This is a genomic window from Streptomyces sp. NPDC020965 (genome assembly GCF_044333555.1).
In the GTDB taxonomy this organism is placed as follows: domain Bacteria; phylum Actinomycetota; class Actinomycetes; order Streptomycetales; family Streptomycetaceae; genus Streptomyces.
On record NZ_JBIRRE010000010.1, the window covers coordinates 228,607 to 286,277 of the forward strand.

Annotated in this window: 43 protein-coding genes, 1 tRNA gene, 2 pseudogenes and 1 riboswitch (2 of these 47 only partly in view); of the genes and pseudogenes, 23 read left to right on the forward strand and 23 right to left on the reverse strand. The window is 70.4% G+C overall.

Going from position 1 to position 57,671, the window contains the following annotated elements; all coding sequences use genetic code 11:
- Positions 1-1,769 carry the 5' portion of a tachylectin-related carbohydrate-binding protein gene (locus ACH4S7_RS28225; protein WP_398524128.1) on the reverse strand. 187 nt of this gene lie to the left of the window's left edge, so 1,769 of the gene's 1,956 nt are visible here — the first part of the coding sequence; it begins with the start codon at positions 1,767-1,769; the stop codon falls past the left edge of the window.
- 281 nt (positions 1,770-2,050) lie between these two features.
- Between ACH4S7_RS28225 and ACH4S7_RS28230 the strand changes: the two genes are divergently transcribed.
- The 10 genes from ACH4S7_RS28230 (at position 2,051) to ACH4S7_RS28275 (ending at position 21,905) form a co-directional block, all read left to right on the forward strand.
- On the forward strand, positions 2,051-11,599 hold the full coding sequence (locus ACH4S7_RS28230) for a polymorphic toxin-type HINT domain-containing protein (RefSeq protein ID WP_398524129.1): 9,549 nt from the start codon (positions 2,051-2,053) through the stop codon (positions 11,597-11,599).
- 599 nt (positions 11,600-12,198) lie between these two features.
- Complete coding sequence (locus ACH4S7_RS28235) at positions 12,199-12,852, forward strand: SurA N-terminal domain-containing protein (RefSeq protein WP_398524130.1); 654 nt, start codon at positions 12,199-12,201, stop codon at positions 12,850-12,852.
- Positions 12,853-12,871: 19 nt separating this feature from the next.
- Entirely contained in the window at positions 12,872-13,891 is a 1,020-nt protein-coding gene (locus ACH4S7_RS28240; RefSeq protein ID WP_398524131.1) for a nucleoside triphosphate pyrophosphohydrolase, read from the forward strand.
- A 153-nt stretch (positions 13,892-14,044) separates the two neighbouring features.
- The gene (locus ACH4S7_RS28245) at positions 14,045-15,379 is read left to right on the forward strand and encodes a cytochrome P450 (RefSeq protein WP_398524132.1); all 1,335 of its coding nucleotides are present in this window, start codon (positions 14,045-14,047) and stop codon (positions 15,377-15,379) included.
- Between the two features lie 113 nt (positions 15,380-15,492).
- On the forward strand, positions 15,493-16,653 hold the full coding sequence (locus ACH4S7_RS28250) for a transglycosylase family protein (protein ID WP_398524133.1): 1,161 nt from the start codon (positions 15,493-15,495) through the stop codon (positions 16,651-16,653).
- A 259-nt stretch (positions 16,654-16,912) separates the two neighbouring features.
- Positions 16,913-17,088: riboswitch (cyclic di-AMP (ydaO/yuaA leader) on the forward strand.
- Positions 17,089-17,090: 2 nt separating this feature from the next.
- On the forward strand, positions 17,091-17,816 hold the full coding sequence (locus ACH4S7_RS28255; RefSeq protein ID WP_398524134.1) for a transglycosylase family protein: 726 nt from the start codon (positions 17,091-17,093) through the stop codon (positions 17,814-17,816).
- Between the two features lie 346 nt (positions 17,817-18,162).
- Positions 18,163-19,449, forward strand: coding sequence for a phosphopyruvate hydratase (eno, locus tag ACH4S7_RS28260; RefSeq protein ID WP_398524135.1), 1,287 nt, complete (start codon positions 18,163-18,165; stop codon positions 19,447-19,449).
- A 278-nt stretch (positions 19,450-19,727) separates the two neighbouring features.
- Positions 19,728-20,198: a septum formation initiator family protein gene (locus ACH4S7_RS28265; RefSeq protein ID WP_398524136.1), complete on the forward strand. Its 471-nt coding sequence runs from the start codon at positions 19,728-19,730 to the stop codon at positions 20,196-20,198.
- A gap of 180 nt (positions 20,199-20,378) precedes the next feature.
- Positions 20,379-20,918, forward strand: coding sequence for a DUF501 domain-containing protein (locus ACH4S7_RS28270; RefSeq protein ID WP_398524137.1), 540 nt, complete (start codon positions 20,379-20,381; stop codon positions 20,916-20,918).
- Between the two features lie 60 nt (positions 20,919-20,978).
- Positions 20,979-21,905 (forward strand): exopolyphosphatase, encoded by a 927-nt coding sequence (locus tag ACH4S7_RS28275; RefSeq protein WP_398524138.1) that lies wholly within the window; start codon positions 20,979-20,981, stop codon positions 21,903-21,905.
- A 27-nt stretch (positions 21,906-21,932) separates the two neighbouring features.
- Here the strand turns inward: ACH4S7_RS28275 and ACH4S7_RS28280 are convergent, their stop codons facing one another.
- Both ACH4S7_RS28280 and ACH4S7_RS28285 read right to left on the reverse strand, forming a co-directional pair.
- On the reverse strand, positions 21,933-22,202 hold the full coding sequence (locus tag ACH4S7_RS28280) for a type II toxin-antitoxin system RelE/ParE family toxin (protein WP_398524139.1): 270 nt from the start codon (positions 22,200-22,202) through the stop codon (positions 21,933-21,935).
- Entirely contained in the window at positions 22,199-22,480 is a 282-nt protein-coding gene (locus ACH4S7_RS28285; protein ID WP_398524140.1) for a type II toxin-antitoxin system Phd/YefM family antitoxin, read from the reverse strand. Before ACH4S7_RS28285 ends, ACH4S7_RS28280 begins: the two co-directional genes overlap by 4 nt.
- A gap of 462 nt (positions 22,481-22,942) precedes the next feature.
- Between ACH4S7_RS28285 and ACH4S7_RS28290 the strand changes: the two genes are divergently transcribed.
- Both ACH4S7_RS28290 and ACH4S7_RS28295 read left to right on the forward strand, forming a co-directional pair.
- A complete protein-coding gene (locus tag ACH4S7_RS28290; protein ID WP_398524141.1) occupies positions 22,943-24,328 on the forward strand; it encodes an NAD(P)/FAD-dependent oxidoreductase in 1,386 nt (461 codons plus the stop codon).
- Between the two features lie 488 nt (positions 24,329-24,816).
- Positions 24,817-26,094 carry a class I SAM-dependent methyltransferase gene (locus ACH4S7_RS28295; RefSeq protein ID WP_398524142.1) on the forward strand — a complete coding sequence of 426 codons (1,278 nt, stop codon included), beginning with the start codon at positions 24,817-24,819 and terminating at the stop codon, positions 26,092-26,094.
- Positions 26,095-26,289: 195 nt separating this feature from the next.
- Here ACH4S7_RS28295 and ACH4S7_RS28300 read toward each other — a convergent pair whose 3' ends face one another.
- Positions 26,290-28,842, reverse strand: a complete 2,553-nt coding sequence (locus ACH4S7_RS28300) for an ABC transporter permease (RefSeq protein WP_398524143.1) — start codon at positions 28,840-28,842, stop codon at positions 26,290-26,292.
- 64 nt (positions 28,843-28,906) lie between these two features.
- Entirely contained in the window at positions 28,907-29,677 is a 771-nt protein-coding gene (locus ACH4S7_RS28305; RefSeq protein ID WP_398524144.1) for an ABC transporter ATP-binding protein, read from the reverse strand.
- Positions 29,678-30,117: 440 nt separating this feature from the next.
- On the opposite strand from ACH4S7_RS28305, the gene ACH4S7_RS28310 reads away from it, so the two are divergent.
- A tRNA-Leu gene (locus ACH4S7_RS28310) sits at positions 30,118-30,200 on the forward strand.
- Between the two features lie 370 nt (positions 30,201-30,570).
- Entirely contained in the window at positions 30,571-31,455 is an 885-nt protein-coding gene (locus ACH4S7_RS28315; protein WP_398524145.1) for a Bax inhibitor-1/YccA family protein, read from the forward strand.
- A 203-nt stretch (positions 31,456-31,658) separates the two neighbouring features.
- Here the strand turns inward: ACH4S7_RS28315 and ACH4S7_RS28320 are convergent, their stop codons facing one another.
- Entirely contained in the window at positions 31,659-31,889 is a 231-nt protein-coding gene (locus tag ACH4S7_RS28320; protein WP_398524146.1) for a DUF4287 domain-containing protein, read from the reverse strand.
- 99 nt (positions 31,890-31,988) lie between these two features.
- Here ACH4S7_RS28320 and ACH4S7_RS28325 point away from each other — a divergent pair, with 99 nt between their 5' ends.
- On the forward strand, positions 31,989-32,315 hold the full coding sequence (locus tag ACH4S7_RS28325; RefSeq protein WP_398524147.1) for a hypothetical protein: 327 nt from the start codon (positions 31,989-31,991) through the stop codon (positions 32,313-32,315).
- Between the two features lie 76 nt (positions 32,316-32,391).
- On the opposite strand, the gene ACH4S7_RS28330 is transcribed toward ACH4S7_RS28325, so the two are convergent.
- From ACH4S7_RS28330 to ACH4S7_RS28340, 3 genes are all read right to left on the reverse strand, one after another.
- A complete protein-coding gene (locus tag ACH4S7_RS28330) occupies positions 32,392-33,252 on the reverse strand; it encodes a hypothetical protein (RefSeq protein ID WP_398524260.1) in 861 nt (286 codons plus the stop codon).
- Between the two features lie 257 nt (positions 33,253-33,509).
- Entirely contained in the window at positions 33,510-34,730 is a 1,221-nt protein-coding gene (locus tag ACH4S7_RS28335) for an acetyl-CoA C-acetyltransferase (protein WP_398524148.1), read from the reverse strand.
- 281 nt (positions 34,731-35,011) lie between these two features.
- Positions 35,012-36,001: an SGNH/GDSL hydrolase family protein gene (locus ACH4S7_RS28340; RefSeq protein ID WP_398524261.1), complete on the reverse strand. Its 990-nt coding sequence runs from the start codon at positions 35,999-36,001 to the stop codon at positions 35,012-35,014.
- A 127-nt stretch (positions 36,002-36,128) separates the two neighbouring features.
- On the opposite strand from ACH4S7_RS28340, the gene ACH4S7_RS28345 reads away from it, so the two are divergent.
- Positions 36,129-37,529, forward strand: coding sequence for a cystathionine beta-synthase (locus ACH4S7_RS28345; RefSeq protein ID WP_398524149.1), 1,401 nt, complete (start codon positions 36,129-36,131; stop codon positions 37,527-37,529).
- Positions 37,530-37,744: 215 nt separating this feature from the next.
- Here the strand turns inward: ACH4S7_RS28345 and ACH4S7_RS28350 are convergent, their stop codons facing one another.
- From ACH4S7_RS28350 to ACH4S7_RS28360, 3 genes are all read right to left on the reverse strand, one after another.
- Positions 37,745-38,548 carry a phosphotransferase gene (locus ACH4S7_RS28350; RefSeq protein WP_398524150.1) on the reverse strand — a complete coding sequence of 268 codons (804 nt, stop codon included), beginning with the start codon at positions 38,546-38,548 and terminating at the stop codon, positions 37,745-37,747.
- 171 nt (positions 38,549-38,719) lie between these two features.
- The gene (locus ACH4S7_RS28355; protein ID WP_398524151.1) at positions 38,720-39,379 is read right to left on the reverse strand and encodes a hypothetical protein; all 660 of its coding nucleotides are present in this window, start codon (positions 39,377-39,379) and stop codon (positions 38,720-38,722) included.
- Positions 39,376-39,576, reverse strand: coding sequence for a hypothetical protein (locus ACH4S7_RS28360; RefSeq protein ID WP_398524152.1), 201 nt, complete (start codon positions 39,574-39,576; stop codon positions 39,376-39,378). The genes ACH4S7_RS28355 and ACH4S7_RS28360 overlap by 4 nt, the downstream gene beginning before the upstream one ends.
- Before the next feature lie 307 nt (positions 39,577-39,883).
- Here ACH4S7_RS28360 and ACH4S7_RS28365 point away from each other — a divergent pair, with 307 nt between their 5' ends.
- Both ACH4S7_RS28365 and ACH4S7_RS28370 read left to right on the forward strand, forming a co-directional pair.
- Positions 39,884-41,221 (forward strand): tetratricopeptide repeat protein, encoded by a 1,338-nt coding sequence (locus ACH4S7_RS28365; RefSeq protein WP_398524262.1) that lies wholly within the window; start codon positions 39,884-39,886, stop codon positions 41,219-41,221.
- 166 nt (positions 41,222-41,387) lie between these two features.
- A complete protein-coding gene (locus ACH4S7_RS28370) occupies positions 41,388-42,263 on the forward strand; it encodes an aminoglycoside phosphotransferase (protein ID WP_398524153.1) in 876 nt (291 codons plus the stop codon).
- Between the two features lie 466 nt (positions 42,264-42,729).
- Here the strand turns inward: ACH4S7_RS28370 and ACH4S7_RS28375 are convergent, their stop codons facing one another.
- Positions 42,730-43,155, reverse strand: coding sequence for a hypothetical protein (locus tag ACH4S7_RS28375; RefSeq protein ID WP_398524154.1), 426 nt, complete (start codon positions 43,153-43,155; stop codon positions 42,730-42,732).
- A gap of 317 nt (positions 43,156-43,472) precedes the next feature.
- Between ACH4S7_RS28375 and ACH4S7_RS28380 the strand changes: the two genes are divergently transcribed.
- On the forward strand, positions 43,473-44,309 hold the full coding sequence (locus ACH4S7_RS28380) for a MurR/RpiR family transcriptional regulator (RefSeq protein ID WP_398524155.1): 837 nt from the start codon (positions 43,473-43,475) through the stop codon (positions 44,307-44,309).
- A gap of 69 nt (positions 44,310-44,378) precedes the next feature.
- On the opposite strand, the gene ACH4S7_RS28385 is transcribed toward ACH4S7_RS28380, so the two are convergent.
- The 4 genes and pseudogenes from ACH4S7_RS28385 to ACH4S7_RS28400 form a co-directional block, all read right to left on the reverse strand.
- Complete coding sequence (locus ACH4S7_RS28385) at positions 44,379-44,753, reverse strand: hypothetical protein (RefSeq protein ID WP_398524156.1); 375 nt, start codon at positions 44,751-44,753, stop codon at positions 44,379-44,381.
- 101 nt (positions 44,754-44,854) lie between these two features.
- A complete protein-coding gene (locus ACH4S7_RS28390) occupies positions 44,855-45,358 on the reverse strand; it encodes a roadblock/LC7 domain-containing protein (protein ID WP_398524157.1) in 504 nt (167 codons plus the stop codon).
- A 67-nt stretch (positions 45,359-45,425) separates the two neighbouring features.
- Complete coding sequence (locus ACH4S7_RS28395; RefSeq protein WP_398524158.1) at positions 45,426-46,247, reverse strand: transcriptional regulator; 822 nt, start codon at positions 46,245-46,247, stop codon at positions 45,426-45,428.
- 544 nt (positions 46,248-46,791) lie between these two features.
- Positions 46,792-46,984, reverse strand: a pseudogene (locus ACH4S7_RS28400) (hypothetical protein); the annotation flags it as partial.
- A 527-nt stretch (positions 46,985-47,511) separates the two neighbouring features.
- On the opposite strand from ACH4S7_RS28400, the gene ACH4S7_RS28405 reads away from it, so the two are divergent.
- Positions 47,512-48,813 carry an APC family permease gene (locus ACH4S7_RS28405; protein WP_398524263.1) on the forward strand — a complete coding sequence of 434 codons (1,302 nt, stop codon included), beginning with the start codon at positions 47,512-47,514 and terminating at the stop codon, positions 48,811-48,813.
- Between the two features lie 153 nt (positions 48,814-48,966).
- On the opposite strand, the gene ACH4S7_RS28410 is transcribed toward ACH4S7_RS28405, so the two are convergent.
- Both ACH4S7_RS28410 and ACH4S7_RS28415 read right to left on the reverse strand, forming a co-directional pair.
- The gene (locus ACH4S7_RS28410) at positions 48,967-49,434 is read right to left on the reverse strand and encodes an SRPBCC family protein (protein WP_398524159.1); all 468 of its coding nucleotides are present in this window, start codon (positions 49,432-49,434) and stop codon (positions 48,967-48,969) included.
- Positions 49,435-49,502: 68 nt separating this feature from the next.
- Entirely contained in the window at positions 49,503-50,810 is a 1,308-nt protein-coding gene (locus tag ACH4S7_RS28415; protein WP_398524160.1) for a diaminopimelate decarboxylase, read from the reverse strand.
- 176 nt (positions 50,811-50,986) lie between these two features.
- Between ACH4S7_RS28415 and hutU the strand changes: the two are divergent.
- The 3 genes and pseudogenes from hutU to ACH4S7_RS28430 all read left to right on the forward strand — a co-directional run.
- Positions 50,987-52,666: pseudogene (hutU, locus tag ACH4S7_RS28420) on the forward strand (urocanate hydratase); the annotation flags it as partial.
- A gap of 371 nt (positions 52,667-53,037) precedes the next feature.
- Positions 53,038-54,228, forward strand: a complete 1,191-nt coding sequence (locus tag ACH4S7_RS28425) for an allantoate amidohydrolase (RefSeq protein WP_398524264.1) — start codon at positions 53,038-53,040, stop codon at positions 54,226-54,228.
- On the forward strand, positions 54,219-55,565 hold the full coding sequence (locus ACH4S7_RS28430; RefSeq protein ID WP_398524161.1) for a formimidoylglutamate deiminase: 1,347 nt from the start codon (positions 54,219-54,221) through the stop codon (positions 55,563-55,565). The genes ACH4S7_RS28425 and ACH4S7_RS28430 overlap by 10 nt, the downstream gene beginning before the upstream one ends.
- A 147-nt stretch (positions 55,566-55,712) precedes the next feature.
- Here the strand turns inward: ACH4S7_RS28430 and ACH4S7_RS28435 are convergent, their stop codons facing one another.
- The 4 genes from ACH4S7_RS28435 to ACH4S7_RS28450 all read right to left on the reverse strand — a co-directional run.
- Entirely contained in the window at positions 55,713-56,069 is a 357-nt protein-coding gene (locus ACH4S7_RS28435; RefSeq protein ID WP_398524162.1) for a thioredoxin family protein, read from the reverse strand.
- 2 nt (positions 56,070-56,071) lie between these two features.
- A complete protein-coding gene (locus tag ACH4S7_RS28440; protein WP_398524163.1) occupies positions 56,072-56,521 on the reverse strand; it encodes a MerR family transcriptional regulator in 450 nt (149 codons plus the stop codon).
- Positions 56,522-56,633: 112 nt separating this feature from the next.
- Complete coding sequence (locus ACH4S7_RS28445) at positions 56,634-56,972, reverse strand: MazG-like family protein (protein WP_398524164.1); 339 nt, start codon at positions 56,970-56,972, stop codon at positions 56,634-56,636.
- 124 nt (positions 56,973-57,096) lie between these two features.
- Positions 57,097-57,671 carry the 3' end of a methyltransferase domain-containing protein gene (locus tag ACH4S7_RS28450; protein WP_398524165.1) on the reverse strand. The gene runs 640 nt beyond the window's last position, so only the last 575 of its 1,215 coding nucleotides appear in the window; its start codon lies beyond the right edge, outside the window — the gene reads right to left on this strand; the stop codon is at positions 57,097-57,099.

The following is a 57,671-nucleotide window of genomic DNA, read 5'->3' on the forward strand; positions in this document are numbered from 1 at the left end:
GTCGCGTGGGATCCCGAGCGCCAGGGCCGCCAGGTGCCCGAGCCCTGGGTGGTCTCACCGATGTCGTGGATGAAGCCGTCCGTGCCCCGGGCGACCACCTCCGTCAGGCCGGTCGACGGGGAGATCACCGCACTGGGGGAGCCGGCTGCGGTGAGGTCGCCGACCTGGGACCAGGTGCCGTAGGGGCCGCCCTCCGTGGACTGGGAAGTGGTGACGATCTTGCCGTTGCCGTCCTTGGCGAAGATCCGGAGTCGGAAGCCCGGGTAGACGATGACGGACGGGGTGCCGCCGATCGCCTGGGCGCCGATCGGGGTCCAGGCGGAGAGGGTGCCGTCATCGGCGAAGAGGGCGGTGCTTAGGACGCCGGAGGCGTTGCGGCCGAAGAGCTGGATGCCGTTGCGGACGGTGACCGCGGTGAAGGAGTCGGCGAAACCGGTGCCGGCCAGCGGCATCCAGCCGCGGAATTCGCCGTTGGCGGCGGTGAGGATGCGGTACCAGGGCTTGCCGCTGGCGTCCGCCGCGAACTGGGTCAGCAGGCCGGACGGGGTCTTGGCGGTGATGGGGTGGTACTTCATCGCCCCGGCCTGGTTGGTCCAGGCGCCCCAGTCCGCGCTGGACTTGGCGACCTGGTTGCGCTGCCAGACGCTGCTGGAGATGTTGTGGCCGGTGAGGGAGACCCGGCCGTCGGCGTGCTCGCCGAGCGCGGGCCGGCCGGTGAACGCCTCGCTGCCGGAGACCGTGGTCCACGACACATTGTTGACGTCGGACGGGTCGGGCATCCGTCCGTGCACCAGCCGCCCGATGTTGTCGGTGTACGCGAACTCCAGTGAACCGCCCGTCACCTGGGTCACCGCGGTGGGAGTGTGGGATTCCTGCGTCAGTACGGGGTTCGCCGGGGTGAAGCTGCCGCCGATCGCGCAGTTGTCGGGTGCCGCGGCGACCTCGCGGAAGTTGTCCCAGCCGCTGCTGCCCGCCTCGTAGCGGTTGACCGGCCAGGTGTCGGTGGCCTCGTCGAAGCGGTAGTAAAACGCTTCGCCGGTGGTCGCCTGGGTGGCGACCAGCGTGTCGCCGCCGTTGGAGGAGATGCTTTTGAACTGGCGCCAGTCGCTGCCGCTGACCAGCACATGGCGCTCGATCCAGCGCTGGCTGGTGTGGTCGAACCGGGATCGGTAGAGCTTGCCGTCCGACGCGGCCCGGCCGTAGATGACGCCCGCGTCCGCGGCGGTGATCAGGTTGTACCGGTTCCAGCCGCTGTCGTGGGCCAGGCTCCGGCCGGCGTTGTCCCAGGTGTCGGTGGTGCGGTTGTACTTGTACGCCCTGAGGATCCCGGCGTTGTCCACGACCCAGAACCGTCCGAGTCGATCGACGCTCGCCTGGTCGCGGTCGGCGGCGTTCGCCAGGTAGCCGAAGCTGTTGCTGATCTGCTTGGGCTGCACGTCCCAGACGGTGCCGTTGTGGTGGGCGTAGAAGAGGCCGCTCGGCTTGGCGGCGTAGAAGTCCCCGCCGGGGCCCGCGATGACCCGCCCGTACGTCTGCCAGCCGGTGCCGATGCTCGTCGGGCCGGAGTAGAAGGAGCCGGTGAGTGGCGTCTGCATCCGGTAGGTCTGGAGCGCGCCCGCGGTGTTCACGGTGTACGTGGGCCCGTTCGCCTTGCAGGTCGTGGCGGCGTGGGCCGTCCCGGGGACGGCGATGAGCAGGGGCACGGTGGCGACCGCGGCCGTGGCCGCCGCCAGCAGTCCCCGTCGTCTCCGCTGAAGTGGTGCTGCCATGGGAATCCCTCCAACTGTTGATCCGTCACATAAACGTGCGGGAGCGCGTGGTGGGTGGGGGCGATGGGCTCTCCGGGCGAGGAGCGCGCCGCCTACGGCTCGTCGTGGTGACCATGTATGCCACGAGCGGCTTTTGCCTGCCCATGGGGACTTGCGGCCATTCATTGGCCGGTATTGATTGTCTGTAATTAGTCGGCAACGGGTAGTGATCGGTTTGCCAACTTGCAGACGCCCGTGGGGGGACAATGCCGGCATACCGAAGACTCGCGCGCAACTTCCTGATGACCAGAGTTGTCCGCAGTCGCTGGGGCAAGGTCGTCGGTCTCGCCGTCGCGATGGCGCTGGCCGTCGGCTCCCTGGCCATTGCGCAGGGCACCATTCCGTCCTTCCCCAAGGATCCGGCGGCGGCGAAGGGCCCCGCCCAGCGCTGGGGTAGCGCCGAGGGCCGTGACCATCTGGTCGATGGGCCCCGCAACACCACGATTCCCCCCTCACAGCGCTCCAAGTACCAACTGAAGTCGCCGCCCGCGGCCCGTCCCGCCGCCCGGCGCAACACGGTCGCGGTCACCCCGCCCCCCGCCACCCCGCTCAAGGGCTTCGCCCGCGGCACCAGCGCGGAGATCGTCTCGGAGCGGGATGAGCGCAGTCGTACGTATGCGAATGCGGATGGGACGCGGACGACAGAGCTGGCGACGACGCCGATCAACTACCGCGACGCGCGCGGTGTGTGGCGTCCCATCAGTAGTGGTCTGGTGGCGGAGGCGAGTGGTTGGTCGAATGCGGCGGATGCGTTGGATCTGTCGATCGCGGGGCGTGCGGATGCTCCCCAACTGGCGGTGCTCACTTTCCCCTCGGGTGAGTCGTTCGGTTACGGGTTGAGTGGTGCGGCGCCGGTCGCGGGTGGCCAGTCGGGTGCTCGGGTCGCGTATGAGCGGGTGTTGCCGGAGACGGATCTGTGGCTGGATTCGCAGGCGGGTGGGGTGAAGGAGACCCTGGTCCTGCGTTCGGCGGCGGCGCCGACGGTGTTCGACTTCCCGCTGTCGTTGAAGGGTCTGACGGCGAAGGCCAGCGGAAATGCGGTGGTGCTGCTGGACGCGAAGGGGCGGACGAAGGCGGTCATACCGGCCGGGTTCATGGAGGACGCCAAGGGTGCCGTCTCGCACGCGGTGCGGTACGAGATAGTCGAGGCGGCTGGTGGTCAGGTCCTGCGGGTGAGTGTGGACGGGAAGTGGGTCAAGGACCCGGCCCGTGCCTTCCCGGTCCGGGTCGATCCGTCGGTGGAGACCAGTTCCGCGACCACCTCGATGTATGTCCGCGCCGGTGGTTCGGTGGTGGGGTCGAGCGAGCTGCATGTGGGTGGCGGCAACTACGCCTACCTCGGCTTCCCGGGTCTGGATGAGCGGCTGCACCGGCACCGTATCTTCGGTGCCCAGCTCCAGGTGGTGAACTTCGACTCGGCGTCGTGCAAGCCGCGCGCGGTGTCGGTGCATCCGGTGACGCAGGCGTGGACGGCGGGCACGGGGTATTCGTCGCCGGGCCCGTCGGTGGGTGGTTCGCTGGCGTCGAAGTCGTTCGCGTACGGGCACATCGGGTTCGGGCAGCCGAAGTCGGCGTGTCCGTCGGCGGGTGAGCTGTTCAACCTGGGCAAAGCGGGTCGGGATCTGGTCCAGCGCTGGGTGAGCGGCACCCAGGCCAACCACGGCCTCTCCCTGCGGGCGTCGAGCGACGGTGGCGCCTTCAAGAAGCTGACCGGGCACTCCACCGCCAACCCGCCGAAGCTGTTCGTCACCCACTCCCCGTACAGCGCCACCTACGCCTTCCCGAAGCCGGTCCCGGACCCCCCGGTCCTCCAGAACCAGGCCGGCAAGGTCAAGGTCACCGTCACCAACAAGGGCGCGGACACCTGGACCGCGGGCGGCTACTACCTCGCCTACCGGGCCTTCGACAAGAAGGGCAAGCTGGTCACCCAGCAGCGCGCCGCGAACCTCACCGGCAGCGTCGCCCACGGTGCCAAGACGACCCTCGAAGCCACCATCAAGGCGCTGCCCCCGGGCGTCTACATGCTCGACTTCACCATGGTGAAGACCGGTGGCAAGGTCTTCACCGACGAGTATGTGCCGCCGGGCCGGCTGGTGATCCAGGTCTTCGACATCGCGCCGGTGGTCAAGGAGCAGTTCCCGCCCAACGGCTACCCGGCGCAGACCCTCACCCCGCAGCTCTGGGCGGCGGGCGTGGACATCGACGCGCCGCCAGGATCCACGCTCCAGTACAAGTTCGAGATCTGTGAGGCGGACAAGGACGGCAATCCGATCGCCTGCACCACCTCCGCCCTCCAGACGTCGTCGGCCTATCCGGTTCCGGCCGGGCGGCTGAAGTGGGGCAAGACCTACCTCTGGCGCGGGTTCGTCAAGGACGCGTCGAACGAGGTGCCCACCGCCCAGGTGGCACTGGTCGCGACGGTGCCGCAGCCGGAGATCACCTCCCGGCTCTCGGAGGCGCAGGGCAAGGAGTTCGACCCCAACGTCGGCAATTTCACCACCGCCGCGATCGACGCCTCCGTCGCCGGTGTCGGCCCGGAACTCACCCTCGTACGGACGTACAACAGCCTGGACCCCCGGCGTGACCTGGCCTTCGGTGCCGGCTGGTCCACCCGGTACGACATGCGGCTCACCCCGGACGACGACGGTACGGGCAATGTCGTCATCCGCTACCCGGACGGGCAGGACATCCGCTTCGGCAAGAACGCCGACGGCAGCTTCGCCCCACCACCCGGCCGCTTCGCCAAACTCACCCAGGACGCCACCCTCGGCACCTACAAACTCCAGGACAAGTCCGGCACGACCTACAACTTCAGCTCCAGCGGTCTGCTGACGAACGTCACCGACCAGTTCTCCAACGCCGTCACCTACACCTACAGCGCCGGCAAGCTCGCCAGTGCGCTCAATGTCCGCTCCGGCCGGTCGCTCACCTTCACCTGGACCGGCGCGCACATCACCCAGGTGTCCACCAACGCGGTCGACGGCGCCCCGCTGAGCTGGACCTACACCTACACCGGCGATGTGCTGGACAAGGTCTGCGACCCGAACGCCGGCTGCACGCAGTACGGGTACGGCGCGGGCAGCCACTACGCGACCACGGTGCTGGACTCCCGCCCCGAGTCGTACTGGCGCCTCGGCGAGGACGAGGGCACCGCGGCCAACAGCGCCGTCGAGGCCAACCTCGGCAAGGACCGGGGCACGTACAGCAATGTCACCCTGGGCGCGACCGGCGGCATCGCGGGCGACCCGGGCACGGCGGCCGGCTTCAACGGCACCACCTCACGGATCGATCTGCCGTCCGGCACCCTCAAGAAGAGCCGTGACGCCGCGATCGGGGTCTGGTTCAAGACCATCGCGACCGGGGTCGGCGGCCCGCTCATCGGCTATCAGAACAAGGCGTGGGGCACCGCACCGGGTGTGGGGGTGCCGGCGCTCTACGTCGGTACGGACGGCAAGCTCCGCGGCCAGTTCTGGAACGGCACGGTCGCCCCGATCACCGACATCACCAAGAACGTCAACGACGGCAAATGGCACCACGCCGTGCTCTCCGTCTCCGGCACCACCCAGACGATGTATCTGGACGGAAAGCTCTCCGGCACCATCACCGGACGGCAACTCGTCGGCACCGACCTCACCTTCAACCAGATCGGCGCCGCGCACGCCTCGACCCCCGCGAGCTGGCCGGGCTGGGGCACGGCCGGGGGCAAGTCCTTCGCGGGCACCATCGACGATGTCGCCGTCTACCACCACCCCCTCGGCTCCGCCGCCGTCGGCGCGCAGTACCGGGAGGGCGGCCGGACCGCCGACGTCCTGACGAAGGCGACGCTGCCGTCGGGCCGGATCGGCGCCGAGGTGACGTACGACGCCTCCCGCGACCGGGTCGAGGAGTACACCGACCGCAACGGCGGCACCTGGAAGATCGGCACCCCCGCGGTCTTCGGCAACGACAAGGACCTGCGGCGCACCGTCGAGGTCCGGGACCCGGCGGACTCCCCGTACTTCTACGAGTACGACGGACTCTCCGCCCGGCTGCTGCGCTACGGCGAACCGCTCGGCATCGGACCGCGCACCGACCCGTCGCCCACCCCGACGCCGACCCCCACCGGACCGGTCTGTACCTCGCCGGACCCGGACGACCCGCAGTTCTGCACCACTCCGATCGGCGGTGGCGGTGGGGCGCCCGAGTTCATCCGGTTCCCGCTCGACGGGGTCGCCATCCGGTCCTTCACCTATAACGACAACGGCTTCCAGACCGGTGTGACCAGCGAGAACGGTGACACGGTCAAGCTCGGCTACGACGACCGCGGCAATGTGACCACACGGACGACGTGCCGTGCCGGGACCGACTGCCAGACGGCGTACACGACCTATCCGGCGACGGTCGGTGACTTCGACCTGCGGGCGGATCAGCCGACCGAGACCCGGGACGGCCGCTCCACCGGGCCGACGGACAACCGCTTCCGCACCCAGTACACCTACAACACCAACGGCGGTCTGCTCACCCAGACCGCGGCCGACGGCGGTATCGCCAGGAACACCTATACGACCGGCGCGGAGCCGGCCGTCGGCGGGGGGAACACCCCGACCGGGCTGCCGCTGACCACCGCGGACCCCCGGGCGAAGGTCACCCGCCACCAGTACTTCAGGAACGGTGACCTGGCGACCATCATCGAGCCGTCGGGGCAGATCACCCGGTTCACCTATGACGCGCTCGGCCGGAAGATCACCGAGACGGAGGTCACGGACGCCCACCCGACGGGGATCACCTCGACCTTCACCTACGACAAGCTCTCCCGGGTCGCCACGATCACCGATCCCGCCGCGACGAACACCATCACCCTCGGCAGGCACCAGGAGAAGACCGCCACCACCTATGACGCCGACGGCAATGTGATCCGTACCGAGATCAGCGATCTGCTCGGTGGCGACACCAGCCGGGTGATGGCCTTCGCGTTGGACGATCACGGTCGGCCGGAGCGGGTGACGGACGCCGAGGGCGGCGAGACCACGTACACCTACGACGCCTTCGGCAACAAGACGTCGATGGTGGACGCCAACGACAACCACTTCTCCTACCTCTACACCGCGCGGAACATGATGGCCGAGACGCGGCTGCGGGACTGGGCGGACGACGGCGGCGGGAACGACCACACGGTGCTCCAGTCGTACGCGTACGACATGGGCGGCCGGGTCGCCCGGCACACCGACTCCATGGGTCGGACCATGGCCTACGACTACTTCGGCGACGACCTGGTCAAGTCGATCACCCAGAAGGGGTTCCGCAACCCGGACGGCACCAAGCGGGACATCGTCCTCGAAGCCAACACCTACGACGACGCCGGGAATGTCCTCACCGAGACGGCGGCCAACGGCAAGCTCGTCACCGAGTACACCTACGACGCGGTCGGGCGGATCAAGACCGAGACGACCGACCCCGCCGGGCTGGCACAGCGCACCACCCACACCTATGACCTCGCGGGCAATGTGGAGACCACCGCGTCCAGCGGCCGGCCGTCCAATGTGCCGTGGCCGGTGGACATCACCCCCGAGACCGTCCGCTACCAGTACGACGACTCGGGGAACGTGATTCGCGAGATCGTCGAGAACGGCGCCGACTCGCGGACCACGATGTACGAGTACGACCAGCGCGGCCTGCCCAAGTCCAAGACGGACCCCGGTGGGGCCAAGACGGAGTACGCGTACGACGAGCTGGGCCGGGCGATCTCGGCCACCGCGCCCGCCGTGCAGACCGAGTCCCACGGCTCGACACCGGTCACCTCGCGCCCCACCACGTACACCGGGTACAACACCTTCGGCGCGGTCACCGAGTCGATGGACGCACTGGGCCATGTCAACCGCACCACCTACGACCGGGTCGGCCGCGCGATCACCGCCAGCGCGCCCGCCTACACCCCGCCGGGCGCCACCCAGCCGGTCACGCCGACCGTGACCAACCGGTACGACGCGCTGGGCAATGTGGTGGAGTCGACGGACCCGGAGGGGCGGGTCAGCAAGTTCACGTACGACCGGCAGAACCGGCTGACCGTCAAGGACCTTCCGGTCGGTACGGGCACGGAGCGCGCCGAGTGGAAGTACAGCTACACCCGCACCGGTGAGGTGCTCTCGGTGACCGACCCGAACGGGGCGCGCGCCGAGACCACCTACGACGACCTCGACCGCCCGGTCACCGCCACCCAGATCGAGCGCAAGCCGCTGCCCGCCGCCTACACCGCGCGGTACGAGTACGACGACGCGGGCAATGTGCTCAGGCAGACCTCCCCAGGCGGCGGGATCAGCCACTTCGTCTACGACGGGCTCAAGCAGCTCACCCGGATGACCGAGCCGTCCGGCGCGATCACCCACACGGGGTACGACGCGGCCGGTCGCGAGGTCCGGCTCACGGACGGCCTCGGGCGCACCTCGGGCAAGGTCTACGACCGGCTGGGGCGGCTGGCCGAGGAGTCCGACCTGGATGCGACGAACAGCCTCATCCGCAAGGTCTCGTACGGGTACGACGCGGCCGACAACCTGGTCTCGTCCACCGACCCGCTGAACCGGGTGACGACGTTCGCGTACGACGCGCTGAACCGGCTGACGAGTCAGAGCGAGCCGGTCTCCGCGACCAAGTCGATCACCACGTCCTTCGGGTACGACGCGGCGGGCAACCGCACCCGTTACACCGACGGCCGGGGAAATCGCACCCTCTACACGATCAACACGCTCGGTCTGCCGGAGTCGGTGATCGAGCCCGCGACCACCCGTGACCCGACGCCGGAGTCCCGCACCTGGACGAGCGTCTACAACAAGGCCGGCGACACGGTGAAGCTCACCGCGCCGGGTGGCGTGGTGCGGGAGCGCGAGTACGACAAGGCGGGTCAGTTGACCCGGGAGACCGGTACGGGCGCCGAGGTGGCGACCCCGGAGAAGCGGTTCCAGTACGACGCGGCCGGCCGGCTGACCAAGGCGTCTTCGCCGAAGGGCGACAACACCTTCGACTACAACGACCGCGGTTCACTGCTCAGCTCGAACGGCCCGTCCGGGAACGCCTCGTACGAGTACAACCCGGACGGCCAGGTCATCAGCCGCACGGACGCGGCGGGCACCGCGCTCTTCACCTATCTGAAGCAGCAGCTCGCCACGGCGAAGGACCCGCTCACCGGCACCACCCAGGGGTACGGGTACGACGCGGCCGGCCAGATGAACAAGATCGACTTCGCGGCGGGCCAGTCGCGTGCGCTGACCTTCGACAATCTGGGCCGGGTCGACACCGACACGGTCAAGACCAGCACCGGCCAGCCGCTGTCGTCCGTCGACTACGGCTACGACACCGCCAACCACCTCACCTCGAAGACGACGACGGGTACTTCTCAGGCGGGTGCGAACACCTATGACTACGACCAGGCGGGGCGGCTGACCTCCTGGACGGGTGGGGGTGCGACGACCGGCTACGAGTGGGACGACAGCGGGAACCGGGTCAAGAGCGGGACCAAGACGTCGACATTCGACGAGCGGAACCGGCTGCTGTCCGACGGTGACTACACCTACGACCACACCCCGCGCGGCACGCTGTCGACGCGGACCAGCTCGGGTCTGGCGGAGAACTTCACCTTCGACGCCTTCGACCGGATGACCAAGGCGGGCGAGTCGGCCACCGAGTACACCTACGACTCCTTTGACCGGGTCGCCGCCCGGAACAACGTCGACTTCACCTACGCCGGGGCCTCCCCGGACCCGGTGAAGGACAACTCGGCCACCTACGGCCGGGGCGCGTCGGACGAACTGCTGTCGGTCGCGGAGGGTGCGGGCCCGGCCCGGCTCACCCTGGACGACAAACACGGCGACGTCGTCGGATCGATGTCGGCGACCAATGGTGCGGCGACGGCGCTGGAGGAGTCGACGGCGTTCGACCCCTTCGGCAAGCAGCTCGGCACCGCCCAACTCTCCGGAAACGTCGGCTACCAGGGCGACTACACCGACCCCGCCACCGACCAGGTCAACATGGGAGCCCGCTGGTACAACCCCGGGGCTGGCTCGTTCAACTCCCGCGACTCCTACCAGTACTCCTCCGGCGCCTCCATCCTGGCCAACCGCTACACCTACGGCGCGGGCGCGCCGATGGACTACACCGACCCGTCCGGCAACTGGCCGAGCTGTGACTGGTGCAAGAAGGCGTGGAAAAAGACCAAGAAGGTCGTCAAGAGCGTCGGCAGCTATGTCTCCAAGGGCGCCTCGGCGATCGGGAGTGCGATCAGCTGGGCCTGGCGCAACCCCATGAGTGCCTTCAAAATGGCCATCAAAGCCGCCGGTAAGGGCCTCAACTGGGTCGCTGAGAAGACCGGCGTGAAGAGGATCGCGCAGGCCGTTGTGTCCGGGCTCAAATACGTGGGCCAGAAAACCGGCGCCACCCAATGGGCCAAACAGAAGGTCGCGGAAGCACGGCGCGCGGCCCGGGTGATTAAACAGCAGATCACCAAGAAGGCAAAGGCGGCGGCGGCCTATGTGGCCAAACACAATCCGATCCCGGCGATCGTCGCCGCGGCGAAACCCTTCGTAGCCGTCGCCAAGGCCATCGTCACCGGTGATCCCAAACTGGCCGCGCTCGTCGTCGGAGTCACCAGACAAGTCGTCGCCGACCTCGGCAAGGCGGCGGACGCGATCCGCGCGGCAGCGGTGCAACAGCTCGGCAATGTCGTCGAGAACGTCCGTGAGGCGGTGGACTGGGGCGCGGTCTGGGACGGCGTCAAAACGGTCGGCAATGTGGTCGGCGAGGTCACCGGATTCAACGACATCAAGAAGTGTGTGACCAAGGGCGATATGGAGGCATGCGCCTGGTCGGTGGCGACGGTGGCCGGCCTGGCCCTGGGCGGCGTCGGCGCGGGCGCGGTCCGGGCCGCGCGGGCGGGCCGGATGGTCTCGCAGGCGGCGAAGTACTCGGACGACATCAAGACCGCGGCGAACAGGACCAGCAACTTCGTGGAGAAGGCCGAGTCGGCGGTCGGTTGCGCGGAGACCGCGGCGGCCCTGGCGGGCAATAGCTTCCTGCCGGGCACGAAGGTGCTGATGGCGGATGGTTTCCGTAAACCGATCGAGAAGGTGAAGGAAGGCGATACGGTCCTCGCGACCGATCCGACGACTGGCAAGACCTCGAAGCAGAAGGTCACGGACACGATTGTCGGCAAGGGCGAGAAGCGCCTGGTGGAGTTGACGGTCGACACGGACGGCCCGAAGGGCACCGCGACCGACAAACTCACCGCGACGGTGGGACACCCGTTCTGGGTCCCGTCCCTGAAGAAGTGGCTCAAGGCCGGCGAACTGAAGCCGGGCCAGTGGTTGCAGACGGGGGCCGGATCCCGGGTCCAACTGGACGCGGTCCGCGCGTGGACCCAGCAGGCGGCGGTCTACAACCTGACGGTTGACAGGGCGCACACCTACCATGTGCTGGCGGGCACTACTCCGGTCCTTGTTCACAACTGTGGGCCTGGGAATGTCTCGAATAAGGTGATGGACGGACATATTCTTCCAAGGCATGACGCAAATCATGCGGATTCCTGGAAATGGGCAGAGAAGTCGAAATTCGAGGACTGGGTAACGCCAAATCACATCCGCAATTGGTCCAAGCTGGCCATGAGGAAGCCGATGGATAATATGAATCTCGGCACCGGCTCTGCCCACCGGCACATCCTGCAAATCAAGAGTCGCCATCCGATCGGTTATGACGCGGACGGGAACGACCTGTTCTCAATCGCAGCATGGGTGCGAGATGGTGTAGTCGAGAGTGTTCACCCGAACTGACGAGGTGCTTGATGATCAATATTCAGGTGCGCACGGAGGGCGGCGAAATTGTGCTCCGTGGATCTTGCGGGCTGGATTGGGTGAAAACTGTCCAGTACATGGATGAAGGTGAATTTCCGTTCTTGAGCAGTCTGCTGCCCTACGCGGATACAATGTTCAATTCGCGTCAGGCGGAGAGGCTTCGGCGGGAAATCGCTAGCCGATCTGTCATTGAGTCTCTCGGACGGGATTCAGTGGCAGAGATCGAAAGACTCTGTCTGGAAGTGGAGAATGGATCGCATCTCTACCTTTGGTTCCTGGGGGACTAGTGCGTAGGTGCTGCTCCATGCAGCGGCACCGAAGCGGAAGTCCGTCGAAATATGCCCTGGCAGGGCCTCTGCGTGAGGTGATGGCAGTAGGCGGTGGCAGCATCAGCGGATGAGAGTGGGGGGAAGGCGGTGATTCGTCGCGCACGCCCCACCAGCGATCCTGCCGCCCGCCCGGGCATCCGCCCGAACCCGTCCCCCCGAAGTGGTGGCCGACACCGCCCCCCACTGCCTACCATCAGCACGCCAGGGCTTTGTGAACCACCGCACAATCACCCCCGCCGGGAGGCTCCTTTGCACCGCCGCCGTCGCAACGCGATCACCGTCTCCGCCGCACTCCTCCTCGCCGCGCCCCTTCTCTCCGCCTGCGGCGAGCAGGCGCACCCCGGTGCCGCTGCCGTCGTCGGTGGGGAGCGGATCGAGGTGTCGGCCGTGCAGGCGAAGGTGAAGGACGTGCGGGCCGCGCAGGAGCGGTCGCCGCAGGCCGCGCAGCTCATCAAGGACAGTGGCCAGCTCAGCCGGGCCAAGCTGTACGACCTCATCGTGGGGCGGGTGGTCCAGCGGGCCGCCGATGACGCCGGGGTGACCGTCAGCCGTAAGGAGATCCAGGAGGGGCGGATCGCGCTCGCGCGGCAGGCCGGTGGCGAGGAGCAGCTCGCCGCCGTCTACCTCCAGCAGCGCGGGGTCGCCCCGGACCAGATCGAGGAGGTCGTCCGACGGGACGTCGTCGTCGGCAAGCTCGCCCAGGCCCTCGGCGCCGGTGAGACCCCCGACAGCCAGCAGAAGCTGAACGCCGCCTTCAGCGCCGCCGCCAAGGCGCTGAAGATCGACGTCAACCCCCGGTTCGGTAGCTGGAGCGATCAGAAGCTCGAACTCGGCGACTACAAGGCCCCCTGGATCAGTCAGGTCTCCAAGCAGCCGGAACCCGTCCCGACGGCCGGTGCGTAGCCCGGGGTAAGTTCGAGGTGTGACCACAGAAACCCCCGCCGTCGGCCGTATCGTCCTGCTCACCGCCAGCCATCGCGTCGCCCCGGGATTGCTGTCCTGGCCCGCCTGGCAGACGCTGCGGGAGGCCGACCGGGTTCTGTGCGCAGACCCCGCACATCCGCAGCTCCCCTATATCCGCGAGGCCGGGGTCACGGTCGAGATCGCGGCCCCGGAGGCGTCGGAGCTGGTCGACGCCTGCGTCGGCGCGGTGCCCGGGGCCGCGGACGGCGCCGCCGGCGCGGGTACGGGCGCGGGCGCCACCGTCGTGGTGGTCGCCACCGGGGAGGGCGAGCGGAAGCTGACCGACGGTCTCGCCCGTCTCGCCGGCTCCAACCGGGTCCAGATGCCCGATCTGGAGCTGCTCCCCGGTTCGTACGATCTGCCCGGCGCGCGTCTCCTCGATCTGATCGAGGTCATGGACCGCATCCGTGCCGACTGCCCCTGGTCGTCCGTCCAGACCCACCAGGGGCTCGCCAAGTACGGCATCGAGGAGGCGTACGAGCTGGTCGAGGCGATCGAGGACGGCGACCGCGACGAGCTGCGCGAGGAGCTCGGGGACGTACTCCTCCAGGTCGTCTTCCACGCCCGTATCGCGCAGGAGGACGCGGATGAACCGTTCTCCATCGACGACGTCGCCGGGACGATCGTGGAGAAGCTGATCCACCGGCATCCGCATGTCTTCGGGGACGCGACCGCCGAGACCCCCGAGGACGTCAAGGAGCACTGGCTCCGTACCAAGGCGGTCGAGAAGCAGCGGGACTCGGTCACCGACGGCGTTCCGCTCGGGCAGCCGGGTCTCGCGCTGGTCGCGAAGCTCGCCTCCCGGGTCCGTACGGCGGGACTGGACGTCCCGCTCCCGCCGGGCGACGGCATCGGGTACGAGCTGCTCGACCTCGCCGTACGGGCCGAGGAGGCCGGGGCCGACCCGGAGGCGGCGCTGCGGGCAGCGGCGCGGGTGTACCGGGACGCGATCCGGGCGGCGGAGGGCCACGCGGGGTAGACCCCACTGTCGCCCTCGTTGTCGCCCTCATAGTGATGTCCCCAGATGACTGTCCTCTCCCTATATAGAGGAGAGGGCAGCACGGCCCCGGGGCGGCCGGGGTACGACCCCGCGCGCTCGAAGCCCCCGGGTGGCGACGGATAACGTCAGGGGGTGAGTGAGACCCCCGCCCCTGAGCCCGCCCCCGCCCCCGATCGCACCCCTGCCCCTGCCCCCGCTCCCACCCCTGACCCCGCGGCCCCGCCCGCGAGCCCCGAGCTGTTCACCTGGGAGTTCGCCACCGACCCGTACCCCGCCTACGCCTGGCTCCGGGAGCACGCCCCCGTGCACCGCACCCGGCTCCCCAGCGGGGTGGAGGCATGGCTCGTCACGCGGTACGCCGACGCCCGGCAGGCCCTCGCCGACCAGCGGCTGTCGAAGAATCCGGCGCACCACGTCGAGTCCGCGCACGCCAAGGGCAAGACCGGCATTCCGGGCGAGCGCAAGGCGGATCTGATGACACATCTGCTGAACATCGACCCGCCGGACCACACCCGGCTGCGGCGGCTCGTCGCCAAGGCGTTCACCCCGCGCCGGGTCGCCGAGTTCGCCCCGCGCGTGCAGGAGCTGGCCGACGGGCTCATCGACGGGTTCGCGGAGCGCGGCGAGGCCGACCTCATCCATGAGTTCGCCTTCCCGCTCCCCATCTACGCGATCTGTGATCTGCTCGGCGTCCCGCCGGAGGACCAGGACGACTTCCGCGACTGGGCCGGGATGATGATCCGCCACGGCGGCGGGCCGCGCGGCGGTGTCGCCCGGTCGGTGAAGAAGATGCGCGGCTATCTGCTCGAACTGATCCACCGGAAGCGGGGGGCCCTCGACGACGAGGGCGCCGACGATCTGATCTCGGGGTTGATCCGGGCCAGTGACCACGGGGAACACCTCACCGAGAACGAGGCCGCCGCCATGGCGTTCATCCTTCTCTTCGCAGGCTTCGAGACCACCGTGAACCTCATCGGGAACGGTGCGTACGCCCTGCTGCGCAACCCGGACCAGCGGGCCCGCCTCCAGGAGTCCCTCGACGCGGGCGAGAGCGAGCTGCTGGCGACCGGGGTCGAGGAACTGCTCCGTTACGACGGGCCGGTGGAGATGGCGACCTGGCGGTACGCGACCGAGGCGCTCGACATCGGGGGCTGCGAGATCGCGGCCGGTGATCCGGTTCTGGTGGTGCTCGCGGCCGCCGACCGCGATCCGGAGCGGTTCGCCGAGCCGAATGTTCTCGACCTTTCCCGGCGGGACAATCAGCACCTCGGATACGGGCACGGCATCCACTACTGTCTCGGCGCGCCGCTCGCCCGGCTGGAGGGTCAGACGGCGCTCGCGACGCTGCTCAGAAGGCTGCCGGACCTGCGGCTCGGCGCGGATCCGGCTGATTTGCGATGGCGTGGTGGGCTGATTATGCGTGGGCTGCGCACCCTCCCCGTGGAGTTCACACCCCGCCAGAAATGACGCCCCGTCACATCTGTGACTTTCGCGTGATCTCTGCTGCATCGACTTGTGACACACGTTCGACTGCCGCTACCTTCAACGATCGTCTCAGCAGTCTGGCGAAAGGCAACCGAATGCGCTCCGGGAATGGTCGGCATCGCCGACCCCGTCAAGCTCCGGCCATCGTCGTCGCCGCGGGGGTGACGGGATCGGCCATCGCGATCCCCCTCCTCGGTGCCGGCTCCGCCTCCGCCGCCGAGCCCGCCGCCTGGGACCGGGTGGCGGAGTGTGAGAGCGGTGGCCTCTGGAGTGCCGACACCGGCAACGGCTACTACGGCGGACTCCAGCTCTCGCAGCGGGTCTGGGAGGAGTTCGGCGGTACGGAGTACGCCTCCCGCGCCGACCTCGCGAGCCGTTCGCAGCAGATAGCCGTCGCGGAGAAGGTCCTCGCCGCGCAGGGCGAGAAGGCGTGGGCGTCGTGCGCGGGCATCGCCGGGCTCACGGACAGAGCCACCGGCACGGAGAAGGGCACCGGGAAGAGCACGGGCACGGGCACCGGCAAGGCCACGGACAAGAGCACGGGCACGGGCACGGACAAGAGCACCGGTACGGACAAGGGCGCCGCCACGGGCCGGTCCGAGACGGACGGGACGAGCGGTGGCGCCTCCGCGACGCCCTCCGCCCCGGGCCAGAAGGGCGGGGCGACGACGACGCCGAAGCCCGCCACCGGGTCGACCACCCCGGGCGCCGGCCCGACCCAGGGCGTCGGCAGCGGCGCCGACCGCGCCGCCGCCGCGACGGCCGGTGCCGGAAAGCACCGGGGCGAGCCCGCCGATGAGCCGACCAAGAAGCCTGAGGGCACGACCGGCGCTGCGGATTCCGCGGATTCTGCGGGCGTGCCCGGGTCGAGCACCCCGCCTCCGGCCACCGAGGCCGCCGAGCCGGGCGGCACCGCATCCGGCACCCCGTCGCCCGCCAACGAGGCCGCCGAGCGGCGGGCGGCCGATCCCGGCCATGCCTCCCGCGGTGCCGGCGCGGCCCGTGACGGCGCCGTGGGCGCCACGGTGCCCGGCGACAAGAAGGTGGAGGTCGTCAAGGGCACGGCCGGTGGCGCGGGCGCCTCACCCACCTCGTACACCGTCCAGCCCGGTGACAGCCTCTGGGCCATCGCGGAGGAGCGGAAGCTCGACGGCGGTTGGAACGCGCTGTACGAGAAGAACCGGACCGCCGTCGGCTCCGACCCCGACCTCATCCACCCCGGTCAGAGCCTCGATCTCGACGCAAAACAGGGGTAGTTAGTCCTCCTTTGTCCAATTTTGCGGAAGTGAGACAAGGGTCTCTTTGCCGAAATGGACTCGACGGCTCCGCTGGAACTGGTCATTCCGCGCTCGACCTGCGGAAATGTGCGTTCTCGGTCGAGCGGGATGGGCGATTTCTCCCCGATGTTCATCTTTGAACATCGGGGAGAACTGTGGCTACGGTCTGAACCGCTCGCCACCGCGGGCACCATCGACCGTCACGCCGAATCCTGCCGTCGGTCGGGGGGAGTACTCGACGCTCAGTGCGCCGAAGGCAGGAGCGGGGGACCCAAGGTAAGCGCCGGACCCGGCCGTTGAGGATGACGGTGGGCCACCCGGCTAGGGGTGAAGCCGCGCGCTAGGACGCGCGGCCGGGCAACTCACTTGGCCCGAACCCGACAGCTCACCTCGTAGGCGTCGGTGAGGAGACCACCATGCTGTTTTCCGGCAAGGGCAAGCACCGCCGCCCCTCCAAGGCCACCCGTATCGCCACGCTCGCCGGTGTCACCGGTGCCGCCGTCGCCGCCCCGCTGATGGGCGCCACCTCGGCCTCCGCCGCGACCGCCAGCGAGTGGGACGCCGTCGCCCAGTGCGAGTCCGGCGGCAACTGGTCGATCAACACCGGCAACGGTTACTACGGCGGCCTCCAGTTCTCGGCCTCCACCTGGGCCGGCTACGGCGGCACCGCGTACGCCTCCACCGCCGACAAGGCGTCGAAGTCGCAGCAGATCCGGATCGCCGAGAAGGTCCTCGACGGTCAGGGCAAGGGCGCCTGGCCGAACTGTGGTGTGAACCTCTCCCAGGCCACCTACGGCGGCGGCTCGACCGAGCAGCAGCCGCAGCAGCAGAGCCAGCAGAAGTCGCAGCCGAAGGCCGAGCAGAAGTCCGAGCGTCAGGCGCAGCCGCAGCAGAAGCGCGCCGAGGCCCCGACCACCCGCTCCGAGCGCTCCGCCGCCCCCGCCCCGTCCGCGGCCCCGGCTCCGGCCAAGGGCTTCCAGAAGGGCGACGGCGAGTACCAGGTGAAGGCCGGCGACACCCTCAGCACGATCGCCACCGCCGAGAAGGTGGGCGGCGGCTGGGCCAAGCTGTTCGAGCTGAACAAGGACATCGTCGACGACGCCGATGTGATCTACCCGGGTCAGCAGCTCCACCTCGGCTGACCCCACGGCCCCCCGGGGCCGACACCCGAGACAGGTCTCGGGGCCGCTCCGGAACGACACCCGGAGCGGGCCCCGGGCCCCTCGGGGCCGAATGGGCCACCCCGGTCCGGCGCGCTTCCCCCGTACGCGCCGGACCGGGGTTTCTCTCTGTCTCCCGGCCGGGCGGACGCCCGCCCGACTCCTACCGACCGGTAGACATCGTTCTTTTTGTCCCCCGCCGCGGCCGTTCACGGCGTTTTTCGTCCCAGCGGGCGGGCAACCGGCCGGTCGGTGCCCCACCGCCGGTTAGGCTCGTGGCGCAAGGCCAAAGAGACCCTGCACTCCAAGCGTCACATCCCAGAAGGAGATGCTAGTGCCGTCCATCGACGTCGTCGTAGCCCGGGAAATCCTGGACTCCCGAGGCAACCCCACGGTCGAGGTCGAGGTTGGCCTCGACGACGGCAGCACGGGTCGTGCTGCAGTTCCGTCCGGCGCCTCCACCGGTGCGTTCGAAGCCCTTGAGCTCCGCGACGGTGACCCGAACCGCTACCAGGGCAAGGGCGTCGAGAAGGCCGTCCTCGCCGTCATCGAGCAGATCGGCCCGGAGCTCGTCGGCTATGACGCCACCGAGCAGCGGCTGATCGACCAGGCGATGTTCGACCTGGACGCCACCCCGGACAAGTCCTCGCTCGGCGCCAACGCCATCCTCGGCGTCTCCCTCGCCGTGGCGCACGCCGCGTCCGAGGCGTCCGACCTGCCGCTCTTCCGCTACCTGGGCGGCCCGAACGCGCACCTGCTGCCCGTTCCGATGATGAACATCCTGAACGGCGGCTCGCACGCCGACTCCAACGTGGACATCCAGGAGTTCATGATCGCGCCCATCGGCGCCGAATCCTTCTCCGAGGCGCTGCGCTGGGGCACCGAGGTCTACCACACCCTCAAGAAGGTGCTGAAGCAGAAGGGCCTCTCCACCGGCCTCGGCGACGAGGGCGGCTTCGCGCCGAACCTCGACTCCAACCGCGCCGCGCTCGACCTGATCCTTGAGGCCATCAAGGAGGCCGGTTACGTCCCCGGCAAGGACATCGCGCTCGCGCTCGACGTCGCCGCCTCCGAGTTCTACAAGGACGGCTCGTACAACTTCGAGGGCAAGTCCCTCTCCGCCGCCGAGCTGACCGAGTACTACGAGGAGCTGGTCGCGGCCTACCCGCTGGTCTCCATCGAGGACCCGCTCTTCGAGGACGACTGGGCCGGCTGGAAGGTCCTCACCGACAAGCTGGGCGCCAAGGTCCAGATCGTCGGCGACGACCTCTTCGTCACCAACCCGGAGCGCCTGGCCCGCGGCATCGACGAGGGCTCGGCCAACGCCCTGCTCGTCAAGGTCAACCAGATCGGTTCGCTGACCGAGACCCTCGACGCGGTCGAGCTGGCCCAGCGCAGCGGCTTCAAGTGCATGATGTCCCACCGCTCCGGTGAGACCGAGGACGTCACCATCGCGGACCTCGCCGTCGCCACCAACTGCGGTCAGATCAAGACCGGCGCCCCGGCGCGCTCGGAGCGCGTCGCCAAGTACAACCAGCTGCTGCGCATCGAGGAGATCCTCGACGACGCCGCGGTGTACGCCGGGCGCAGCGCGTTCCCCCGCTTCAAGGGCTGATCCGCACGGGTTGATCCGCGAGCGCTGATCCGCAAGGGCTGATCCACCGGGGTTGATCCGCAAGGGTTGATCCACAGGGCCGGACCCGCACGGACCGATCGCCGGGTCCTCCCGGCCGGCCGGTCTCCCACGGCGGTCGAGCGACGCACCTCCCGACGGTTGATCAAGGTCAGCCGCCGGGGGGTGCGCAGCCAGTCGTCCGGACGTCCTCGGCCACGGTCCCGTACCGTGTCCGGGGACGTCCGTACGTGGGTACGGGGGAAGGGAGGCGGGACGACATGGCCGCGAAGGACCGTGACCGGTTCTCCACCGCGACCAGGTTGCGGCTGCTCGGCGAGCAGACCGCCGCCCGTGTCTACCGCTCCCAGACCCGGCGCCAGGCCCGCCGCTCCCGGCTGACCGGCCGGGCGGCCTTCCTCGCGCTGGTCCTCTGTTCGCTGATCGTCGCCCTCGCGTACCCCATGCGGCAGTACGTGTCCCAGCGCGGCGACATGGCCGAACAGCGCGGCCGGATGGCCGAGGCGGAACGGCAGGTCGAACGCCTCCGGGACGAGAAGGCGCGGCTCCAGGACGATATGTACATCCGGCGACTGGCCCGGGAGCACCTGCACTACGTGCTGCCGGGGGAGACCGGATACACGATGATCGACCCGGAGGTCGAGGAGGACCGGCGCGCGCAGGACGGCGCGGCCGACCGCCCCTGGTACTCGAACGTCTGGGAAGGCGTCGACCACGCGGACCGCCGCTGACCTCCGCTCCGTACACCCCGCCCGCACCCCCCGGCGGCGGACCGCGGTGACATGCGGCCCCACGGCGGGCGACCCCGGCCCAGCGGCACGACAAGCCCAGCGGCACGACAGTTCAGCAGTACAACAGTTCAGCACCACCCAGCACAGCAGCGACACAGAATCGTCAGAGCCAAGGTAGGCATGGAAACCCCTCCTCCCCACACCGATCCCACCGAGCCCACGGACGCGGACATCGCGGCGTTCCGGGAACAGCTCGGCAGGCCCCCGCGCGGACTCCGCGCCATCGCGCACCGCTGCCCCTGCGGGCAGCCCGATGTCGTCGAGACGGCCCCCCGGCTGCCCGACGGCACGCCCTTCCCGACCCTGTACTACCTGACGTGCCCGCGTGCGGCCTCCGCGATCGGCACGCTGGAGGCGAACGGGGTCATGAAGGAGATGTCGGAGCGGCTGGCGGCCGATCCGGAGCTGGCGGCGGCGTACCGGCGGGCGCACGAGGACTACATCGCGCGCCGGGACGATATCGAGGTGCTCCAGGGGTTCCCGAGCGCTGGCGGGATGCCGGACCGGGTGAAGTGTCTGCACGTCCTGGTGGGGCACTCGCTGGCAGCGGGCCCCGGGGTCAATCCGCTCGGGGACGAGGCCATCGCGATGCTGCCGGAGTGGTGGCGGAAGGGCCCGTGCGTCACCCCGTGCGAGCAGCCGGCCGAAGCCCGATCCTGAAGACCGGGACCCGTCCCACCCGGCCAGATCCGTCAGACGCGCCCTGAGGAGTACCCACAAATGACCCGCGTCGCCGCGATCGACTGCGGCACCAACTCGATCCGGCTGCTCGTCGCCGACGCCGACCCGGCCACCGGGACCCTGGTCGACCTCGACCGCCGGATGACCATCGTCCGGCTCGGCCAGGGCGTGGACCGCACCGGCCGGCTCGCGCCGGAGGCCCTGGAGCGCACGTTCGCCGCCTGCCGCGAGTACGCCGCCGTTATCAAGGAGCTGGGTGCGGAGCGGCTGCGCTTCGTCGCGACCTCCGCATCCCGAGACGCCGAGAACCGGGACGACTTCACGCGGGGCGTGTTCGAGATCCTCGGGGTCGAGCCCGAGGTGATCAGCGGCGACCAGGAGGCCGAGTTCTCGTTCACCGGTGCCACCAAGGAGCTGCCGGGTCACGAGGAGCGGCTGGTCGTCGACATCGGCGGCGGGTCGACGGAGTTCGTCATCGGGCGGGCGGGCGTCGAGGCGGCCCGTTCCGTGGACATCGGCTGTGTGCGTCTCACCGAGCGCCATATCCGGAGCGATCCGCCCACCGCCGCCGAGGTCGCCGCCGTCCGGGCGGACATCGAGGCGGCGCTCGACCTCGCGGAGCGGACCGTCCCCCTGCGCGACGCCGGCATGCTCGTCGGCCTCGCCGGCTCGGTGACCACCGTCGCCGGGGTGGCGCTCGGCCTCGCCGCGTACGACTCCCGGGCGATCCACCAGTCCCGGATCGCGTACGAGAAGGTCGCGGAGATCACCCGGACGCTGCTGGAGTCCACCCATGACCAGCGTGCGGCGATCCCGGTGATGCATCCGGGGCGGGTGGATGTGATCGGCGCCGGGGCGCTGATACTGCTGGCCGTCATGGAGCGGTGCGGGGCGTCGGAAGTGGTCGTCAGCGAGCACGACATCCTCGACGGGATCGCCTGGCATACGGCACTCAACGGCGGGTGATGCTCCCCGTGCCCGCCGCTCAGCCTCTTAGAGGTTGCGGTAGACGTCGCGCCGGTCGCCGACCTTGATGACGAGGATGATGAGTTCGCCGTCCTCGACCTGATAGGCGACCCGGTAATTGCCGACCCGGAGCCGGTAGAGCCCCGAGGGGCCCGTGAGCTTCTTGACGTCGGCGTCCTCGCGGTACGGATCGTCGCCGAGCGCGGTCAGCGCGGCCAGGATGCGCATGGCGGCGGGCCGATCGACAGCCCGAAGCTGCCGTTGTGCCGCTGTGGTGAACCGGAACGCGTACTTCATGCCGCATCTTCGGTGGCTGCGGTGGGCTCGGCGAACAGGTCCGCCAGTAGTTCGGCCATGGTCACGGTGGAGCCACCCTCGGCCAGTACTGCTTCCGCCTCCCGGGCCAGGAGTACGTCGGCGGCCTCTTCCAGCGCGTCGAAGTCCGCGATCGGCACGACGGCCGCGACCGGCACGCCGTTGCGCGTGATCACTGTCGGTCTTCCCTGCTCGGCATGGTTGATGTGGTCCGCCAGGTGTGCGCGGGCTTCCCGTACGGTCACCGTGTTCTCAGCCATACGGGCAGTGTACGCGCCAACGTGTACACATGGCGGTGCGCAGGGCGGTGAGGGGGCGTCGCCGAGGTGGCTCCCGGGCGGGAGCGGCCTGGTCGGTGGCCTGACCACCGATCGCGGGAAGGCCCCCGGAACGAACTTCGTGAAGTTCTTCACAAGGAAAAGCGCCCTGATGGGCGTTGTGGGGGGCCGAAAGGCCCGCACCCGGGGGCCGTTGGGCCCCGGAGGGGGGCTTTCGCGCCGGGCGGGGCTGCTGGCGGACGGTCGGGCGGGGGCGGTGGTCCACCCGGAAAGCTGACCGAAGGGCCTGCTCACAGGGGGTTTCCAACGTGTGCGCCAGGGTGGTGGTTCCCTCTGTTGACCATGACCTCCGTCACGCGGGCGGCGCAGTGTAGCAGAGGTGACTCCACTCCTTGTGAAGGGGCTCACGAGCACCCCTTATCAGGGGGGTGGATACTCGATGGCATGAGCACCACGGAGCGTCCCAGGATCCTCGTAGTAGGCGGTGGATACGTTGGCCTGTACGCGGCGCGCCGCATTCTGAAGAAGATGCGGTACGGCGAAGCGACCGTCACGGTCGTCGACCCGCGCTCGTACATGACGTATCAGCCCTTCCTCCCCGAAGCCGCCGCCGGCAGCATCTCGCCGCGGCACGTCGTCGTCCCGCTGCGCCGCGTCCTGCCCAAGGCCGAGGTGCTCACCGGGCGGGTCACCACCATCGACCAGGACCGCAAGGTCGCGACCGTCTCCCCGCTGGTCGGCGAGGCGTACGAGCTGCCCTTCGACTACCTGGTGGTCGCGCTCGGCGCGGTCTCCCGGACCTTCCCGATCCCCGGCCTCGCCGAGCAGGGCATCGGCATGAAGGGCATCGAAGAGGCCATCGGCCTCCGGAACCATGTGCTCGAACAGCTCGACAAGGCCGACTCCACGACCGACGAGGAGGTCCGCCGCAAGGCGTTGACCTTCGTCTTCGTGGGTGGTGGCTTCGCCGGTGCCGAGACCATCGGCGAGGTGGAGGACCTGGCCAGGGACGCGGCCAAGTACTACCGGAACGTGAAGCGCGAGGACATGCGCTTCATCCTGGTCGACGCCGCCGACAAGATCCTCCCCGAGGTGGGCCCGAAGCTCGGCGCCTACGGCAAGGAGCACCTGGAGAGCCGCGGTGTCGAGATCTACCTCTCGACGTCGATGGACTCCTGCGTCGACGGCCATGTGGTGCTGAAGAACGGCCTGGAGGTCGACTCCAGCACGATCGTGTGGACGGCCGGCGTGAAGCCGAACCCGGCGCTGGCGCGCTACGGTCTGCCGCTCGGCCCCCGCGGCCACGTCGACACCGGCACCACGCTCCAGGTCCAGGGCACCGACTACATCTGGGCCGCGGGCGACAACGCCCAGGTCCCGGACGTCGCGGCGCGCAAGGCCGGCGTCGAGAACGCCTGGTGCCCGCCGAACGCCCAGCACGCGCTGCGGCAGTCCAAGGTCCTCGGCGACAACGTCATCTCCGGGATGCGCGGCTTCCCGCAGAAGGAGTACAGCCACGCCAACAAGGGCGCCGTGGCCGGACTCGGTCTGCACAAGGGCGTCGCGATGATCGTCGTCGGCAAGATGAAGATCAAGCTGCGCGGCCGGCTGGCCTGGTACATGCACCGTGGCTACCACGGCATGGCGATGCCGACGTGGAACCGGAAGATCCGGGTCTTCGCGGACTGGACGCTCCAGATGTTCCTCAAGCGCGAGGTCGTCTCCCTCGGCGCGATGGAGACCCCGCGCGAGGAGTTCTACGAGGCCGCGAAGCCCACTCCGGCCGCCGCGGTCACCGCGCCGGCGCCGGAGAAGGCGAAGGCATCCTGACCCGGCCGCCCCGTCCCGGCGTCCAACGCCTCAGCGACTGATCGAAGGGCCGCCCGCCATCCGTGGTGCGGGCGGCCCTTCGCCATGCCCGGCCGCGGCCAGCGCGACGGCCCCTCGCCCGGCCGCAGTCCGCTGTGGCACCGCCCGCGCGACGGCCCCCGCCCGGCTGGAGGTGATGCTCCTCGGGCCCCGTACGCCCGGATGCGGTGGCCAGGGCCCGCCCGGCCGGAGGTGATGCTCCCCGGGCCCCGTACGCCCGGATGCGGTGTTCCCGGCCGGTCGCCCCGCCCGTGCCTGCCGTCCCCTTCCCGCGCCCACCGGTACTCCTCCGCGCCCACCGGTACTCCTCCCTACCACCGCCGTGCGAGGGGCTCCCCGGACTATTCCGTGCGTGATCACGCTCTTTCGGGAAGCACCCACAGTGCTCGATGTGTTCTCCGGAACACGAGCAAGCCGTCTGCGGGAACACCCTCACGGAGGTACGCGCCATGGCCGAAGCCGCTCCGCGGTTGTCCGCCCTCGTCCACGATCTGTTCGGGACCCCCCTCCCCGTCCGCCTCCGGGCCTGGGACGGCTCCGAGGCCGGACCGCCGGACGGGCCGGTGCTCGTCCTGCGGAACCGGCGGGGGCTGCGGCGGCTGCTGTGGCGGCCGGGCGAGCTGGGCCTGGCCCGGGGCTGGGTGGCCGGGGACCTCGATGTCGAGGGCGATCTCTTCACCGTGCTCGACCGCCTCTCCGGGTTCATCTGGGAGCGCGACACCCCGCACCGCTCCCTCCGCGACCCGAGCCTCCGCACCGCAGCGGCGACCCTGCTCGCGCTCGGCGGGCCGCTGCCCCCACCGCCCCCGCCCCCCGAGGAGGTCCGCGGCCGTACCGGGGGCTCGCACACCAGGGTCCGCGACCGGCGGGCCATCAGCCACCACTACGACGTCGGCAACCCGTTCTACGAACTGGTCCTCGGGCCGTCCATGGTCTACTCCTGCGCCTATTGGGACGAGGGGGGCTCCCTGGAGGAGGCCCAGCGCGCCAAGCTCGATCTGGTCTGCCGCAAGCTCGGCCTCACCGAGGGCCAGCGACTCCTCGACGTCGGCTGCGGCTGGGGCTCGCTGGCCATGCACGCCGCGCGGGAGTACGGGGTCCGGGCCACCGGCATCACCCTCTCCCGTGAGCAGGCCGCCTACGCCCGCAAACGCATCGCCGAGGCCGGGCTCACCGACCGGATCGAGATCCGCGTTCAGGACTACCGGGACGTCAGGGACGGTCCGTACGACGCCATCTCCTCCATCGGCATGGCGGAACACGTCGGCACGGTCCGCTACCAGGAGTACGCGCGACAGCTCTACACCCTGCTCGCCCCCGGCGGCCGGCTGCTCAACCATCAGATCGCCCGCCGTCCGGAGCGGAACGAGTCCCGCTACCGGGTCGACCAGTTCATCGACCGCTACGTCTTCCCGGACGGCGAGCTGTCCCCCCTCGGCCGTACGGTCACCACGCTGGAGGGGGCGGGCTTCGAGGTGCGGGACGTGGAGTCCATCCGTGAGCACTACGCCCTGACCCTGCGCCGCTGGGTCGCCAATCTGGAGGAGGGCTGGGACGACGCGGTACGCCTCACCTCGCCGGGGCGGGCCCGGGTCTGGCGGCTCTATATGGCCGCATCCGCGGTGTCCTTCGAGCGGAACCGGATCGGGGTCAACCAGATCCTCGCGGTACGGACGCCCGAGGGCGGGGCGTCGGGGCTGCCGCTGCGCACCCGTACCTGGAACTGACCCCGTAACCGTCCCGTACCGGCGACACCGGCGACACCGGCAACATCGGCGACCGGACCGGCGACCGGACCCGTCCCGCCTACCGGCGACCGAAGCCAAACCCGGAACCGGCGCTCTGGCTACACATACACACGGCGGGGCCCCGCGACACGAATCGGTCGCGGGGCCCCGCCGTACGCTCCGGGCGGCGGCCGGCTACTCGGTCTTGATCGCCGTCAGCATGTTCAGCCGGGCGGCGCTGCGGGCCGGCCACATGGCGGCCAGTACGCCCACCACACCCGCCAGCAGCAGGAAGAGACCGATCCGGCCCCACGGCACGACCAGGGCGTAGTCCGGGATGCTGCTCTTGATCGTCTCGCCGATCGCCCAGGCCAGGAAGGAGCCGAGCACCACACCGATCACCGCGCCGAAGAGCGAGATCACCACCGCCTCCAGGCGGATCATGCGCTTGACCCGGGCCCGGTCCAGACCGATCGCCCGCAACATGCCGATCTCCTGCTGACGCTCGAAGACGGACATCGCGAGGGTGTTGACGACGCCGAGGACCGCGATGACCAGGGCCATGGCCAGCAGGCCGTACATGATGTTCAACATCGTGTTGATCATGCCCGCGGTGGAGTCCCGCAGCTCCTGCTTGTCCATGATGTTCATGCCGGGGTTGTTGCCCAGCGAGTCCACCAGTGCCTGCTCGTTGGCCGAGGTCTCGCCGCCGTCCATGGCGACCCAGATCTCACGGATGTCCGGAGTGGTGTCGTACGGAGCGGTGAGCTTGTCCGAGACGATGACCGGCGAGAGGAACTCGTTCTCCTCGTAGATCGCGCCGATCGTCAGCGGCTTCTGCACCGCCGATGCGTCGGCGCCGTTCTTCTTGAAGCCCACCGGCAGGGTGTCACCGGTCCGCCAGCCCTCGTCCTTCGCCGTCTTCTCACCGACGGCGATCTGGCCGTCGGCGAGCGTGTCCAGGGAACCGGAGAGGACCTTCAGCGAGAAGACCTTCGAGACGTCCTCGGCGTTGACCGCGGAGGCCGCGTGGGTCTCGTCCTTGATGTCCAGCAGGAACGCCTGCTGCGGCGAGATCCCCTCGACGCCCTTGGCCTTCTCCAGCGCGGCGAGTGCGGAGGCGTCCATGGTGTCGCCGCTGGCCATCGTCACGACGTAGTCGGCGCGGACGTTGTCCGTGGTCATCTTGTCGATGGCCTGGCCGAGCGTGACACCGATGACGGTGAGGCCGGTGACCAGGGTCAGACCGATCGCCAGCGCGGAGGCGGTGGCTCCGGTACGGCGCGGATTACGGACCGAGTTCTGCCCGGCCAGCTTGCCCGCGACCCCGAACAGCCGGTTCAGCAGCGGCTGGACCAGGGCGATCACCGGACGGGCGAGCAGCGGGATCAGCACGATGATGCCGATCAGCGCCAGGAAGGCGCCGGCCCCGATCAGCATCCGGCCGTCGCCGCCGCCGGACGCGGCGCCGCCGAGGATGGCCCCCGCACCGGCCAGGGTGATGACTCCGCCGACGATGTTCCGGATCAGCAGGGACTTGCCGGAGGCCGCCAGATGGACACTGCTCATCGCCGCGACCGGCGCGATCCGCGCGGCCCGACGGGCGGGCAGCCAGGCGGCGAGCACGGTGATCAGCACACCGACACCGAGCGCGGAGAGGATCGCGACGGGCGAGATGACCAGCGGCCCGGCGGGCATCTTCGCCCCGAACGAACCCACCGCGCTGCGCAGCCCGACCGCGAGGCCCAGGCCCAGGACGAAGCCGACGACCGACGCGAGCGCGCCGACCACCAGGGCCTCCAGGATCACCGAGCGCTTGACCTGACGGCGGGAGGCGCCGACGGCGCGCAGCAGCGCCAGCTCCCTGGTGCGCTGGGCGACCAGCATGGTGAAGGTGTTGGCGATCAGGAAGATGCCGACGAAGAGGGCGATGGCCGCGAAGGCGAGCAGCATGGTGTTCAGGTGGTTGAGGCCGGACTCGATGTCCTTGGCCTGCTGGTCGGCCAGCTCCTTGCCGGTCTGCGCCTCGGCGCCCTTCGGCAGCAGCGCCTTGACGTCGGCGAGCAGCTTGTCGTCGGAGACCCCGGAGGCGGCGGCGACATTGATCTCGTTGAAGAAACCGGGCTTCAGGTAGAGCTGCTGCGCGACGGGGGTGTCGAACAGGATCAGGCTGCCGCCCGCGTTGACCGCGCCGTCCTCGGTGGTGAAGACGCCGGAGAGGGTGAACTCCTTCACCGGCCCGTTGGTCGAGACCCGGACGGGGTCGCCGACCGCGTACTTCCCCTTCTTGGCGGTGGCCTCGTCCAGGGCGACCTGGGTGGGCTGCACCGGGCCCGCACCGCTGGTGAAGTCGTACGCGTCGTCCCGGCCGTCCTTGCCGGGGGAGAAGTTCGCCCCGGTGTTGGTCCAGCCGCTGCCGATCAGCTTGCCCTTCTGGTCGGCCACTCCGGCGAACCCGGAGACCCGCCCGGTGGCCTCGTCGACGCCCTTGAGGCCCTTGATGCCGGCCAGGGTCGAGGCCGGGAGGCCGTCGTCGGACTCGCCGGCGCCACTGTCACTGGTGGGGCTGGAGACCACGACGGCGGTGTTGTCGAAGCTCTTGGCCGTCTGATTGCGGAAGGCGTTGCCGAGGGTGTCGGTGAAGACCAGGGTGCCGGACACGAAGGCCACGCCGAGCATCACGGCGAGCACGGTCATCAGCAGCCTGGCTTTGTGCGCGAGCACATTGCGCAGCGCGGTACGGAACATGTCTGTCAGTCCTGTGGTGGGAGCCGGAAGTCGGGAGGGCGCCGGGTGGTGGGCCGGCCGTGGGTCAGCTGGTCCGGCCCTTGGCGTCGAACGCCTTCATCCGGTCGAGGACGCCGTCCGCGGAGGGGTGCAGCATCTCGTCGACGATCCGGCCGTCGGCGAGGAAGATCACCCGGTCGGCGTAGGAGGCGGCGACCGGATCGTGGGTGACCATCACCACGGTCTGGCCCAGCTCGCGGACGGAGTTGCGGAGGAAGCCGAGGACCTCGGCGCCGGAGCGCGAGTCCAGATTTCCGGTGGGCTCGTCACCGAAGATGATGTCCGGCTGGGAGGCGAGCGCGCGGGAGACCGCGACGCGCTGCTGCTGGCCGCCGGAGAGCTGGGTGGGGCGGTGACTGAGCCGGTCGCGCAGTCCGACCATGTCGATGACGGTGTCCAGCCACTGCTTGTCGGGCTTCCGGCCGGCGATGTCCATCGGGAGCGTGATGTTCTCCAGCGCGGTCAGCGTCGGGAGCAGGTTGAACGCCTGGAAGATGAAGCCGATCTTGTCCCGGCGGAGCTGGGTGAGCTGCTTGTCCTTGAGGGAGCCCAGCTCGGTCTCGCCGATGCGGACGGAGCCGGAGCTGAAGGTGTCGAGCCCGGCGACGCAGTGCATCAGGGTGGACTTGCCGGACCCCGAGGGGCCCATGATCGCGGTGAACTCGGCCTGCCGGAAGTCGACGGAGACCCGGTCCAGGGCGACCACCTGGGTCTCGCCCTGTCCGTACACCTTGGACAGATCCGTGGCGCGGGCGGCCACGGCGGTGGCGCGGTGTGCGAGGGGCGTGGTGGTCACGAGGAGGCACTCCTGTCCGGTGGGACGAGCTGTGGGGACGATCTGGGGACGAGTCCCATCCTGTCCCGCGCTCGGCCGCCGATCGTCAGACCGGGTGCCCGTTCCGGGGGCCCTCTCTGGTCGCACCGCCCCGCCCGATCATCCTCCTTTGGTATGACGGTGCCCCTGACGGCGTATGGGTGGTGGCGGAGCCGTGCCGGGTGTGGGGAGGGGGCTGTCCGGGGGGTGGGACGGGGGAGCGTTCGGGGCGTCGAGTTTCCGTCAAATCAGTCGCCGGCGCGGTGGGGCCGACCCTGCCGGGAGACGGGCTGTCGCATGGTGTTTCACCTGGGCTGACGCACCCTCAAGCAGCAATAAAATAAGACAACATCGGGCCACTGGCCGCCAAGGCGGATGGATCTGCCCGGATAGGCTCACGTGCTTACACGGAGCCACATCTGGCCCGGATGGTGGAATGCAGACACGGCGAGCTTAAACCTCGCTGGCCTTCATGGCCGTGCCGGTTCGAGTCCGGCTCCGGGCACTCTCTGTAGCCCGACGACCGACCCAGAGTAGTTGAATGCTTGACCGCTGCTGCATGCAATGATCTCACCCGATGCGGCTCGTGCCCAGACCTGAATGCGTAGCGGGTCCATTACTCGCCGCCTATGGGGTGACCTCTCTTCCACTCCCCTCCTCTCCTTCTCCTCTTCGTCGCTGCGTCGCGCGTTGTTGTGGCGCGCGTCGTTGTGGCGCGCGTCACCCGGAGCGGGTGGTCCGGCCCCGACTGCCCCCTGGGCGGCAGGGTCTGGAGGTCACAATCCGGAAAGATCCTCCCCGAGCACTAGGGTGTGTCGTTTGCTCCCGCATTACTCTTGACGCAAGGCCGCGCAAGGTGGCCACTGAGGAGTGAGATGAGGAGCAGTAACCCGGTCTTCTCGCGACGGGGGTTCAGCCGTGACAACGGCTATGCGGGCTTCAACGCGCAGCCGCAGGCCGGGGGCCCCGTCGTAGGAACCAACCCCTACGCCCAGGGCACCGGCAACCCGTACGCGACCAACCCGTACGCACCGGCCGATACGCAGACCGGCACGGGCCAGCCGGCACCCGCCCGCGCCGTGATGACGATCGACGACGTCGTCTCGCGCACCGCGATGACGCTCGGCACGGTCGTTGTCACCGCCGTGCTCTCCTGGGTCCTGCTGCCCGTCGACAAGGACAACATCGGCACGTCCTACGGCATCGCGATCGGCGCGGCCCTGGTGGCCATGGTCCTGTCGCTGATCCAGGCGTTCAAGAGCAAGCCGGTCCCGGCGCTGATCCTGTCGTACGCCGCGTTCGAGGGCGTCTTCCTCGGCGTGATCTCCAGCGCGGTCAGCACCTACGTCAGTGCCGGTGTGGTCCCGCAGGCGGTGATGGGCACCATGGCGGTCTTCGCCGGTGTCCTGATCGCGTACAAGATGCGCTGGATCCGCGTCAACCGTCGCTTCTTCGGCTTCGTCATGGCCGCCGCGATGGGCTTCATGCTGCTGATGGCGGTCAACCTGCTGTTCGCCGTCTTCGGCGGCGGTGACGGCCTCGGCTTCCGCAGCGGTGGCCTCGGCATCCTGTTCGGCGTGATCGGCATCATCCTGGGTGCTTGCTTCCTCGCCCTCGACTTCAAGCAGGTCGAGGACGGACTCACCTACGGCGCTCCGCGCGAGGAGTCCTGGCTGGCGGCCTTCGGCCTCACCCTGACCCTGGTGTGGATCTACCTGGAGATGCTGCGTGTCCTGTCGATCCTCCAGGGGAACGACTGACCCGCGGCCGACCCGGCTGACACCGAGTGAACGAAGGGCCCGCAGGCTTACCGCCTGCGGGCCCTTCGGTGTCGTGGGGACGGGGCTCGTGGGGACAGGGGCAGTCGGGAACCCGGGTGGGGTCTTCGAAGTCCCGTCCGTCCGCCCGCGGTGCGGTGGACGACACTCCTTCGAAGACGACTCTCGACTTCGAGGACGGCCTTCTAGAGCAGCTTGCGCGCCGCTCGCCGCAGGTCGTACTCGTGGATGATCGCCTTGGCGTGTCCGTATGCGAGGTTGTGTTCGCTCCGGAGCCAGCTCACCTTCTCCTCGAAACGGAAGAGGGACGGGCCTTCCTCGACGGCGCGGAGCCAGTCGGAGATCTCACGACCGGTGCAATGGGGGATGCGGGAGAGCAGATTGCGGTGGGTCTCTTCGGAGAAGACTGGGGACATCGGCGCCTCCGGACGCGTTGCGCGTGTGCTCCTTCACGCCACCGTGCCCGAGGGTTCGCGTATTGGCAACACTCCCGGGGGAGTGCGTAGGGTCGGCGTGTGCTGGATACGACAGAGCTGACCCATACCGTGAACCGCTTCGCCGACCGGCTGCGAGCCGCCCCGCAGAGCCGCCTCCAGCGCGGTGCGGCGGCGGAGGCGCTGGGGCTGGCCAGGGAGTTGGCACTGCGTGCCCAGCGCGTCGAGGCGCCCGACCGAGAACCGATGATCATGCCCGACGCGGGTGTGTTCGTCGTCGCCGACCAGCTCATGGTGGCCGGAACCGATCTGGTGGAAGCGCTGAGAACGGCCCCGTCCCCGCGGGCGGCGGAGCTGGACGAGGCCGTGGAACTGGTACGTACGGCGGCGGAGCGCGCGTTTCGCTAGACCGGCGCACGCGGGCTCGAACACCGGCCGGCCCCGGGCGCGCGGTGGGCTCTCGGCTCGTCCCGCTCGCCGGGGATCAGAGCGAGGTGATGACCCGGTCCGCGAGGATGTAGACCGTGTCGTCGCCGCAGGCGAAGGTCAGCGCGTACGCCCCCGAGATGCTGGAGCCGCCCAGCAGGACCGGTGTGTCACCGGTGCGCAGCGCGTCCGCCAGCCGCTCGGCGGTCTCGCGGTGGCCGGGCGTCATACAGAGCGTCGTCCCGTCGGCGAAGACGTAGACGTCGAGCGTGCCGAGCGGCCCCGGCCGTACGTCGGCCAGCTCGGTGCGGGCCGCGGCCAGCTCCTCCAGCCGGGACACCGTGTGCTCGTGGTCGGTCACCATCGGGGTCTGCACCGGGATGAAGTCCGGGTGCGAGGGGTGCCGGCGGCGGGCCGCGGCCAGTTCGGGGGAGTCCTCGGCGTACTCGGTCACCTCGGCGAGGTCCACCAGGTCCACCAGATCGTCCAGGGCGTCGACCGCCTCCAGGTCCATCGCCTCCAGGCCCGCGAAGTCGGCCTGGCGCGGCACGTAGAAGGGCAGCTCGTCGCCGGGGGCGCCCAGACCGCCCAGCAGCGGTCCCGCGGCCTCGCCACCGAGGCGGGCGGGGGTGTCGGCGGCGTCGCGGGACTCCTGCGCGGCCCAGAAGGCGCGCGCCTCGGCGAGTTCCCGCTCCCGCTCCTCGGCGAGGGCCTCGGCGACGGCGGCGCGTATCTCGGCGGCCGGTGTGGGGCGGGCGCCCGGCACCTGGACGGTCGGGCCCTGCGCGGCGTGGACATGGGCGTGGGACAGCTCGACGCGGAGTGCCGTGACCTGCCGACGGAGCCCGTGGGCGGCGTGCAGGGCGGCGGCGCCCACGGCCGTCGCGGCGGCGGTGGTCAGCAGCAGGGCAAGAGACATGGCGCTCACTGACGTACTCCCGGTTTCATCGACACCCCCGACTTCCTACATCAGCTTGCGGGGGATGCGCGCCCCCCGTCAGTGCATAACGTCATGAAACGGACAGGACTTTTGGCCCGGTGTTTACCAGGATGTGGGATTGACCGGGTTTGACCTGGGGAAACGTCACTCCCCCAGGGGGTAGGTCACATCCTGGGGGAGTTTCGGTCACGACTTGGGTTCCGGGGGCCCCGGGGGCCTCTGGGCGCCCCGGGGAATCAGCTCAGCCGCTCCAGCACCATGGCCATGCCCTGGCCACCGCCGACGCACATGGTCTCCAGCGCGAACTGCTTGTCGTGGAACTGGAGGCTGTTGATGAGCGTCCCGGTGATCCGCGCGCCGGTCATGCCGTACGGGTGGCCCACCGCGATGGCGCCGCCGTTGACGTTCAGCTTGTCGAGGTCGATGCCGAGGTCCCGGTAGGAGGGGATGACCTGCGCGGCGAACGCCTCGTTGATCTCGACCAGGTCGATGTCGTCGATGGTCAGCCCCGCGCGGGAGAGCGCCTGCCGGGACGCCTCGACCGGTCCGTAACCCATGATCTCCGGCGAGAGCCCGGAGACGCCGGTGGAGACGATCCGGGCGAGCGGGGTGAGGCCCAGCTCGGCGGCCTTGGTGTCACTCATGATCACCAACGCGGCGGCGCCGTCGTTGAGGGGGCAGCAGTTGCCCGCGGTGATCAGACCATCGGGGCGGAAGACGGGCTTCAGCCCCTCGACGCCCTCCAGGGTCACACCCGCGCGCGGGCCGTCGTCCTGGCTGACGACCGTGCCGTCCGGGGTGGTGACCGGGGTGATCTCCCGCTCCCAGAAGCCGTTCCGGATGGCGGCCTCGGCGAGATTCTGCGAACGGACGCCGAACTCGTCCATCTCGCGGCGGGTGACGCCCTTCAGTCGGGCGAGATTCTCCGCGGTCTGCCCCATCGCGATGTACGCGTCGGGCAGCAGGCCGTCCTCGCGGGGGTCGTGCCAGGAGTCCGCACCACCCTCGGCGACCTTGGCGGTACGGGCCTGGGCCTCGGCGAAGACCGGGTTCTGCGTATCGGGCTGACCGTCGGACGAGCCCTTGGCGAAGCGGGACACCATCTCGACGCCCGCCGAGATGAAGACGTCACCCTCACCGGCCTTGATGGCGTGCATCGCCATCCGGGAGGTCTGGAGCGACGATGAACAGTAGCGGGTGATCGTGCAGCCCGGAAGGTGGTCCATCCCCATCTGCACGGCCACGATCCGCCCGAGATTGTGCCCCTGTTCCCCGCCGGGGAGACCGCAGCCGAGCATCAGATCGTCGATGTCCCGGGGGTCGAGCCCGGGGACCTTGGCGAGAGCGGCCTGGATGATGGTCGCGGTCAGATCGTCGGCACGCAGCTCCTTGAGGGAGCCCTTGAAGGCCCGGCCGATGGGGGAGCGGGCGGCGGAAACGATGACTGCTTCGGGCATCGGGGGCTCCATGGGGCGCGAGGGTGTGGGCTCGTGGGGGAAGTTACCTGGAGGTAGGAGCGGGGTCACGGGGTGCGGGGTGTGACACGGACCTCAATTCTAAGCGAGCGCTCACTTTTCGGCTGGAGTGCGCCCGTGCCGGGGGGCATGGAACTCCCCGCGGACGTCGAATCCGGGGGTGGACCGCACGACTGCCCCGGCCCCGGCCCCGGCCCCGGCCCCGGGCCGAGGCCCTGAAGCCCTCGCCCCGGCGCCAAGGACATCAGCACGCCCGGCCACGGCTACGGCGACGGCGTCCGGGTGGGCGACGGGGCCGGGTGGTGAGGATCGGGGAGGCGCCGGCGACGGCGGTGCTTGAGGAGGGCCCAGGGGGCTCGGGCGCCCGTCACCTCGGTGCCCGCCTCGTGGGCCGCCGTGGCCGCCGCCTTCGCGACCGGCAACATGCCCTCGTCCCGCGCCGCCTCCGGGCGGTCCGACTCCGGCCACACCCCCAGTGCCGCGCAGACCGTCGGCAACATCGCCATCGCCGCCGTCGCGTACCCCTCAGCCGACGGGTGGTAGTTGTCCGCCCCGAACATCTCCCTCGGGTTCGCCGCGAACTCCGGGCCCAGCAGATCGCCGAGCGACACCGTCCGGCCGCCCTGTTCCACCGCCACGATCGTCTGCGCCGCCGCGAGCTGCCGGGAGACCCTGCGGGCCAGCCAGCGCAGCGGCTGGTAGACCGGCTCGATGGTGCCCAGGTCCGGGCAGGTGCCCACCACCACCTCCGCACCGGCCGTCCGCAGCCTGCGCACCGCCGACGCCAGATGCCGCACGGACTGGGTGGGCGGCATCCGGTGCGTGACATCGTTGGCACCGATCATGATCACGCAGACCTCCGGGCGGCGTGAGGCGTCCGCGAGCAGCAGGGTGACCTGACGGTCCAGGTCGTCCGACTGCGCCCCCGGCAGCGCCACATTGCACACCTCCACCGGTCGCTCGGCGACGGCCGCGAGCCCGGAGGCCAGCAGCGCGCCCGGTGTCTGGCCCGCCCTCCGTACGCCCTGCCCCGCCGCCGTGGAGTCCCCCAACATGCCGAGGAGCAACGGATCGACGCGGCCGAAGGCCAGTCCGTACAGCCCGTCGCCCCGGGGTGGCAGCGGTGCGACGCTCCCGCCGACCGAGCGCTTCGCCAACTGGACCTCCGCGAGCACCAGCCCCACGGTCGCCGCCCCGAGCAGGCCGATGCTTCCGCCGCCATAGGCCGCGCCCGCCGCGATGCGTCGTGCCACTCTCGCCCTCGACACGTTCGGCTCTCCTCTCCGTCATGAGCTAACTGCCCCGTGGCCGAGGTCGCCCAATCCCGTCCCGCTCCGCATACTCTGGCCGCATTCACTACGGAGATCCCGGAGAGACACTGTGCGTATCCATGACTCGATGATCAGTCTTGTCGGCAATACCCCGCTGGTCAGGCTGAACAGCGTCACCGCCGGCATCCAAGCGACGGTCCTGGCCAAGGTCGAGTACTTCAACCCGGGCGGCTCGGTCAAGGACCGCATCGCCGTACGCATGATCGAGGCGGCCGAGGAGAGCGGGGCGCTGGTCCCCGGCGGCACCATCGTGGAGCCGACCAGTGGCAACACCGGTGTGGGGCTGGCGATCGTGGCGCAGCAGAAGGGCTACAAGTGCGTCTTCGTCTGCCCGGACAAGGTCTCCACGGACAAGATCAATGTGCTTCGGGCGTACGGTGCCGAGGTCGTGGTCTGCCCCACCGCCGTGGATCCGGAGCACCCCGACTCGTACTACAACGTCTCGGACCGGCTCGTCCGGGAGATCCCCGACGCCTGGAAGCCGGACCAGTACAGCAACGCGAACAATCCGCGTTCGCACTACGAGACCACCGGTCCCGAACTCTGGGACCAGACCGAGGGAAAGATCACCCATTTCGTCGCGGGTGTGGGCACCGGCGGCACGATCTCCGGCACCGGGCGCTATCTGAAGGAAGTGAGCGACGGCGCGGTACGGGTCGTCGGCGCCGACCCGGAGGGCTCGGTCTACAGCGGGGGCTCCGGCCGCCCGTATCTGGTCGAGGGCGTCGGTGAGGACTTCTGGCCCACCGCCTACGACCGGACCGTCACGGACGAGATCGTCGCCGTGTCGGACAAGGACTCGTTTCAAATGACCCGGCGGCTCGCCAAGGAGGAGGGCCTCCTCGTCGGCGGCTCCTGCGGTATGGCGGTCGTGGCGGCGCTGCGGGTGGCCGAGGGCCTCGGGCCCGACGACGTGGTGGTCGTCCTGCTCCCGGACAGCGGACGCGGCTACCTCTCCAAAATCTTCAACGACGAGTGGATGGCGGACTACGGCTTCCTGGAGGAGGCCGGCCCCTCCGCGTCCGTCGGCGATGTGCTGCGCCACAAGGAGGGCGGCCGGATTCCCAGCCTGGTGCACATGCACCCGGAGGAGACCGTCGGCGAGGCGATCGAGGTGCTGCGGGAGTACGGGGTCTCGCAGATGCCCATCGTGAAGCCGGGCGCCGGGCACCCCGATGTGATGGCGGCCGAGGTGATCGGTTCGGTCGTGGAGCGGGAACTGCTGGGCGCCCTCTACACGGAGCGCGCCTCGCTGCACGACCCGCTGGAGAAGCACATGAGCTCCCCGCTGCCGCAGGTGGGCTCGGGCGAGCCGGTCGCCGATCTGATGACCGTGCTCGGCGACACGAGCGCTGCGGCGGACGCGGCGATCGTGCTGGTCGAGGGCAAGCCGATGGGTGTGGTGAGCCGCCAGGACCTGCTCTCCTTCCTCGCGCGCGACGCGAAGTAGCGGGGCATACGGGGTCGGGTCGCGGCGGATCGCTTCACCAGGGCATCAAGGGGCTCCCTCCGGTTGGAGGGGGCCTCTTCCGTTTCGGCGATCACGGTCTCGCCCCTCCCTGCGGGCCTGGGGAGAGGCGGCGCGAGCGTCCGGTGGCGCGGACTGCTGGAGGGGGCTGACGCCGAGCCGGACGGTGCACCCCGCGTGGGCGATCCCTTGAGACGTCAGGTGCTTCGTATGGCGTTCAGCAACTGGTGGAAGCACTCGTTGGAGGCTGCCGCGTCTGTTTCACCCATGTGGTCGGTCCACCGGCGACAGGTCACGGCCACGAACGCTTCGACCGCTCGTGGATCAGCCCGCTGCCATGGTGGGAACCCGGACAACCAGGCCAGTGCGTCCGTGGGGGAGTGTCCGTACTGCATCATCCACACCGCCGCGTAGGCGGGGTCGACCCAGGACGGTCCCATGACGGGCATGGCCCAGTCGATGATGTACGCCGTTCCGTCGTGGTGTCCGATCAGGATGTTGTGCGGATTGGTGTCCGTGTGGAGCAGATGACCCCCGGCCAGCTTCTCGGCCTCACCCGGCTTCAGATATGCGGTGAACCGCTCCCAGAGCTGCGGGATCGGAAATCCAGGCGACCGGAGCCCCTCCATGCGCCGCATAGTGAGCGTCAGGGCACCCATGTCCTGCGCGCCGGGACTGTAGTCCGCGTGGCGGCCATCGATGTGTATGAACGCCAGAGCGAGCCATCCGGCCGCCTCGAAGCGGTGGCGGACGGTTGGACTGATGCCGCTGACCGTTCGATTGATCCGGTCCTCGCAGAGCAGACCCGCCATCCCCGCGTCGTCGGATGTCCGTACGCCCTTGAGGAACAGGCGCCCACTGCCCCGAGTACGCACGTCCAGCGCGAGTGAGCAGTTGAACCCGCTCGTCACGCTCTCAGATGCGCGCACTGGCCCAGTGCGCGCCTCAACCGCGTCGCGGAACTCGACCGGAAGCTCTTCCCACTCAATCCGCTCGGTCATCGGCTCTCCATTCAGTCACAGAAGGGGCACCGGGGGTAGCTGGTGCCCCTCCTGTCTCTCAGCTACCTACCTTTTGTGTGGCCGCACTTGACGCAGCGCTGCTTTCCACTCCACGGCGCCCACTTGTGCTCACACTCGCTCAGAATCCAGGGCTTCGACTTCGGATCCATTTCACACCTTCCTGTTGGGTGTAGTGCTTCTTCGGCCCGCCCCACTGGACTGAACCTCAGGGGGGCGGGGTTCCGCCCGCCCCTGCCGGGGATCACCTGCACGCGGGGGACACGCGCTTCGGCTGCCGTCCCGGCAGAGGCGGAGTCTGTGGCTCTCGCCCTTCTCGCACCGCGTGGCCGACCGCCGCATGGGAAGAAGGGCGCAGGGCGGGAGTTCGACGGACGTGAGAAGGCTTGCGGCTGCGGATATCTCCGGTTCGGGGACTGGCCGTACGGTCACGGGCCAGATCGCCAGGCGGAAGACGCCGTTGGGGCCGTCGTCCACGGTGAGGGTCAGCGGTGCGCCCCCTGTGAGCTGGTCGCGGGCGGCCCGGTCCCCCTCGATGTCGTCGGCCCAGCGACGCAGTCCTGTCGGCCCGTCAGGGCCGCTCCCCCGGTCGGGCCCGGTGACCGGCCGCGCCCAGGAGCACACTTCCGGGTCGGGGTCGAGCCGGTCCGCGATACGGCGGGCCTGCGCGCACAACCAGCGCAGTGCCAGCTTCGGGGAGATCGTCCGACAGGTGCCGAGCACCACCGCGCGGCGTTCACCAGTGCCGTAGACGGGCCCTTCGGCGATCACGTCGCAGTGGTACGCGGGCCACTCCTCGACGGAGCCGTTCACGACGGGCCGCCCCCGTCCGGCAGGCCCTCCAGCACTCGTAGGAGGGCCCGGTCGAACTCGATTCGCCGCCACCCCTCGGCCAGCTCCGCCCGCCATGCGTCGGCGAACTCGGGATCGGTCTCCAGCCGCCGTAACTCACGGCGGACGGAGCGGAGGTCACGGGCCTCGGGGGTCAGCCACGCGAAGACCCGGGTCACCACAGCCTCTGCAAGTGCGCTCGGGACTCATTGACTTCGCGGACCCGCTCCCGCAGGTCGCGGAGGAGGGGGGAGTCGTCGTCCGGGTCCGGGGGCTCCTGGGAGTCGCCCGTGGGGGTCTGCTCAGGGGGGTGATCGTCTTGCGCGTCCATCGTCAGGTACCGCCCTTCGTGGGTGATTACCCCCGGCCGGGGGATCCCTCGCTCTAGGCAACTGCTCGGCTACGCACAGCGGTACCGTTGTGGCGGCAACAGGAAATACAAGCCTTACAAAACCCTCTGCGTGGAGGAGATGACGGCCTGTGGCGATGGTGAAGCCCACGCCGAACGATCGGCTCAAGCGACTGGTCAAGGAGACCGGGGGGTCGCAGGAGCAGTTCTCAACACTGGTCAACCGACTAGGGACAGAGCGAGGCACCCCGACCACGTACACGGGCGTAGCGGTGTGCCACTGGTGCCAGGGCCATATGCCCAGGGAAGGGAACCGCGAACTGATCTTGGAAGCCCTGGCGCGGAAGTTGGGGCGGCCGATCACTCATGCGGAAGCAGGGTTTCCCCCGCCTGCGAACGGCGGCGGGGATCTCGGCACTGTGGAGGGACTCATCGACATCGGGACAGCAGACATACTCCCCGGCCGACGTGGCGTTCTCGGCGCTGCCAGCCTGTTTTCCGTTGCATTGGCAATTCCCGATTGGCCGGACGTTATAGGGCGTATGGAATCGGTGAGGTCGGGCTCGGCAATGCGATTAGGGATGCCGGATGTTGAGGTCGTCACCAAAATGACGGACCAGTTGGATGGAATGTATGACCAGTTTGGTGGTCGTACCGTTCGCCCCCTTGCGGCGTCATTCTTGGTCAACACCGTCGCGCCGTACCTTCGTGCGGATGCTTCCGAAGAGGTCCGAAATGCAATGCTGTCCGCAGCCGCCTTCTTGTGTTATCTAACCGGCTGGATGGCAGTGGACGAAGGGATCCATGGCCTTGGTCAGAGGTACTACACCAAGGGCCTTGAGCTAGCAGGGGCGAGTAACGATCATCTGACGTACTGCCACGTTCTCCGAGGGATGGCAGTACAGGCGGCGGACCTAGGGCACGGCCCTACAGCCGTGCGACTGGCCAACGCGGCCTCCGCCGCCGCCCCCAACACGGGGCCTCGGATGCGGGCCTTCATGATCGGCCAACAAGCGTACAGCTTTGCGGTAGCTGGGAATCGCAAGGACGCCTTGCGCAGTATCCGCGAAACGGAAAAGGCCATCGATATCGCCGAGAGCGGTACAGGGACTTTCGGAGGATTCAGTCCCGCGACCCTTGCTTACGCCACGTCGGAAGTCCGCTACTGGGCGGGCGATGTTGCCGGAAGTGTTGAATCCCTCAAACTGCATTTCTCGTTGAGGGATTCAACGGACTCCCGAGTATCCGAGTTGAGATTTGGCTCCAAGCTGGCCGAACAGCAACTAAGGCTCGGCCACTTGGAGGCGGCCTGTAGTACGTGGAGTCGAGTGCTTGACAACCGGGCCGGGGTCGCCTCTGGGGCAGTAGATCGACACATTGCCTCTATCGGCCCGCTCCTCCGGCCCTACCAGAAGAACGCGGCAGCGCGCCAGGTCTATGAACGCGTGACGGAGAGCGCGAGGCGAGCGGGATGAGCCGCCGTGGCCTGGTGTCCACGCTGCTCGTTATGACGGTGGTGGAAGCGAGGAAGCCGCCCCGGGGGCCCGTGACGCCGAAGCCCTCCGGGCGTCCGCGGGGGCCTGTCACGCCGGACAAGAACCCGCCGATCCCGCCGAACCCGCCCCGAGCCCGGGAAGTGGGATGACGGCTGGGCGCATCGGCTGGGCGCAGCTTCCCGCGGTGGTGTTGGACGCTGTCGGGGAGCGCCTCGGTTCGTCGTTCACCGCCCGTGACACGGAGCACTCGGCGGCGGCCGGGGTCGCCTCTCTGCTGGACCTGGAATCGGGGGGGCTCGTCTTCGTCAAGGGGCAGCGTGAGCGTGTCCCGGCCGTCGGTGTTGAACCGGAGGAGGATGACTCGTGGTGGGGCCCCGGCTGGTCGCGGGTGGACGAGCTGGATCTTGAAGAGGCGGTGAATCCGCACCTGCCCCCGAGCGCGCCACGGGCCCTGTGGCGCCTGGACGGTCACGGGTGGCATCTCCTCGCCTTCGAGGGGGTGCCTGGCCGGGACGCCGATTTCACGCCCGGCTCGCCGGACCTCGCGCCGGTCGCGGCTGTCCTGGCGGAGTTGGCGCCGCTGCCCGCGCCGTCGGGAGTGCGGTTGCCCGGCGCCTGGGACCGCTGGGGCTATTACTGCGCCGAGGGCGACCGGGAACTGCTCGCTGGGTCCGGGCTGCTGCACACCGACCCGGCCTCGACCAACGTCCTCGTGGACGACGGCGGCCGGGCCCGCCTGGTCGACTGGTCGTGGGCGTCGACCGGCCCGGCCTGGATCGACACGGCGCTGTGGGGGATGCGGCTGGTCTCCACCGGCGGGCACTCCCCCGAGCAGGCGTGGCAGTGGGCGGCCCGGGTACCGGGCTGGACGGCGGCCGACCCGAAGGCCGTGGCCGTGCTCGCGCGGGCCGAGGCACGGCGCTGGCACGACCTCGCCGCCGACCGGGTGGCCACGGCCGACTCGATCGCCGAGTCCGCCGACGCGTGGGCCACCTTCATCGCCACCCGTGGCAGGACCTGACCCGTCCCGGCCTCAGGAGGCGGGACGGACCCGCTCCCCCGCCTCGCGGGAGCGGTCGTACGACAAACCCGCTTCGCGCGATCGGTACGCGCGTGTCATCTCCACGCAGCACCCGCTTAACACGGCTCGGGCAGAGTGGTGGATGTCGGCCGGGTCCGAGCAGGGAACCCCCGGTCGGCGCCACAGTCGGCGTCCTGGACTCCGGAGCGGCTCCCGGAGCTGTGGGCGTCTTGGACGCGGCGACCGGTCCTGACCCGGAAGCGTGTCCCACGCGGGGACCGTCGTCGTCCCGACTCCCGGCCGGCGGCCGGGGGTACGGCGGTCCCCGCGTCAAACTGCCCACCGGCACGGCCGTCCCAGGGGGCCCGGACGCGCTCGTATGGACGGTTGACGGGCCCGGACACACTCGCACGATCGTCCGACGAGGGCCGGACAGGCTCGCACGGCCGTCCGCGGGGCCGGGGGCTCACTCCTCCCAGTCGGACTTCTTCCTCACCGGCTGGCTCCGGAGCCAGGAGAAGCCGATCCCGGCGTGGACCGCGTTGACCCCGAAGATTCCGGCCCAGGTGACGATGAGCCCCTCGATACCGGCGTTGACGACACCGATGGCGGAGAGCGGGATGGCGACGATCATCGAGATGATGCCGAAACCGAAGCGCTCGCCGAAATTCGTGTCGCTGTGCTGCTGGGGTGCGCGGCTGCCCCGGGCGACCACCATCTGCTGCTCGGCGAGCTGACGGCGCAGACGGCGGTCCACCGTGCCGTCGAGGCGCTGCTCGACCTTGTCGAGGAAGGAATCGACCAGCGCGGACTCATACTCCTCCCCCAACTCTCGGCGGGCGTGCAGGGTGGCGTCGAGCTCCTTCTTGAGCTCGGGATCGCGGGCTTCCATACCCCCTACGCTACGGACGCCACCCGGCCGCGTCAGTGGGGTTAGCCCCCCTTTCGCAGGTGGTGAACCTCAGCTCCGGGCCTGGGGTTCCGCCCCGGAAGCAGCGGCGGGGAAGCGAGCATCAACGTCATGGGAGCGGGGCGGCGGCACGGGTGGCGGCGGGCACGCGGCCGGGGGGACGGTGGGTGTCCGGTCGGGGGGACGGCGAGCACGCCGGCAGGCCGCTGACCGATGATGTGACGGCGACGACGGACCGGTCGAACCGGTCCCGGCCGACCTCCCCCCAGGCCGGGGGACCACCCGACAGAAGGGAAGGCATGAGCGACAGCCCTGCCGCACGGCTCCAGCAGCTCTTCGAGGGGCACCGGCTCACCCCCACCCAGCGGCGCATCGCCCACAGCATGGTGCGCCGCGCCGCCGATGTGCCCTTCCTGTCCAGTGTCGAACTGGCCGAGGTCGCCGGAGTCAGCCAGCCCTCCGTCACTCGATTCGCCGTCGCCCTCGGTTTCGACGGCTACCCGGCCCTCCGCAGACACCTCCGCGAGATCGCGCCCCCGGCGAACGAGCCCACCGAGGACGTCCCCAACGAGTACCAGCAGGCGGTCCACGCCGAGATCGAGAACCTGCGCGCTCTCGCCGAGCTGCTCGCCGACCCCTCCCCGGTCGAGCAGGCGGGGCGACTCCTCGCCGCCTCCGTCCCGCTGCCCGTGCTCGGACTCCGGGCCGCCTCCGCACAGGCCCGCGGCTTCGCCTACTTCGCCGCCAAGGTCCACCCCGACGTACGCCTCCTCGACGAGGGCGGCAGCCTGCTCGCCGATCGGATCGACACCGCCCGCCGCGCCGGTGCCACCGCGCTGCTCTGCTTCGCGCTGCCCCGCCACCCCAAGGAAGTCGTCGAGGCGCTCGCGTACGCGCGCTCGACCGGACTGACCGTCGTCACCGTCGCGGACTCGGTGTTCGCGCCCGTCGCCGGCCACAGCGACCTGCTGATTCCCGCCGCCGTCGGCACCGGCCTCTCCTTCGACACCGTCTGCGCGCCGATGCTGCTGGGCCGGGTACTGCTGGAGGCGATGTGTGACGAGCTGCCGGACGCGCAGGCACGGCTGGAGGAGTTCGACGCCGGGGCGGTGGCCCGGGGCCTGTTCGTGGAGTGAGCCCCGGGCCCCCGGCTCCCGGCTCCTGGCTCCCGCCCGCGGCCGCGCCGGCCGCCGCTCGCCGGCCGCTCAGACCTCCAGCTCCGCCTCGATCCGCTTCAACTGATGGCGGGCCATCGCCAGATTCGCCCGCCCCTTGTCGAGCGCCAGATAGAGGAAGAGGCCGTCCGTGCCGCGGCCCCTGAGCAGCCGGATCAGGTGGTACTGGGCGCCCAGGGTGATCAATATGTCCTCGATGGAGTCCTTCAGCCCGAGCTGCTCCATGGTGCGCACCTTGGCCCGTACGACATCGGTGTTGCCCGCGGCGGCCACGGCCAGGTCGAGCCCTTTGCCGCCGCCCACCGTGCCGAGGGCCATTCCGCTGGTGTAGTCGACGAGTGCCGCGCCCAGGGCGCCTTCGATGACCGTGGTCGCCTGGGTGAGGGCTTGTTCGGTGTTGGCCATGGGAGTTGTCCCCTCGGTGGTCGGGTTCTGGTTGGGCTGGTCGGTCGGGTGGTCTCGGGGCGGTGGTCGGTCTTCGCCCGTGTGGTGGTGGGTGGCGGGGGTCAGCCGGTGTCGAAGGAGAGGCCGGGGGCGGTGGTGCCGTCGACCAGTTCGCCGATACGGGTCCCGGAGCGACGGGCTTCCAGATGGAGCCGGCCGATGTTGACCCGGGGGCTCGCCAGCAGGGTCAGCACGGCCGACGAGCCCGCCGCGTAGCTCGCCACATAGCCGCGTCCGCCCCGTACGACCAATTCGTGGAAGGCCCCCTGCCCGGTCGCCTCGGTCAGTCGGCTGGCGACACTGAGCGCCGCGGCGGTCAGCGCGGCCACTCCATCGGCCCCCGGACTCCCCGAACTCCCCGGACTCCCCGGGCTTCCCGGGCTCACCGGGCTTCCCGGGCTCACCGGGCTTCCCGGTGGGCAGGCCGCTTCGGGCGGCTCCGGGGCCGCGGCGCCGTCCGAAGCCAGGACCAGCCCGTCCGCTCCGGCGACGATCGCCCCGGTGAGCTGCGGTACGCGCAGCCGGAGCCGCGTCAGCTCGGTGAGAATCTCGGCCTCGGCCGTCATGAACTGCTCCCTGGTCGGACGGTGGTACGGGGTACGCGGAGCGGGGTGAGGGGTTACGGGGCTCACGTCACCGTGGTGCCTTCAGTGCGTCGCGGATGCGGAGCAGCAGCGCGGTGTCCGGGGTGGCCGATGGCTCCGGGCCGACGTCCCGGGGGGCTGCCCGGTCCGGTCGGGCGTGGGCTCGCGGCGCGGGCCCGGGGGTGCCGATCAGCCCGTCGGCCGCCAGCCGACGGGTTTCGACCAGGGTGTTGAAGGCGGGGCGCCCCAACTCCCGGGCGATGGCGAGTGGCGTCCGTACTCCGTCGGCCAGCGCCAGCAGCGACCGTCGATGAGGGCCGACCACCCGCCCCCGGGCGCCCCGGCGGTGCCGTACGGGGGCCGTGTCCACCGCCGGATAGGGCCAGACCGAGTCCAGTAGCCGGCCGCGTCGCCACACCTCGCGCGTCACGGCCCGGGTGGGGACCGGCCGTACCCGGCCCATCCAGTGGACCGCCCCGTACCGGAAGCGGGTCGGGCCGCTCGCCGGGGCGAGTGCGAAGAAGGCCGCGTCGAACAGCGCCGTCAGATGGCAGATTTCCAGTTCGCCGCCGCTGATCTGGCCGGTGTCGACGAGATGGCGGGCCACCTCGCCGCGCGAACCCGCCCGGTCCACCGCCGCCGCCCAGCGGCCGGGCCGCAACCGGCCACTGGCGGTCAGCAGCACATCGAGTCCGGGCGCGGCGGGGGCCTCGGCGTGGACGACCTGGCCATCAGCGAGGTACAGGGCGCCATGGTCCCGGATGAGCACTCCGGTGGCGCGTTCGTCCGTGAGCCTGACGAGCATCGGGCACACCGGGGGCGGTGGATTCGCCGGGGCGGGCGGGCGCGCGGGGGAGGCGGCGGCCGTCATCCGAGCACCAGCCTCTCGGCGAGGTTGCGCATCCGCCGTCGGGCGAGGGCGAGATTGCCCAGGTCCCGGTCGAGCCAGAGGTGGAGCAGGACACTGCTGTCGAAGTCGGTCTCCACGAAGCGCACCACGTGGTAGCAGGTACGGGTGGTGAGGACGAGGTCCTCGACCCCGGGCCCGGGGTCCTCGACCGCAGACCCCGGCTCCTCGGCTCCGGACCCGTGGACCTCGCCCCCCGGCCGGAGGTCCTCGACCCCCGGCCCGACGCGCTTGGCCCGCGCGCCCAGCGGTCGTTCGTGCCTGGCCGGTTCGTGCCCGGTCGGTTCGCCCGCGGCCTGCCCGTGCCTAGCCGGTCCGTGTCCGGGCGGTTCGCCCGCGGCCTGCCCGTGTCCGACCTGCCCGTGCCTAGCCGGTTCGTGCCCGGCCTGCCCGTACCCGGCCCGCTCGTGCCCGTATCCGTGCGGGTCCTCGATGGCCGCCCGATCGTGACCGCGTTCCGGGGCCGGGGCGCCCGTCGCGGTCGGGTCGGCCGTCGCGGTCGGGTCGGCCGATGCGAAGGCGGCGTACTCGGCGGCGACCCGGGCCAGTTCGCCGGTCTCCGCCGCCGTGGCCTCGTGGTCGTCGCCGGGTGACTCGCCGACGGTGCCGAGGGCGAGCCCGCTGACCCAGTCCACGAGGGACGCCCCGCGCGCGCCCGGCACCAGCATGGCTTCCAGTAGGCACTCATCGATCCCGGGCACATGGACTCCCTTCCTCCGCCGAGGGGTGTTCCGCGCACTCCGGTGCGGCGGCGGTGACGGAAGGCTATGCAACAGGCCGTTGATGAAAGGGAGTTCTGGCATTTTCCAACGGAACATGCGCGGCCCTCGATAAGGTCCGCGCGCCACTCGGGGCGCCACCGACCCGCGTGTCGACCCGCGTGTCGATCCGGGTGCTGATCCGGGCGTGGACCCAGCGGCCAAGGGAGCGCGCGGCTGTCGCTGCGGCGGTCGCCCCACGGAACGAACGCGGTATCCACACATCCGATCCGCACCCGTCAGGCATCACCCGTACGTCATCGGGCAGTCCTCCTTCCCAGCACCTAGCCACGATCACCGGGGGAGCGCCTGTGACCACCGCGTCCGATGAACCGTCCGCCACACCACCCGTCGCACCGCCGGGGTCACGCTCCGGACCGCCGTCCGGACCGCCCGACTCCCGCGACGGGGACCGGGACCGGGACGGGGAAGGGGCGGCGCCCGACGCCGACGGGCCGCTCAAGCGGGCCATCGGGCCCAAACTGCTCATCCTCTTCGTCATCGGCGACATCCTCGGCACCGGGATCTACGCCACCACCGGCAAGGTCGCGGGCAAGGTCGGCGGGGCGCTCTGGCTGCCGTTCCTGATCGGCTTCCTCGTCGCGCTGTTGACCGCCGCCTCCTATGTGGAGCTGGTGGGCAAGTACCCCAAGGCGGCCGGGGCCGCGCTCTACACCCAGAAGGCGTTCAAGGTCCCCTTCCTGACCTTCATCGTCGCCTTCATGGTGATGTGCTCCGGACTGTCGTCCGCGAGTGCGGCGGCCCGCGCCTTCAGCGGTGACTACTTCCTGGAGTTCACCGACGCCGTCCCCGCGACCCTGCTCGCGATCCTCTTCATCCTCGTCCTCGCCGCGCTCAATCTGCGCGGTGTCTCGGAGTCCGTGAAGACGAACGTGGTCCTCACCGTCGTCGAGCTGACCGGTCTCGCGATCATTCTCGGGATCGGGGCCTGGGCGGTGTTCTCCGGCGACGGTGAACCGGCCCGGCTCACCGAGTTCGAGGCTTCGGGCACCGGATACGCCCTGCTCACCAGCGTGTTGGGGGCCACCGCGCTCGGCTTCTTCGCCTTCGTCGGCTTCGAGGACTCGGTCAACATGGCCGAGGAGACCAAGGACCCGGTCCGCACCTTCCCCCGCGCGATCTTCATCGGGGTCGCCGTCACCGGCACGATCTACGTACTGGTGGCCCTGATCTCCTCGCTGCTGGTCGACTCACGGACCCTGGAGGGATCCAGCGGCCCGCTGCTGGAAGTGGTCAAGGCGGGCGGGGTGGACTTCCCGCCCAAGGTCTTCGCCCTGATCGCGCTGTTCGCGGTCACCAACTCCGCCCTGATCAACATCATGATGGCCTCCCGGCTCTGCTACGGGATGGCCAATGAACGCATCCTGCCCCGGGCGATGGGCAAGGTCCTCCCCAAGCGGTGTACCCCCGTGGTCGGCATCGTCTTCGTCTCGGTGCTGGCGATCGGGCTGGTGACGACCGGGGAGATCGAGGGACTCGGCGACACCACCGCGTTCCTGCTGCTCTGCGTGTTCGCGGTGGTCAACATCTCGGTGCTGGTACTGCGCAAGGACCCGGTCGGGCACGCCCACTTCCGTACGCCCACGGTGCTGCCGGTGCTCGGCGCGATCACCGCGCTGGCGCTGGCGAGCCCGCTGGCCGACCGGGACGCGGAGGTCTACATCCGGGCCGGCGTGCTGGTGGCGATCGGCATCGGGCTGTGGGGGCTGAACAAGGCGGTGATGAAGGCGCGCGGGGAGGACACCGCCTGATCCCCTTCCGCCCGTGCGTGCGGCGCTCCGCGCGGGCCGGCGCTTGCCCCCGTACGGCTTCGTGCGTGCCCCCCCCGTACACCATCCGTTCGCGCTCCCCGTACGGCAAGAGCGCCGGCCCGTACGGGGAGCGACAGAGCGCCGGCCGGTCCGTCAGCCGCCGCTCTCCACCGCCGCCGCCACGTCCGCCAGGTCCCGTTCGATCGCCTTGGCCACCGCCCGCGCGCCCAGCCCGCCGAAGAGCTTGGCGAGCAGCCCCGGCCCCCCGCCGGAAGGTGCCGCCGTGAAGGCCATGCGGACCAGGGTCCGGTCCGGTTCACCGGAGTCGAGGGTGAACTCCGAGATGTAGTGCGCGCCCCGTGAGTCCGCCTCCACCACATAGCGTCGCGGCGGCTCGCTGGCCGTCACGTACATCTCCTCGGTGGCCGCCTTCCCGAACATCCTGCGGGTCTCGCGCCAGCGGGTGCCGACGCCGAACGGCTGGTCGGTCAGGAGCTGGACCGACTCCACCCCGCTCAGCACGTCCGGCGCGCCCGCCACATCGGTGAGGGCGCGCCAGACGCGCTCGGCGGGGGCCGCGATCCGGCGTTCGACGACGACGGCAGTGGTGGTGTTCGCCATGTTTCCAGGAAAGCAGCAGGGGCCGCCGGGCGCCCCTTGAGGACGCGACCTACAGCTGAGGACGCGACCTACAGCAGCGCGTCCGGCTGCCCGCCGCCGCCCTCGGCGACGATCTCGGCCACGGTCTGGGGAGCCCGTACGAGCGAGAAGCGCACCCCGTCCGCCCCCAGGGCGTAGCCGTGCACCCCCGGCCGGGGCAGGCTGTTGTAGCCGAAGTGGTTGGCGAAGTAGTACGCGCCGGTGTCCAGTGCCGCGACCACGTCCCCCGGCGCCAGCAGCGGCAGCGCCCGCGCCTCGGCCAGCAGGTCGCCGGCGAAGCAGGCCGGTCCCGCGACGTCCTGGACGACCGGTTCGCCGGTTTTGGGGCGCCCCTCGCCGTCGTACGCGTGGATGCGCAGCGGCCAGGACGCGGGGTCGTAGACGGTACGGGTGGCGACCTGGACGCCCGCGTGGGTGACCGCGATCGGGCGGCCCCCGGAGACCTTGGTGTACTCGACCCGGGCGAGGATCAGCCCGTGCTTGGCGACGAGCGACCGGCCGAATTCGGTGACCAGCCCGTAGCGCCCGTCCAGCAGCCCCGGGACCCGCTCCTTCAGCAGCGCCGCGTACTCGGCGTAGGTCGGGGTCTCGTCGTCGGAGGCGAAGTTCACCGGGAGTCCGCCGCCGATGTCGATGGTGTCGATCTGCTGCCGGCCGGCCGCCGCGTTGATCTCCTCGGCGAGCGCGTGGGCCTCCCGTACGCCGTCGACCATCCGCGCCAGCGGGATGCCCTGGGAGCCGGTGTGGGTGTGCAGCCGGGTGAGCCAGGGGCGGTCGAGATACATCCGTACGACCTGTTCGCGGGCGCCCGGGTCGCGCAGGACGACACCGAACTTCGAGGTCGCGGTCGCGGTGGACAGCGCGCCGATCGATCCGCCGCCGACCTGCGGATTGACCCGCAGTCCCAGCGGGGATTCGGTGCCCCGGGCGGCGAGGGCGTCGATGCGGGCGAGTTCCTGCGGGTTGTCGGCGTTGACGGCGATGCCGAGGGCGAGTGCCTCGCGCAGTTCCCCGGGGGTCTTGGCGGGGGAGTCGAGGACGGTCCGCGCGGCGGGGATGCCGGCGGCGCGGGTCAGGGCCAGCTCGCCGGGGCTGGCGACCTCGGCGCCGATGCCCTCGGCGCCGAGCAGGGCGAGTACGGGGACGAGGGGCGCGGCCTTCACGGCGAAGGCGTGCAGGACGGGCGCGTCGGTGACGGCGGCGAACGCCTCCCGCAGCGCCCGGGCGGACTCACGGATTCCGGCCACGTCCAGGAGGGCGGCGACGGGCTGCTCCTCGGTGAGGAGGCCCTGTGCAACGGCGGCGCGTATGGCTTGATTCCGACGGTCGACTGTCATATGCGCCAGCCAACCATCCGGAGCCCGTCCGGCGCATCTGTTGACTAGAAGTATTCATGTCGACAGGATGTGAATGGATGACGAATGGATGACCTGTCACGGGTGGCCACCACCGGTGACCCACCACTGGCGGCCGATCCCACCGGGGCGGCCCGCCGTCGCGAGGAGGCATGGCCATGCCAGGTGCAGTATCAGGTGCCGCGTCAGGACCCCGCCCCGTACGGGCACCGCGCGGTACGGAGCTGAGCGCCCTCGGCTGGCAGCAGGAGGCCGCCCTCCGGATGCTCCAGAACAACCTCGACCCCGAGGTCGCCGAACACCCCGACCAGCTCGTCGTCTACGGCGGCACCGGCAAGGCGGCCCGCGACTGGCGCTCCTACGACGCCATGGTCCGCACCCTGCGGACGCTCAAGCAGGACGAGACGATGCTCGTCCAGTCCGGCCGCCCGGTCGGCGTGATGCAGACCCACGAATGGGCCCCGCGCGTCCTCATCGCCAACTCCAACCTGGTGGGCGACTGGGCCAACTGGGAGGAGTTCCGGCGGCTTGAGGCCCTCGGCCTCACCATGTACGGGCAGATGACGGCCGGTTCCTGGATCTACATCGGCACCCAGGGGATCCTCCAGGGCACGTACGAGACGTTCGCCGCCGTCGCCGCGAAGAGGTTCGGGGGCACCCTCGCCGGGACGATCACCCTCACGGCCGGGCTCGGCGGCATGGGCGGCGCCCAGCCGCTCGCGGTCACCATGAACGACGGCGTCGCCATCTGTATCGACTGCGACCCGCGTGCGATCGAGCGCCGGATCGAGCACCGCTATCTGGACGTCCGCGCCGATTCCCCGGAGCACGCGCTCCGGCTCGCGACCGAGGCCCGCGACGCCCGTCGGCCGCTCTCCATCGGCGTCCTCGGCAACGCGGCCGAGCTGCTGCCCCGCTTCCTGGAGATGGGCGCACCGATCGACATCGTCACCGACCAGACCTCGGCGCACGATCCGCTGGCGTATCTGCCGACCGGTGTCGACTTCGCCGACATGGCCTCCTACGCGGCGGAGAAGCCGGCCGACTTCACGGTGCGGGCGCGCGAGTCGATGGCCCGCCATGTGGAGGCGATGGTGGGCTTCATGGACGCGGGCGTCGAGGTCTTCGACTACGGCAACTCGATCCGGGGCGAGGCCAGGCTCGCCGGCTATGACCGCGCGTTCGCCTTCCCCGGCTTCGTACCGGCCTATATCCGGCCACTGTTCTGCGAGGGGAAGGGTCCGTTCCGGTGGGCCGCGCTGTCGGGCGAGGCGTCTGATATCGCCAAGACCGACCGCGCGATGCTGGAGCTGTTCCCCGAGAACGAGTCACTGCGCCGCTGGATCGGCCTCGCGGGCGAACGGGTCCGTTTCCAGGGGCTGCCCGCGCGGATCTGCTGGCTCGGGTACGGGGAGCGGGACAAGGCGGGCGAGCGCTTCAACGACATGGTGGCGAGCGGCGAGCTGGCCGCCCCACTGGCGATCGGCCGGGACCATCTGGACTGTGGATCGGTGGCCTCGCCGTACCGGGAGACCGAGGCGATGCTCGACGGTTCGGACGCCATCGCCGACTGGCCGCTGCTGAACGCCATGGTGAACGTCGCCTCTGGCGCGTCCTGGGTCTCCATCCACCACGGCGGCGGCGTGGGCATGGGCCGCTCCCTCCACGCGGGTCAGGTGACGGTGGCGGACGGGACGAAGCTCGCGGGCGAGAAGGTGCGGCGGGTGCTGACCAACGACCCCGGGATGGGGGTCATTCGGCATGTGGACGCGGGCTACGAGTCGGCGGACGCGGTGGCGGCGGAGCGGGGCGTACGGGTCCCGATGCGCGAGTCCGATGGAGGTGCCGGCGCGGGTGCCGGTGCCGACGGGGGTCCTGGCGACAGGGCCGATGGGGGCGCTGGCGGCGGTGGCGGTGCCGAACAGGCCCGGGCGGCCCGGGACGGTGACCGGTGAGCGCGCGGAACGGCCGGGCGGCCCCCGGCGACGGCGGCACGGAGCAGCCCGACAAGCCCGACACGCCCGACACCTGCGAAGCCCCTGTGGCCCCCGCAGACCCCTCCGTCCCCTCCGCCGTCCCCTCCGTCTCTCAAGGCACCTCTGCGTCCGCAGCCACCCGCGTACCCCCGGTGGCAACGGCCGCCCCCTCGCCGGGCGCTCCCACAAGTCCCACCAGCCCCACGCTCACCACCGCCCCCTCCTTCCAGACCATGTGGCGGGAGTTGGCCCCCATCGGCCGTGACCCCGACACCCACGGCTACCGCCGCCACGCCTGGACCCCCGCCGACACCGACTGCCGGGCCTGGTTCCGGGACCAGGCCGAGGCGCGCGGACTCGTCCATGAGCTGGACCGGAACGGCAACCAATGGGCCTGGCTCGGCGACCCCGCCCAGGGCGACGCCGTCGTCACCGGATCGCACCTCGACTCCGTCCCCGACGGCGGCGCCTTCGACGGCCCCCTCGGCGTGGTCTCCGCCTTCGCCGCCGTCGACGAGCTGCGCCGCAGGGGCGCCCGGCTCACCCGCCCCCTCGCCGTCACCAACTTCGGCGACGAGGAGGGCGCCCGCTTCGGGCTGGCCTGCGTCGGCTCCCGGCTCGCCTCAGGACGGCTCACCAAGGCCCAGGCGTACGAACTCCGGGACGCCGACGGCGTCAGCCTCCCGCAGGCCATGGCGGCGGCCGGGCACGACCCCGACACCATCGGCCCCGACCCCGAACGCCTCGCCCGCGTCGGCGCCTACGTCGAACTCCACGTCGAACAGGGCCGGGCCCTCGACCTCTCCGGCGACCCCGTCGGCATCGCCTCCGCGATCTGGCCGCACGGCCGCTGGCGGTTCGACTTCCACGGCGAGGCCAACCACGCCGGCACCACCCGGCTGGTGGATCGCCGCGATCCGATGCTCGGCTACGCGGAGACCGTCCTCGCCGCCCGCCGCGAGGCCGCCCTCGCGGGCGCCCTCGCCACCTTCGGCAAGGTCTCGGTGGAACCCAACGGCGTCAACGCCATCCCCTCCCTCGTCCGGGGCTGGCTGGACTCCCGCGCCGCCGACCAGTCCACCCTCGACACCGTCGTCACCGCGATCGAGGAGGCCGCCCGGGAGCACGCCGACCGCGCCGGCGTGGAGCTGCGGGTCGTACGGGAGTCCTTCACGCCGGTCGTCGAGTTCGACCACGCCCTGCGCGACGAACTGAACCGGATGCTCGGCGGCCGGGTGCCCGTTCTCGGTACGGGGGCGGGACACGACGCCGGAATCCTCTCCGGCGCGCTGCCGACCGCCATGCTGTTCGTACGGAACCCCACGGGCGTCTCGCACTCCCCGGCCGAGTTCGCGGCCGAGGACGACTGTGTCGCCGGGGTCCTCGCACTCGCCGACGTACTGGAGGGCCTCGCGTGCCGCTGACGACCTACTGGGCCGAACACGCCTGGCTCGGCACCCATGTCGAGCCTGGCGTGGCGCTGGAGGTGCGGGACGGCCGGGTCGCATCCGTCCGCCAGGAGGTCGGGACACCGCCGCCGGGCGCCGAGATCCTGCGCGGACTGACCGTCCCCGGCCTCGCCAACACCCACTCGCACGCCTTCCACCGGGCGCTGCGCGGCACGGTCCAGGTCGGCACCGGCACCTTCTGGACCTGGCGCGAGATGATGTACCAGGCCGCCTCGGCGCTCACCCCGGACACGTACCACGCCCTCGCGCGCGCCGTGTACGCGGAGATGGCGCTCGCCGGGATCACGGCGGTCGGTGAGTTCCACTATCTGCACCACGCCCCCGGCGGGGGGCCGTACGCCGACCCCAACGCCATGGGCGAGGCGCTGATCGCGGCGGCGGCCGACGCGGGCATCCGGATCACCCTCCTCGACACGGTCTACCTGCACGGCGGGCTGACCCGCGACGGCCACCGGCCGCTCGAAGGGCCGCAGCTCCGGTTCGGCGACGGTTCGGCGGACGCCTGGTACGAGCGCTGGTCCCGGCTGACGGAGCGGGAGCACGTACGGATCGGGGCGGCGATCCACTCCGTACGGGCGTTCTCCGAGGCGGACGGTTACGCGGAGTTCGCCGCCCGCACCGCACGGGTGCCGGTCCACATCCACCTCTCGGAACAGCCCGCCGAGAACGAGGCGTGCCGCGCGCTGCACGGCTGCACCCCCACCGAACTGCTCGACCGCCACGGCTTCTGGCGGCCCGGGACGACGGCCGTGCACGCCACCCATATGACCGACGGGGACATCCGGACCCTGGGCTACGCCGGTGCCGGGGTCTGTATGTGTCCGACGACGGAACGGGACCTGGCGGACGGCATCGGCCCGGCCGCCGCCCTCCAGCGGGCCGGCACGCCGCTGTCGCTGGGCAGCGACAGCCATGCCGTCATCGACCTGCTGGAGGAGGCGCGGGCGATGGAGCTGAACGAACGCCTGCGCACCCGGACCCGTGGCCACTGGACGGCGGCGGCCCTGCTGCGCGCGGCGACGGGCGACGGCCACGCCGCCCTGGGCTGGCCGGACGCGGGCCGACTGGAGGCCGGGGCGCGGGCCGACTTCGCGACGGTGGCGCTGGACTCGGTCCGCACGGCGGGCCCGGTCGGCCGGCTGGCGGCGGAGGCGGTGGTGTTCGCGGGGACGGCGGCCGATGTGCGGGACGTGGTGGTGAACGGCCGGCGGGTCGTACGGGCGGGTGAGCACCAGCTCGTCCCCGATGTGGCGGCGGCGCTGGCGGACTCGATCGCGGCGCTGCGGGCGTAGTTTCCGTACGGGGGGCGTGGTTTGTCGTTCCCGTACGGGGCGTGGTCTCCGCACGGGGCGGCGGTTCGGCGCGCGGCGTTGGCGGTTCGGCGTACGGGGTGGCGGTTCAGCGTACGGCGTTGGCGGTTCGGCGTACGGGGCGGCGGTTCAGCGTACGGGGTGCGGCTCCGGCCGCAGGGCGTCGTCCAGCTCCTGGAGCAGCCGGCGCCGGGGCCGGACGCCCACCATGGACGCCACCGGTTCGCCGCCCCGGAAGACCATCAGGGTGGGCATCGACAGCACGCCGTACGTCACCGCCTGCCCGGGGCTGGTGTCCACGTCGAGCTGGACGATCCTGATCCGCTCGGACTCCTCGGCGGCGACGGCGGTGAGCACCGGGCCGAGCTGTCGGCACGACGGGCACCAGTCCGCGGTGAAGACCACCAGCACTGGGAGGGCGGCGTTCAGCACCTCAGCGGCGAAGGTCGCGTCCGTGACCTCGTCCACGCCCACTGCCTTGATCATCTTCATCCCCTCGGTCGGTTCGGCCGACTCGGCCTGGTTCGGTGGTTCAGGTGGTCCGGCTGGTGCGAGAGTTCACAGCTCGGCTCGGGGCCGCCCGGTAGCTCCGCCTCGGCGCGCACCAGCCGCTCCCCGACCTGGTCACGCACCGCGCGCAATTCGTCGATCAGGGCGTCCAGCTCGGCGAGCTTCTGCCGGTAGCCGTCGATCGAGGCGGGGCAGGAGTCCCCGGCCGGATGCCCGGCCCGCAGGCACTCCACGAAGGGCCGGGTCTCCTCAAGACCGAAGCCGGACTCCTGGAGGGTGCGGATCTGCGCCACGAGCCGCAGATCGTCGTCCCCGTACACGCGGTATCCGTTGACCGCGCGGCGGGCCGGGAGCAGCCCCCGGGATTCGTAGTACCGCAGAGTCCGGGTGCTGACTCCCGCCCGCTCCGCGAGTTCGCCGATGCGCATGGGGACGACGCTAGACCTTGCCGCCGACGTCAAGGCAAGGCAAGGCGGTGCGGGCGTGAGTCGGGGGTGAGGCGGGGGTGAGTGAGGGCCGGGCCCGCCGCGTCGCCGCGCCTTACGCGCGGTCGTCGGGCGGCGGCGGCAGCGCGCGGTCGACGAGGTACTGGAGCCTGGCGTCGAATTCGGCCTCCCCGTCGGCGTCGAGCGTCGCCAGCGCGACGAGCGCGGTCACCGCGACATCGATCAACTCGTTCCGCACATCGTCCCAGGAGTGCGACGGGCCTTTCCGCGGGTTGGTCCCGAGCGCGCCGTGCACGGCCTCGGCCACCTCGCCGTACTCCTCGCCGATCTTGAGCACGCGCAGTAGACGGCGCTCCCTCTCGGACTGTTCACCGGCGTTCTCATCGAGCCATGCGCGGAGCCGGTTGACCGAACCCCAGGTGCTCTTGTCCATCGGTTGTCCCTCGTTCGGATCATCGGAGAAGCGCCTCTCCCTGGATCCGGCCCCTGCGATTACCCCGACGCCGTGGTGAAGCTCCGAGGCGGCGGGAATCCTGAGGCCCCGGGCGTTCGGCGCCTCAGAGCGGCCACCGGGGGCCGGTGTCCGGGTCGTGGGCCCAGGCGTACTGGCGGCCGGACGCCTCGGCGGTCAGGCCGTACTCGTACAACTCCGGTTCGCCCACGTCCGTCCAGTCGTCCCAGGCGGCCTCCAGCTCGTCGGCCAGCCGGCGCGGACCGCCCTGGGACGCCAGGGTCGCGCCGCTGGCCCCGGCGGAGAGGGTGGCCCAGGATGAGACGCCGTCGTGCAGCCAGGCATTGAGTCCGTCCGTTTCGACCGCCGTGACGATCCGTACGTCGGGCAGGGCGACGCGCAGCGCGAAGAGCAGGTGCCAGTCCTTGCGCAGGGGGGCCGGATCGCGTGTCCACGGGCGTTCGGCGGTGGCCCGGGCCTGGCGGCGGATCTGGCCGAAGTCGGTGAGTACGGTGCGGTCGCCGCTACCGCGGGCGGGCATGAACTGGGCGAGGCCCTGTATCCAGCCGCTCGCCGCGCCGCCGTCGGCGGAGACGGTGAGCGCCACATGGCCGAGCCGCCCCCAGGGGGCGACGATCCGCCCCCCGGGCCGGGTCTGCGCGATCCAGGCCCAGGGGATCC

Coding starts and splice junctions, on each gene's coding strand:
- ACH4S7_RS28230 (WP_398524129.1), top strand. CDS start 2,051: ATGACCAGAGTTGTCCGCAGTCGCTGGGGCAAGGTCGTCGGTCTCGCC.
- ACH4S7_RS28250 (WP_398524133.1), top strand. CDS start 15,493: ATGCGCTCCGGGAATGGTCGGCATCGCCGACCCCGTCAAGCTCCGGCC.
- ACH4S7_RS28255 (WP_398524134.1), top strand. CDS start 17,091: ATGCTGTTTTCCGGCAAGGGCAAGCACCGCCGCCCCTCCAAGGCCACC.
- eno (WP_398524135.1), top strand. CDS start 18,163: ATGCTAGTGCCGTCCATCGACGTCGTCGTAGCCCGGGAAATCCTGGAC.
- ACH4S7_RS28265 (WP_398524136.1), top strand. CDS start 19,728: ATGGCCGCGAAGGACCGTGACCGGTTCTCCACCGCGACCAGGTTGCGG.
- ACH4S7_RS28270 (WP_398524137.1), top strand. CDS start 20,379: ATGGAAACCCCTCCTCCCCACACCGATCCCACCGAGCCCACGGACGCG.
- ACH4S7_RS28275 (WP_398524138.1), top strand. CDS start 20,979: ATGACCCGCGTCGCCGCGATCGACTGCGGCACCAACTCGATCCGGCTG.
- ACH4S7_RS28280 (WP_398524139.1), bottom strand. CDS start 22,202: ATGAAGTACGCGTTCCGGTTCACCACAGCGGCACAACGGCAGCTTCGG.
- ACH4S7_RS28285 (WP_398524140.1), bottom strand. CDS start 22,480: ATGGCTGAGAACACGGTGACCGTACGGGAAGCCCGCGCACACCTGGCG.
- ACH4S7_RS28290 (WP_398524141.1), top strand. CDS start 22,943: ATGAGCACCACGGAGCGTCCCAGGATCCTCGTAGTAGGCGGTGGATAC.
- ACH4S7_RS28295 (WP_398524142.1), top strand. CDS start 24,817: ATGGCCGAAGCCGCTCCGCGGTTGTCCGCCCTCGTCCACGATCTGTTC.
- ACH4S7_RS28300 (WP_398524143.1), bottom strand. CDS start 28,842: ATGTTCCGTACCGCGCTGCGCAATGTGCTCGCGCACAAAGCCAGGCTG.
- ACH4S7_RS28315 (WP_398524145.1), top strand. CDS start 30,571: ATGAGGAGCAGTAACCCGGTCTTCTCGCGACGGGGGTTCAGCCGTGAC.
- ACH4S7_RS28320 (WP_398524146.1), bottom strand. CDS start 31,889: ATGTCCCCAGTCTTCTCCGAAGAGACCCACCGCAATCTGCTCTCCCGC.
- ACH4S7_RS28330 (WP_398524260.1), bottom strand. CDS start 33,252: ATGTCTCTTGCCCTGCTGCTGACCACCGCCGCCGCGACGGCCGTGGGC.
- ACH4S7_RS28335 (WP_398524148.1), bottom strand. CDS start 34,730: ATGCCCGAAGCAGTCATCGTTTCCGCCGCCCGCTCCCCCATCGGCCGG.
- ACH4S7_RS28350 (WP_398524150.1), bottom strand. CDS start 38,548: ATGACCGAGCGGATTGAGTGGGAAGAGCTTCCGGTCGAGTTCCGCGAC.
- ACH4S7_RS28365 (WP_398524262.1), top strand. CDS start 39,884: ATGGTGAAGCCCACGCCGAACGATCGGCTCAAGCGACTGGTCAAGGAG.
- ACH4S7_RS28370 (WP_398524153.1), top strand. CDS start 41,388: ATGACGGCTGGGCGCATCGGCTGGGCGCAGCTTCCCGCGGTGGTGTTG.
- ACH4S7_RS28375 (WP_398524154.1), bottom strand. CDS start 43,155: ATGGAAGCCCGCGATCCCGAGCTCAAGAAGGAGCTCGACGCCACCCTG.
- ACH4S7_RS28380 (WP_398524155.1), top strand. CDS start 43,473: ATGAGCGACAGCCCTGCCGCACGGCTCCAGCAGCTCTTCGAGGGGCAC.
- ACH4S7_RS28385 (WP_398524156.1), bottom strand. CDS start 44,753: ATGGCCAACACCGAACAAGCCCTCACCCAGGCGACCACGGTCATCGAA.
- ACH4S7_RS28390 (WP_398524157.1), bottom strand. CDS start 45,358: ATGACGGCCGAGGCCGAGATTCTCACCGAGCTGACGCGGCTCCGGCTG.
- ACH4S7_RS28395 (WP_398524158.1), bottom strand. CDS start 46,247: ATGACGGCCGCCGCCTCCCCCGCGCGCCCGCCCGCCCCGGCGAATCCA.
- ACH4S7_RS28410 (WP_398524159.1), bottom strand. CDS start 49,434: ATGGCGAACACCACCACTGCCGTCGTCGTCGAACGCCGGATCGCGGCC.
- ACH4S7_RS28415 (WP_398524160.1), bottom strand. CDS start 50,810: ATGACAGTCGACCGTCGGAATCAAGCCATACGCGCCGCCGTTGCACAG.
- ACH4S7_RS28425 (WP_398524264.1), top strand. CDS start 53,038: ATGTGGCGGGAGTTGGCCCCCATCGGCCGTGACCCCGACACCCACGGC.
- ACH4S7_RS28435 (WP_398524162.1), bottom strand. CDS start 56,069: ATGATCAAGGCAGTGGGCGTGGACGAGGTCACGGACGCGACCTTCGCC.
- ACH4S7_RS28440 (WP_398524163.1), bottom strand. CDS start 56,521: ATGCGCATCGGCGAACTCGCGGAGCGGGCGGGAGTCAGCACCCGGACT.
- ACH4S7_RS28445 (WP_398524164.1), bottom strand. CDS start 56,972: ATGGACAAGAGCACCTGGGGTTCGGTCAACCGGCTCCGCGCATGGCTC.